Raw genomic sequence first — 57,671 nt, forward strand, 5'->3', positions numbered from 1 at the left:
TAGAAGTTGACCTAGAAAAAGACGTCCCACTTGACACCATAATTCTGAGCAACCGCGCTGACTGTTGCCAGGAGCGCACTGAAAATATCACACTTGAATTGCTCGATGGCTCTCGAAACGTACTATGGTCCTCAGGAGCATTAGGCGTCCAGGAGGAGTGGCTATTTGATGCACAACATGGTTTGCCAAGCTCGCTGGTGCGCTATATCCGTTTGGAGTCGAGTAACCAATATATCAATATTTCAGGCCTCATGGCATACAGCCTGCCATAAACTCAATGGTTCAAGCTAAAAAAACCGCAGCGATCAACACTGAATGCTGCGGTTTCTTTTAGCTTCACAGAGGCTTTGTTATTTAAATCAGTGAAACAAGAAGCTACGATCTGACCGGCTACAACCACTAGTCGCCGAAGCCTATTGACAAAACAACTAACTGGCAGCTGTACCATCAAACTGAGATCTCGCTATTTAGGTCTAAGCTAAACAGCGGATACAAAAAAACGAGCCAATAGGCTCGTTTTTTGCAATTTATAAATTGGTTTAAACCGTTTTAGCGATAAAGCCTAGCTTCTTACCGACCCAAGCGAGAAGCAGCATCGCGATAATAATCGCAAAGAAATTCGACCCTGCCTCTGGGTATTGTGCTTTCACAAAAGCCGCGTGACCAAATGCCCCCACAAAGAAACAAGCTAAGCCTACTAACGGAATATCTTCAGAGACAGGGTTAGTTAGGTATTCTTGATACAGCGCTTGTACAGCTAAAACTAAAGCAATCAGCGGGAAAATAGAGAAGCCCACTTCGCTCATTGTTACCCAAGATAACAGTGCATCCCCACACACTCCGGCAACAACAGCAAGCACGAGTGTTTTTCTTTCAGAACTGCGGTTCACTGTATGGCTTTCATTCGACATTATTCAATTCCTCCTTTTAACCGGTTACGTTCACGTTCTTTACGATACCAAAAAGCCCCTTTGGCCATCATTCTTAATTGCATGATCAAACGTTCAGCCAATTCATCTCGCTGACGTCGTTCTAAATCTAATGCTTCAGCCCCAGAGTTGAAGACCAAAATAACGGAGGCTTCAGCTTGAGTAAAAGCTTCGTCTCGTGTCATACCCGTCGTGATCAAATATTCAGTTAGCTCTGCTGAGAAGTGCTGTATCTCACGAGCCACCGCAGTACGAAACTCAAATGAAGTTCCCGAACGCTCTCGTAATAACAGTCTAAATACGTTTGGGCTGCTTTCTATAAATTCCATAAAGGTTTCAACCGATGTTCGAATGACACTGCCTTCTGTGACTATCCGCTGCCTAGCTTGACGCATTAACTGGCGCAATAGTAAGCCACCTTCATCGACCATGGTTAAGCCCAGCTCATCCATATCTTTGAAGTGACGATAAAAGGAAGTCGGTGCTATTCCAGCCTCACGAGCAACTTCTCTCAAGCTGAGATTGGAAAAACTACGATCGGCACTGAGCTGACTAAATGCTGCATCGATTAAGCTGCGACGAGTTTTTTCTTTTTGCTGTGCGCGAATGCCCATTGGTTTCATACTTTATCAAACTCTTCTTTTACAGCCTAAACAGGCATACCTAATACTCTATTCAATATAACGCGAATCGCTTATTTATATAAGGTACTCTGGTCATATAAGACACCCAGTACGCATCTTCGTTCACATTGCTACGTAAATAGGTTCGAAGAAAACCGCCCTGTTTCTACACTGAGACTGAGAGTCAAACATCATATCAAATGACCTTTTTTCTATACTATGGCGTGATCCCACCGACTCTCTGATGCCCTTTTCATGTACCCAAGAACAGAATCAGTTAAAATCTCGCTACAGCAATGTTAATCAAACATAACAAGGAAGATATCTATGCCGCACTCCAACCACTTTGATGTGATCGTAATTGGTAGTGGCCCCGGAGGAGAAGGGGCAGCGATGGGATTAACCAAAGCCGGGGTGAACGTTGCCATCATTGAAAAAGAGAGCAGCGTGGGTGGTGGTTGTACTCACTGGGGAACGATTCCTTCAAAAGCACTGCGTCATGCCGTCAGTCGTATAATCGAATTCAACAGCAACCCACTGTTTTGTCAGAACAACAAAAGCATTCACTCAACGTTTTCCAACATTTTGGGCCACGCGAAATCGGTTATCGATAAACAAACGCGACTGCGCCAAGGCTTCTACGACCGTAATCAGTGCACGCTGATATTTGGTACTGCACGTTTTATCGATACCAACACTGTCTCGGTAATGCAAAGCGATGGCACTGAAGAACAGTATAGTGCAGACAAATTTGTTATCGCGACAGGCTCTCGCCCTTACCAACCGGATAACGTCGACTTCCTGCATGAACGTATCTACGACAGTGACTCGATTCTTTCTCTTAAACACGACCCTCAACACATCATCATCTATGGTGCTGGCGTTATTGGTTGTGAATACGCGTCGATTTTCCGCGGTTTGGGCGTAAAAACCGATCTGATCAATACTCGTGACCGCCTGTTGTCATTCCTAGACAATGAAACCTCAGATGCACTTTCTTATCACTTCTGGAACAGCGGTGTCGTGATTCGCAACGATGAAACCTTTGAGAAAATTGAAGGAACAGACGATGGTGTGATCATTCATCTAGAGTCAGGCAAAAAAATGCGTGCCGATTGCCTTCTGTATGCTAATGGCCGAACGGGTAACACCGATAAACTGAACCTAGGTGCGGTTGGCTTAGAAGCGGACTCTCGTGGACAAGTATCAATCAACACCAACTACCAAACCAATGTTGACCATGTTTACGCTGTCGGTGATGTGATTGGCTACCCTAGCCTAGCAAGTGCTGCTTATGACCAAGGTCGTTTTGTGGCTCAGGCGATAGTGAAAAGTGAAGCTGAACGCCCCCTTATCGAAGACATTCCAACCGGCATCTACACCATTCCTGAAATCAGCTCCGTGGGTAAAACAGAACAAGAGCTGACGGCAGCTAAAGTGCCGTATGAAGTAGGGCGTTCTTCATTCAAGCACCTAGCTCGCGCTCAAATTGCGGGTAAAGACATTGGTAGCTTGAAGATTCTGTTCCATCGTGAAACCAAAGAGATTTTAGGTATCCACGTGTTTGGTGAGCGTGCTGCTGAGATCATCCATATCGGACAAGCGATTATGGAACAGAAAGGCGAAGCAAATACCATCGAGTACTTTGTGAATACGACCTTTAACTACCCAACGATGGCGGAAGCTTATCGTGTTGCAGCCCTCAACGGACTTAACCGTTTATTCTAGATGAAGAGTCAATAGGAGTATTTGACCACCCATAGGCCAAATGCATAAACAGCAAGCCATGCGCTTGCTGTTTTTATTTAAGATATTGAATAGTAGAACATTGATAGTAATTAGATCATGATGTTCTAAATAACCTTTTACCTGTACAACCTCATTTATTCTTCCGAAAACAGAGCCCCCAGAGCTAAGCGAGAAACTTCCCCCTCTTCCACTGAGAAACAAACAAAACGCCAAGACCAATGCCACGCATTGCCATAAAGCTCAACATCGCTAGCCATAGTGCATGGTTCTCTAAACCGGATGCTAAATAGAAAATCGCGAAGAAACTGCAGGTCGCAACAAACATACTATTGCGCATATCCTTGCCCTTGGTGGCCCCAACAAAAATACCATCCAACAAGAAGCACCACATAGACACCAATGGCATCGCAATCAACCATGGCAGATACACCTCAGCCTGACTCTTAACATCTGGAATTGTGGTGATCATATTAATTAAACTAGAGCCAGCAATGGCGAACGCTATGGTCAGAACCAAACAAATATTGAAGCTCCAGAAAAAAGTACCAATCAATGACTGGTTCAGTTCTTCTTTATCTTTCGCACCAATTGCCTTACCGACCATCGCTTCCATGGCATAGGCAAAACCATCCATCCCATAAGAGATGATCATCAAGAAACTCATTAACACTGCATTGGCCGCAACAACATCATCGCCAAAGCTTGCACCTTGGAAGGTCATGAAAGTGAACGTCGCTTGTAGGCACAATGAACGAAGAAAGATATCGCGATTCAGTTTTACGAAGCGACTCAAACCTTGGCGAGTTTTCTTAAGTAGATCCCATGGCGATGGTAACTGTTTCTTCGCCCAGATTCGGTAAACACAAATCAAGCCAAATGTTAGACCGGCATAATCAGCCATCACAGATGCCACTGCTGCACCTTCCACTTGCCACCCCAAGCCAATAACAAAAACGATGTCCAGAACGATATTGGTGATATTGGTGATGATCACCATCCACATTGGCGCTTTGGCATTTTGAGTCCCGAGTAACCAACCTAAAATGACAAAATTAGTCAGCGCGGCAGGTGCACTCCAAGCGCGGATTGAGAAATATTGCTGACCATAGTGCTTAACTTGATCACTGGCGCTACTCAATGAGAAAACGAAATCGGCGACTAAACTGTGTAAAAGCAAAAAGACACCAGCAAACCCTAAAGCCATGGTCACGCCTTGCACAAAAACTAAGCCAAGCTGCTTGCCATCATTCGCGCCATAAGATTGTGCGGCTAGCCCGGTTGTCGACATACGCAGGAAACCAAGCAACCAAAAAGTCACACTGATCATGGTGCCACCGAGTGCCACCCCCCCTAAATACCAAGAGTGCTCTAAGTGACCGATAACCGCAGCATCGACTAAGCCCAGCAGTGGAACAGTAATATTAGAGAGAACCATCGGGATCGCGAGCAACAGCACTTTTTTGTGCATCGCCTGATTGGATAGCGTTTTAAAAATAGTTTGGGTATTAAATAGCTTCACGATCACCTCTTAGATTGGAGGCGATAGTTTAACCTAGTGGGTGGTCTTTCTCTATGTTGCAAAAGTTTACTTATGGCGAGAAGTCTATTTCGCAGCCGAGTCACGAACACAGCACTATCATCACGACCGATAATGGAAGTGAAGCGAGAGTGCTTAGGTTTTCATTCACCTGACGATATGTGTATCCCGCGACTTAGCGGACAGCGTGTTGCGTTTCATATGGCTGAGGGCCATAATACATAGACTTTCTGAGAGTAAAGTCTAGATATGAAACTAAAACAAACCGGTTTACCGTTAATGGCCCTGTCTGTGCTATTGCTTAGTGGATGTCAACACGACAAACCTAATGCCAATCCAAACAATGTTCAGCCGAATCCAAATCAGCCGAATCCGAATAAACCCAATGTAAACCCGAACAATACCCAGCCGGATCCGAATCAATCCAATACCAATCCCAATCCCAATCCCAATCCCAGCAATGTTCAAACTAGCGATGTTTCTATCTTAGAGAATAAATTTCATCTGCTTCATGATGATGCAGTCTACGTGACTCAACACCACAAACAGCAGGCAAAATACGTTGCGAGCCTTGCCGAACCTATGTTTACCAATGTGAAATTTAACTTCAAGGTGACTCCAGTTCCTCCTGCGATGGGGAGAGTTCTCGCCAACCCTTCACCATGGACGCCTCAGGCTAAACTAAATGTGCAACGCATGTTAGGTCAGATTGCTTTTGTCATTAATACGCAAGAGTTTGAGAATCGCTTCAATAATGCAGGCTTAGAAAAGATGGAGCAAAGTGCGTTTGCGAGCGGTATTGGTGACGCTAAAATTAAGCCCGTCAATTATCAAGCATTTAAAGATGTAGTGAATGATATGACGGCGAAATGGGAAGTGAATAATAATACTTACACATTCTCGGCTTATGGTTCGGTTACGGGTGGGAACGCTTATGGTGCAGTTGGCCAGCCTAATGTGTATCTTAGCCTGACAGGTATGTCTGACATATCAACGCTACACCATAGTGCTTCTTTGTTACTGCATGAATTAACTCATACCTTTGGTTATTCACATGATGGCTTCAACGATATGACACCCAATAACATACCTTATTATGTTCAAGCTATCACTTGGGATGATGGGATGAATGAAGTAGATTGTGATCAATATATGAACCTTTGGCAACAAGGTACTTCTATTTGGGGACAGCACTGTAACCTGCAAGGATCAGATAAAGACCCAAGCACACAAAATCCGCCACTTACGTCCGCTGATGGCCGTAACTATCGAGATATCAACTTATTTGCTCGATTTTTTGGTGATTCAGACGTAACAAATCGGTAAGCGCCCCTGGATAGTAATAGGCAAGCCCGTGGACCTTATTGTGGCGCAAGATTCGTCGGCACTTGAAACTTTTGATGTGCAGAGCTTGGCTAAGAAGAGCAATGTTTACGAACAAACGCCTTCATTTAAGGCTTAGTTAGAGGTGGCATAATCATCTTCCTTGTCTCTCGACAAAGAAGATGATTATCAATAGCAATGCCTGATTATTGAGAATGGATATCAATAATCTGCTTGTAATGATTACATCCAGTCGGTGTTACGAATAATACCAACAGCAAGTCCTTCAATAGCCAAATGCTGAGATTCTAGATCAACTTGGATTGGAGAAAACGCTTCATTTTCAGCATGTAACAGAACGGTAGAACCCTTACGTTCTAGGCGTTTTACCGTTACATCATCATCAACACGAGCCACAACAACCTGACCATCGCGCACATCTTGTGTTTTATGAACAGCCAGTAGATCACCATCCATAATACCGATGTCTTTCATACTTTCGCCATTGACGCGAAGTAAGAAGTCAGCCTGTGGTTTAAACATGCCGGGATCAACTTGGTAATGCATTTCTACATGCTCTTGAGCAAGAATAGGCTCACCAGCGGCAACCTGACCGATTAATGGTAAACCTTGTTCTTCATTTGCTGCATCTTCAAGCAAAATACGAATACCACGAGATGCGCCCGGGATAATCTCAATCGCTTCTTTACGAGCAAGAGCTTTTAAATGTTCTTCTGCAGCATTTGCAGAACGGAAGCCTAGTTCACGCGCGATTTCTGCACGTGTCGGTGGCATACCGGAATCTTCAATTTTACTTTTGATAAGATCAAAGACTTGTTGCTGGCGAGGCGTTAATGGCTTCATGATTCACCTGTCTTTTTATACAGTTAACTGTGAGTATATCCAGTAACTGGACAAAAGCAAAGCAATTGGTTGTTTTTAGTTCATTTTTAATCAATTACAGAAATAAAATCTCAAACCAAACATAACCCGCTAGCGCTAAACACATAAAGACGGCTGCAGAACCGACATCTTTCGCCATTCCAGATAGCTCATGATATTCACTACCAATTCGATCAACGACCGCTTCAATCGCGGTATTGATTAATTCGACAACCATAACTAATACCACAACCGAGATCATTAAGATGCGTTCAATTTGGCTAACGTCTAAGTAAAATGCTAACGGAATAAGTACGGCAGCCATAAACACTTCTTGTCGAAATGCAGCCTCGCTTTTAAACGAACTCTTGATACCTTGCCATGAAAAGCCTGCAGCTTTCACTATACGTTTAAATCCAGTGTTTGATTTTTTAGTCATTGTTGACCCTATACTTGATTAGTCGATGCATGTTTTTCCACAAACTTAACGGCAATATGGCTATTTCCATTAAAAGGTTAGACCAGTTTCTGGTATTCTTGCATCGATTAAATTTACGCCTAGGCTTATCCCTATTTCACCAATAGGTTTTATCCTTTTCATTTCAGATCAGAAATAGAGATACGCTTAAGCACATTGAAATAACTATTGAGGCAGTGAACCTATATGTCTTCTGGACAATCTTTTTCACGTTCATTAATGAAACTACCTTTATCCATATTGGTAAAGGGTACATCAATCCCCTCGAATCCAGTTGAGGATTTGAACATTGATTTGAGCAAACCGATTGTATACGCCTTACCGTTTCGCTCAAGTGTAGATATTCTTACATTGCAAAAACATGCGCTTGAATTAAGTTTACCAGACCCTTTGAGTAAACTTGAAATCAACGGAAAATCACTGCAACGCTACGTTTTTATCTCTTCTCGAAAAACTCTGCTTCAAGATGATGATTATGTACCAAGCTCTTCAATTGATCTCTTCTCGGAGCTGCTTTCGCTGCACGCAGAAGACTCAGAGCTCGATGTTCAAGTTATCCCTGCGACTGTATTATGGGGGCGTAAACCAGGCAAAGAGAGTAACCAAAGACCTTACTTACAAGCCATGAATGGCTTAGAGAAATCTAAAGCGGTATTACTCGCGGGTCGTGATTGCTTGGTTCGTTTCAGCCCTGTTGTTTCTTTACGTTACATGGCGAACTCTCATGGTACTCACAGCACCATTGCGCACAAGCTGGCGCGCGTTGCACGTATTCACTTCTCTCGCCAAAAACTTGCTGCGTCAGGACCTAACCTGCCAAGCCGCCAAGCCCTTTTCAACCGCCTGTTAAAATCAGAAGCGATCAAGAAAGCGATTGAAGACGAAGCACAAGCAAAGAACATCTCGATCGAGAAAGCGAGCAAAGAAGCTCAAGATATCATGGACGAGATCGCGGCAAACTTCTCTTACTCACTGATCAAACGTGGTGAGAAGATTCTTGGTTGGTTGTGGAATAAATTGTATCAAGGCTTGCATATTAACAACGCTTCAACGGTTCGCAAGTTGGCTCAAGATGGCCATGAGATCGTTTATGTACCTTGTCACCGCAGCCATATGGATTACCTACTGCTTTCTTATGTACTTTATCACGAAGGCATGGTGCCTCCGCACATCGCTGCGGGTATCAACCTGAACTTCTTCCCTGCCGGTCCTATCTTCCGTCATGGTGGTGCGTTCTTTATTCGTCGTAGCTTCAAAGGCAACAAGCTTTATTCAACCATTTTCCGTGAATATCTCGCAGAACTTTTTGCTAAAGGTTACTCAGTCGAGTACTTCAGTGAAGGGGGACGTTCTCGTACTGGTCGTCTACTGCAAGCGAAGACAGGCATGCTCGCGATGACCATTCAGGCAATGTTACGCGGAATGAATCGTCCAGTAACACTCGTTCCTGTCTATATCGGTTACGAACACGTAATGGAAGTGGCCACTTACGCGAAAGAGCTTCGTGGTAAGCGTAAAGAAAAAGAAAATGCCAGCTTAGTGATTCGTACTCTACGTAAACTGCGTAACTTCGGTAAAGGCTATGTCAACTTCGGTGAACCAATTCAGCTTAACCAATACCTAAACGAACATGCGCCAGAGTGGACGAAAGATATTGATCCAATGGGTACCAGCAAACCGCAGTGGATGAATCCAGTGGTCAACGACTTAGCGACTAAGATGATGACGCACATTAATGATGCCGCCGCGACCAATGCTCTGACACTTTGTGCAACTGCGCTATTGGCTTCAAGACAGCGTGCATTGTCTCGTGACTCTTTGGTTTCTCAAATCAACTGCTACCTATCTTTACTAAAGAACGTACCTTACTCAGATACGTTTACCGTGCCAAAAGACAGCGCAGAAGATCTAGTCAAACACGCAGAATCACTGAACAAGTTCTTGATTGAATCAGATTCAATGGGCGACATCATTTCGCTTGACCGCCATCAATCTATTTTGATGACCTACTACCGTAATAACATCATTCACTTATTTGCTCTACCCTCATTAATTGCACAGATGACTATTCGTCAGCGCGGTTTATCGATTGACGCAATTCAAGAGAACGTTGCTGCTATCTACCCGTTCTTAAAGAAAGAGCTGTTCCTAAGCTACGACGAAGACAAGCTTGAAAACGTAGTGTCGAACATCATTGAAGAGCTGGTTAACCAAGGCATGCTTGTGGTTTCCGATAACGAAGTGACGATCAACCAATCAAACAGCCAAGCCCTGATGCTATTGGGTCGTACGATTTCAGAAACGCTACAGCGCTACTCTATTGCTCTCAACCTATTGGCAGAGAATCCAGAGCTGGATAAGTCTGACCTTGAACAGAAGAGCCAAGACATCGCACAACGCCTTGGTCGTTTACAAGGTATCAATGCACCGGAGTTCTTCGACAAAGGCGTATTTGCATCGATGTTCGCAACGCTTAAGCAACAGCAATACCTAGATAATGATGGAAATTGCGATTTAGAAAAGACTCAGCTCTTTGCTCAACTTCTCTATTCACTGCTTTACCCAGAAGTACGTTTAACCATTCAAGAAAGTATCCACCAAGTAGAGTAATCTCTCGGCGAGGATTCTCTTTAATAGCAAAGCTGGACGTTCAAAAAAGGCACCGATGGGTGCCTTTTCTTTAACGTTCACTGATACGAAGAGGAGAACTTACCAAAAGGAAATGAACAAACCCGCAGTCACAACCATACCGACATAGTTATTATTTAGAAAAGCTTGGAAACATAAGTCACGATCTCGATGACGCATCAAGTGTTGTTGATAAACGAACAAGCTACCAACAATCAATAACGCCCAGTAGAAAACATCACCCAGTTGATAGTGTACTCCCAGTACCATCAACATCACCAACGTCACTAGCTGCAAGAAACCAATGCTCAACTTATCAAAGCGACCAAATAAAATCGCCGTCGATTTAATACCAATCTTCAGGTCATCATCTCGGTCGACCATCGCGTATTGCGTATCGTAAGCAATCGTCCACAATGCATTAATTGTGAAAATAAACCAAACAAAACTTGGTAAATCATTGGTTTGGGCAGCCCAAGCCATTGGTATTGCCCAGCTAAAAGCCAATCCAAGAAACAACTGTGGAAGATGAGTAAAACGCTTCATGAAAGGGTAAATAAAAGCTAAACCTACCCCGATAAAGGAAAGCTTAATCGTCAGAGGATTCATGGTGAGTACCAAGAAAAATGAAACCATAGCTAACACTAAAAAAAGTACAATAGCCTCCTTACTGGAAACCAAACCTGAAGGCAGTGGGCGCTGCTTAGTACGTTTTACATGACCATCCACTTTACGATCAGCAAAATCATTGATCACACAACCCGCCGAGCGCATCAGTACCACACCGATAACGAAAACAACCAAAACATCCCTGTCAGGTATGCCTTGCGCAGCAATAATCAGCGACCACAGAGTCGGCCATAGGAGTAACAAGGTACCAATCGGGCGATTCATTCGCGTTAATTGCCAGTACGCTTTCGCTTTGACGGCAAGCATTTACACATTCTCCTTAGAGTAAATAGGGGATGCAGGTAAAAACAGTTCAGCCACAAGCATCGGCTTATGATTCATCCATAATCGAGAGCGACGTGCGAGCAGTCGCACATCACCCACAAGAGCCCAACCGACTTGCAGCGCATCCCGCTCCACGTTCTCAGCGCTGAACACCGTCAGCCCAAGCGGAACATTGCCCTGTTGGGAAAGATCGGAATGTTGATCTTCTAACGTGATTCGGGGAATTAAGGTTCGGCCTAACACCCACTGAACATCATCACCTTTCAAAATAACTTTACGTAATAAGCAATCATATGATGATAAAAGATACTCTTCATCTCGCTGCAGTATCGAGCGTTCTACAACTTGATTGTGAAGTAACTCAACAGATAGATGTTCACAACACTTGCCCAATTTACGGGAAAGAGAGCCTTGTTCCATAAGCCACTCTTTAGTCATTTCATTTGGAAAATCAAATGTTTCTGTACTTTGCCAATCTACATTCATTAACGAATTAAGATACAGCGATATTGGCTGATTCATACTGGTATTCAATAGGTGACTTTACACGTATAATAAGGAACTAACTTTCGAAAAATTAAAGCGCTCTTCGAACTATCAATGTATTGGGATTTAGACTGCTCATTGTAACAAGACTAATGCGTTTCGAGTATCGCGAATAAACTAAAGAAAAGTCATAAATATGCACAAACGTTATGTCGCCCAAATATTTCTTGCGATGAGCTTGCTCTTTCCTGCATCGTGTTTTGCAAAAGAAGAGCCAACCTCTAAGCTCGCCTACTTCACGCTAGAGCCAGACCTGACCACCAATTTCCATACTAAAGGGAAAAAGCTGGGCTACATTCAAGTGCGCCTCGATATCATGGTTGCCGATAGCAAAGACTTAGCGACCATTGAGTATCATCAACCATTGATCCGTGATGCTGTCATTGAGTTACTCGGCAAACAAAACGAAGAAACGATTAAATCTCTGTCCGGTCGTGAAGATTTGAGAAAAATATTGGTTGCACACCTCAATGAGATTCTACTTCCTGAGACAGGAAAAACACTCATCGCGGATTTATTATTTACCAAGTATCTCTACCAGTGATATTAACTCAGTATTCAAATAAAAAACGGCCATCAAGCCGTTTTTTTTACATCTATCATTAGCGCATTTTTGAGTATACGCTAGTGCCTGGTCGAACTGGGCGCCTTCATTGAATCAATTAACCCAATAATCAAACCTGCAGCCAAACCTGCTAAATGGGCGGTATTTGCGATAGCCATAAATGGCAGCATATAGCCAAGTACCAACCACACCAACATAAAGCCGACAATCTGTCTCGGGATACCTAAACCAAGTTGTGGTGCCTTCGCACCAACAACCCATAAATAACCAACCAAGGCATACACAACACCAGACAAACCACCGAAGTTCGCCCCTTCAACCCAATACTGCCCAGCACCTGAGAGCGCAGAAGAGACAGCAAAGATCTGAAGTAATTTGAGGCTGCCTAGTTTCTTCTCAATGTCCCCACCTAACTGCCACCACCACAAAATATTAAATGCGATGTGCATAACGGAGAAGTGGAGAACGGCATGACTCAGCCAACGCCACAGCTGCCATTGCTGTCCATCAAACGCTGGGAAATGCAGGGCATTGAAAATAGCTTGGCCAAAACCGATCTGTTGCAGCACAAAAATGACCATACACACCAACATCAGGCTCAGTGTCACCGGCCCCGCTTTGGCTTTGATCATACCCATGAAGCTTGGCGTGTGGTAATGAAAGTTACTCTTTCTGGTCTCGGCCATATCCCAAGACGCCGCTTGATAGCGCTTATGGTTGGGTTCAGCTAGAAAACGATTCCGCTCAGCTTCGGTTTCAACCTGAAATTGACTATCAAGAAGCCAAAGAGCAAAACGCCCTTCTCCCTCTGGAGACATCTGAATAGGGATCTGACGCGAGGCCATATAGTCAATAAATGCTTGAGCCAGACGAGGGTTGTCTAACACCATCAGTCTAATCATTGTTACTTCCTAATCATACTATGAGAAATGCTTGAAGCGATGACGATGATAAAAGTTATAAGCCAGCAACGACTGGAAGTTCAGCGCGCTGCCAAGCTTCAAAACCACCATCAACACTGTATACCTCTTCAAAGCCTTGATTCACTAAATATTGAGCTGCACCTTGGCTACTAATGCCGTGGTAACACATCACCAAAATAGGCTGTTCAAACTCAACCTCATTCATGAACGACACCATTGTATCATTCGTCAGGTGATAGGCTGTTTTTGAGTGAGCGACGGCAAAAGACTGCGGATCACGTATATCGACAAGTCTCGCTTCGGCTTGTTCAATGAGGGCTTGTGCGCCTTTTACGTCAATATGTTTAAACTGGTCCATAACTTTCTCTTTTATGCTGATTGACTTTGCTGTCATTGTAACCTATCCCAAGGCGAACAATCACATCCACTTAATAAGGTTATCCACTAGCGATCACTTTTACAGCATTTGTGGATAAATCTGTGGATTGCGTTGATAAAGTGTTTTTTGAAAAACAGATCCACAACATGTAGTAATGATCCTGATCTAACTGTGTGTGTTATGAAAACTATCCCCACAGCACAAACCCTCACAAAGCCTTATTACACCCTGCTTTTAGACAGCTGACGAATAAACTTCTCACAGAGTTATCCACATTTTTTTTGAAAACCTCGATCAAAAAGACGGTGACATCGATCCCCAATAAAAAAGCCGAGATCTCTCGATCTCGGCCTTTTCAAATCTCAGCGATTTACTAGCTACGATTAGAAATCGCCAACGGCTTGTTTCAACTTCTTCATCGCATTTTTTTCTAACTGACGAACACGCTCTGCTGAAATACTGTAAGTATCCGCTAAGTCTTGCAGCGTTGCTTTGTTATCGTCTAACCAACGTGAGCGAACAATGTGTTGGCTACGCTCATCTAAGCTTGCTAATGCCAACCCTAGACGATTATTGGTGTGTGACTCCCAGTTAGCCGCTTCAACCGTTTCAGCAACGTCTGATGCTTTATCTTCTAGGTAGTAAACTGGTGCCGTGTAAGCAGAGCCGCCATCGTCATCGTCCATAGGCGCTTCAAACGTCGCATCTTGTGCTGCTAAGCGGGATTCCATCTCACGAACTTCTGAAGGCTCAACACCCAGTTCACGAGCCACCGTCTCAACTTCACCGTTGTTGAACCAACCCAAACGCTTTTTAGACTTACGAAGGTTAAAGAACAGTTTACGCTGTGCTTTAGTGGTCGCAATTTTAACGATACGCCAGTTACGTAGAACGTATTCATGGATTTCAGCTTTGATCCAGTGAACAGCAAACGAGACCAGACGAACACCAACTTCTGGATTGAAGCGCTTAACAGCCTTCATCAAGCCGATGTTACCTTCTTGGACAAGATCAGCCATTGGTAACCCGTAACCAGAGTAGCCTCTTGCAACGTGTACCACAAATCGCAAGTGGGAAAGGATCAAGCCTTTCGCTGCATCTATCTCACCTTTGTAATGTAATCGCTCTGCAAGTTCACGCTCCTCTTCAGGTGTCAGCATTGGGTAGCTGTTCGCTGAACGGATATAGCTATCTAAACTATCTTGTGTGACTAAAGCCATTTGATACGCTTGGTTTGCCATTCGGTTCCTCATCAATCTCTGATCTGGAGTAATACATCTATTAAAACCCAACAATCTTGAACCTAAAATGAACAGGTTTCAAGAAGGGGGAAGTAATTATGCATAATCAATTCGTCTATACAAGGCTAAAACTGGTTAAGAAGTGCCTATTTCCTGTTTAAATATGACTCCATTCACTTAAACAGGTTCAATTTCTTTTAGATGACGCTGCGCAGACAACTTAGCCGCCACACTGCCAAGCAAAGTTCCAACAATCAGAAGCAGTAAAGACTCATCCCAACTCAAACCAATGAGACGAAAATGGCTATCATAAAGCTGAGCCAAGTCATCGACTGCACTATTCAACAATACCGTGATAAGAGCCGTCATTATCCAAGCCGTAACCGAGCCTAATACACCAAACCACATTCCTGAATACAAATATGGTCGTAAGATGAAGCTATCGGTGGCACCAATTAGCTTCATAGTTTGAATCTCATCTTTATGTGCTAACACATTAAATCGCAGTGTATTGCCAATAATCAAAAACACAGCACCCAACATCAATGTCGTTAAAGTAATAACAATCACCATTGCCAATGCTTTGATCGCATCTAATCGAGCGAGCCAATCTTCGTCTAAGCGAACATCGGTCACCAACTCTTGCTTTTTAACGGTATTTGCCAATTCTTTAATTGAGGTATCGCTGTGTACGCTTGGCGTAATCACCAAAACCCCAGGCAATGAATAATCATCGAGAATAGTCAGGGCATCTTCGAAACCAGAATACTGACTGAGATCAGCGAGCCCCTGTTGGGGTGAAATATATTCCACCAGCTCAACTTGATCCCAACTTTCGATTTCATCCTTCAACACCATGACTCGTGGCTCAGGAATACCGTCCTCTACATAAGCACTTATTTGTGACGGGCTGGTGACATCTTGCGCCACTTCACCTACATTTTTACCCAGTAAGTACAAGCAAGCCGGCATTGCTAAAGCCATAGAGATCACCGCTAGTGTCAGTAAATTGCCTAACGGGCGTTGCCACATTTGCATGAAAGATGCTTTGGCTTGCTTCCAATGAATAACAAAAAAACCATCACTTTTTACACGGTTTGCACCTCGGTTAGATTGAGGCTTCTTGATACGCTTATTCACGGCCATAGTCTTCAACCTCACTCAAAAAGCCTTGGTTTAATTCAAGATGACGGTATTGAGGGCGAGTGTTCACTAACCCGATATCGTGCGTCGCTAGGATGATCGTGACACCGGCACGATTGAACTCTTCAAATAATCGCAGCACGCGGTTAGATAATTCAGGATCTAAGTTACCGGTGGGTTCATCGGCTAACAGCAGAGTTGGGCGGTTAACCACTGCGCGAGCAATACCCACGCGTTGTTGTTCGCCACCAGAAAGTTGGCTCGGCAAGCAACGGGCTTTATCTAGCAGACCGGTTTTATCTAACGCTGCACTGACTCGACGCTTTATTTCATTTTCAGAAATAGATTCAATACGCATAGGCAGAGCGACATTATCGAAGATCGAGCGATCCATCAGCAATCGATGGTCTTGAAAAACAATCCCAATATTACGGCGTAAAAAAGGGATATCTTTCGCTGGGATACGAGTGATATCGTGTTCATTAAACCAAACTCGTCCGTCAGTTGGGCGCTCTATCGCGCAGATCAACTTCAGCAAGGTACTTTTACCAGCACCGGAGTGCCCGCCTAAAAATGCCATCTCTCCACGTTTGAGGTGAAAGTCCACCTTTTGGAGTGCTTGACGTCCGCCTCGGTAGGCCTTACTCACTTGCTGAAATTTGATCACCGAAAATTCCTCTTACGATCACTAATATCAAATTTAAAACGGTAGCAGATTGAAGATAAAACACTTTACTGCTCGCATTACTCTTCGCGACTAAATAGCGCTTCAATAAAGTCTTTCGACTCAAATGGACGCAGGTCATCAATACCTTCACCGACACCAATATAGCGAATTGGGATTTGGAACTGATCAGCAATAGAGAAAATCACCCCACCTTTCGCCGTTCCGTCTAACTTAGTTAACGTGATCCCCGTTACTGGCGCGACCTCACTGAACAGTTTAGCTTGACTGATCGCGTTCTGGCCTGTACCTGCATCGAGCGTTAGCATGATTTCGTGTGGTGCAGAGTCATCAATTTTCTTCATTACACGAACAATCTTACGGAGCTCTTCCATCAAGTTGCTCTTGTTCTGTAAACGACCTGCAGTATCGGCAATCACCACATCGACACCACGTGCTTTTGCCGCTTCAATCGCATCATAAATAACAGATGCACTGTCCGCACCAGTATGTTGGGCGATAACCGGCACATCGTTACGCTGCCCCCAAACCTGAAGCTGTTCAACGGCTGCGGCACGGAAGGTATCACCTGCCGCAAGCATCACTTTTTTGCCTTCATTTTGGAATTGTTTCGCCAGCTTACCGATGGTCGTAGTCTTACCTACACCGTTCACACCCACCATTAAGATAACGTAAGGTGTTTTAGTGGTATCCACAACCAGAGGCTGTTCCACTTGGCTTAAGATGTCTGCCATCTCTTCTTTAAGCAGACCATAAAGTGCTTCACCATCTTTCAGGTCATTGCGAGATGCTTTTTCTGTCAGGTTTTCAATGATCTTAACCGTGGTATTCATACCCACGTCAGCAATCAGAAGTTGCTCTTCTAGCTCTTCAAACAGGTCTTCATCGATTTGCTTGCCTTTGAACAGACCAAAGAAACCCGCACCGATGTTTGCTTTAGTGCGGCTTAGGCTGCGCTTAAGGCGAGCAAAGAAGCTTTCTGTCGGCTTCTCTTGTACTTCTTCAACCTGAGCTTGAGGAGCAACCACTTCTTCCTGTTCTGCTTCTGCTTCTGCTTCTGCTTCTGCTTCTGCTTCTGCTTCTGCTTCTGCTTCTGCTGCGACAGGTTGCCGCTCTTGTTGAGTCTCTTCAAGCGCTTGATCAGATTCAACTGATTTAGGTTCATTTGGCTTAGCGATATCAGCTTCAGGCGCGACCTGTTCAGCCTCAACTTGTGATTCAACTTCAGTTTGATCTTCAACGTTTTCTACGTTCGCTTCATTCTGAGTTTTTGGGCTTTGTTCTTCTTCACCAAAACCAAGCCACGATAATAATCCGCGCTTCTTTTTTTCCGTCATCAGAGGAGTTTCCTAGATCTACTAATTAGCTGTATTGACTTAATACACGTCGACTCTTTGCTATTGTTATACAATACAAGCTTGTACAAACGAATAGTAAAGAAAAATGACAAAGCAGTGATAAGTTTGCTTTTAGCTTGATACACTTTGTCATTGCAAATTTATTTAATACACGAACCCCGTTAAATTGGGTTTGGTATAGTATCACTTTATTAGCGGTCAAAAAATCTATGGTAAGACGTCGCCAGCAAAACACATCACAAAAAAAGCCATCCGGAGGCTTTGTTCGAATTATTAGTGGCTCATGGAGAGGTAGAAAACTGCCTGTTCATGATTTAGAAGGATTACGCCCAACCATTGACCGAGTAAAAGAGACGCTCTTTAACTGGGTGGCTCAAGATATCCCACATTCAACTTGCTTGGATGTATTTGCCGGTTCTGGCGGCCTAGGGTTTGAAGCCGCTTCTCGCCAAGCAAAAATGGTGACACTGCTCGAAATGAATCCAAAGGCGGCCAAACAGCTTTCTGATAACGCGAAAGAACTCAAGGCAGACAACATCAATGTCGTGAATACTGATGCTATCGCTTTCCTTAAGAAGCCAGGCACTCCTTACGATATGGTTTTTCTTGATCCACCATTTCGTAAAGGCTTGCTGGCAGAAACCGTACAACTGCTTGAGAGTAACGGTTGGCTTGCAGACAATGCCATCATTTACATTGAGACAGAGAAAGAACTGAAACTCGAAGCTATGCCAGAGAACTGGGAATTGCATCGCGATAAGACCACAGGACAGTCCAGCTACCGACTGTTCAATCGAATCACTGAAGAATAGGAGTTATTGAATGAAGTTCTTGCTTCCACTAGCAAAAGCAGCCATTGCCTTTGTTTGGTTTGTCTTAATCGTCAACATTTTCCACCCGTTCCCAGGTAATGGAGCCATTGCACTTTACATCATGACCGCATTTTTGCTCTTCATGCACGGCCTGCAAATGCTCATCTTTATCGGTGCTTTCGGTGATAAAATCAACATGTCACGCTGGGATAAATGGTCTATATTGATTTTTGGTATTTTCGCTCTACTCGATATCCGACGTAAACACATGATGTAAATACCGTGACATCGTCAACCCAGAGAAGCCGCTCAATTGAGCGGCTTCTTTATATTTAGCCGCTGAAAATATCCTCTCTACTCGCCGAATATCTAAAAGTCAAAAGACTCAAAAAACCCCGTTGTGGCTATAGTTCAGTGGTGGCATACACGCTCACGATTGGTGCAAAGTTTGTTATCAACAACCACAACCTTCTCCATCTTCAGGAAAAACTTCAGCAGGCCATCCAAATCCAAACCATTGAGCTTGCACGTATGGAAACGCGCTTCTGTCCCGTAGGTTTGCGCGAGCGTTTGCGTCAACTCTTCACGAGTCAATGACTTTTCACTCAGTAGGTTTAAAACGTTGTGTGCATGAATTTCGGTAGTCATAACGCTATCTCATGTTTAATGAAATAAATGTAGAGTACTTACTTTCATCTGAGCAGTATTGATGTAGCTCAGAGTTAGGTTAGCTCTACCCTAAATGGTAAGGGAAGCCACAATGAGAGCGTGCGCCAGAAAGTAACTGCCCGTCACCCAAAAGTAGGCACCTTTGATTGGGCTACGGTAGAAATTCAGAGCGTACGCTAATGCTGAAAGCAGTAATACGGTACAACCAGCAAAACCCACCGCATGCGACAGTTCAGGATCAAGCAACCAGAGCTCACCAGAAGCCCATGCAAGCTGAATAAGCACGATACCCATGATAACCACAGGAAAGACGAGTTTGTCTAAGCGAGGGAGAAGTAAGAAGAAAGCCACGACACAAGCCGCTAATAGGAATGCGAACAACCACCAGACCATTTCTCCTGAGAGCTGCAACCAAAATGCTTTGCTGTAACAGAGCTGAGCCAGTAAGAAACAAATAAAATGCAGGGGGCGTTTTTGAGCAACAGTATGAAAGACATCTGCGATCGCAGAGATCGCTAACCCAGCCACTATCCAATAGGTAAAATCAGCAACGACAGATTGAGTTAAAGCGATGGTCGCTAATAAGAAAAAGGTAAAAACCTTATACGATAAGGCCTGACCGATATGTCCATGTTTCGTTCCTGATATTGCTCCGATACCAGACAAGGAAACCGCCAACCAACTCCACATACCATTTGCCCTATTGCTTTAAATCGTCGCCAGTCTAGGCACACGAGTGTTGATGTAAAGCCTCGGCTCCTCAAAATTGGATCTTGATTACGCTTCCACGAAAAAGAGTCTCTTTAGGTTGAAGTCGTAATAATGAACACAGTAATAACGGCTATTCGTTTAAAACTAGAGCGAATTAGCATAAAACCCATTCAAACGGGCATTAGAGTAGCCATACTGGAGTTTTGGTCAATTCTAACCTATAGGATCCACAAAAAACGGGCCCTATATCGCTAAATTCCACACTTTAAAAATTAAAAATACCACATTTAAATCAAACAATAACAACAACTTAAACAAGTAAACTCAAGGTTAACAGGAAAACAAAAACGCTACCTAAGACTAGACTGATAAAGTAGCCAATTTTCTTTTATAAAGTCCCACTTTGTCATATTTCTCCAAGTCCTCTGTAAAAATCACCACAAAATTCAAACCAAAAACTAAAAAAACCGACAAAAACAAACCCATACATCGCCAACCCTTATTAATACAGTTTAACAACATTTAACAATATAAATCACACAAAACAACCATTAAAAAACAATGACTTATACAAAAAAGGGACAAACATGAATCACAACGCACAAAATAAGAACACTCCAAAAATACAGTTAACCCCCCCCAAACAGGCCAAAAACCAATAGTTTCTCTCCACTTTTAAAGCTTTCGAAAGTAATTCTTGATCTAAAGCCATAATTAGTGCTATTGTTTAAGACATAGCGAGAGACAACCAAATTTAGGAGTAGTGTTATGATTTCATCTTCGCAAAGACAAGGACTTGTAATGATCGCGGTAGTTGTAGGTCTAATGACACTACCGATGATGTACTAAGCAAGTTACAGATAAAAAAGGGACGCCATGGCGTCCCTTTTTTTGTTCAATTTTTTCACTTCGAAAACAGATGCAGTGTGAGCACATCCCAGTTCGCATAATAGAAACCCACAGCAGCTAAAGTCATTGCTATCATCAGTAAGACGGCTACTCGCCAGATAAAACGACCACTACGTGGGGTCAACGCCTTCTCACAGTCGTTACACATCATGATGAACTTATGTTGATCTTCCAACTTAGCCTCATGTTCATTGACAACCCGGTTACGGCACGTTGCGATATAACGCAGCTTACTCACCATATCGTGCGGTAACCTTTCTTCACAGCTGGTTACAAGCTCATGCAATCCTTCGCCTTCGGCGTGATATTGAAGCCTCAATAATTTCTCTATATTACGAGTTCTTGTCACTACTTTTTCAATATCGGTCATCTTGACCCTCCCACTCCACACTATGATTCTAGTTGAGTATTTCCTTATTCTTATACAAAATCACCGTTATTTACGAGATAAAGAGACCATAAATAACAATGCCTTATCCCAAACAGGCCATTAAATGTGATGTCTGCCGAAAAATAATCAGTTTGGTTTACAACAGTTCACGAATAACAGCTTTAAACACATATCCCTTTAGCTTGAAAGACTAGAATAGCCATCACGACGACATGGAGGTTATATGCCTAATTCACTCTTTTTTGCCATCTTTGCACTCGCGGTTCTAGCGGCTTGGGTATTTATTGGTTTCTATCGAAAGCACTCACAAGGTGAAAATGCACCAGAAAAGAAAGTGAATGTCACCGTGTTAGACAAACAATCCATCGACCTTCCTGACGCAGAGCCTGGCCAAGAAGATCGTGAGTATTGGATATACGTTCAACGTGGTGTCGTTGGCCCAAAACGAGAATTCCAAGTGGGTATCCACTACTTTCACGCCCTCAACCCTGGCGACAAAGGAACCTTAACCTACCAAGGTGACAAGTTCTTACACTTTGCATTGAAACGTTAATCACTTTAGTACAACGACTTTCAGCAGAACTAAGGTAATAACCAACTCGTTTTCGGCGATTTAGCAACCAACCAGCTCAACCATAAAGCCCCCGTACCACTAACCACTATCCATAATGGAATCACCCATGCAGGGTGTCCTTGGAACCAACCGAACGCTTTCATTGGCCACAAGAAAATCGGGTGTAGTAGATAGATACCTAAGCTGTGTTTACTGATAAACCCCACCACTTGGTTACTTTTATCAGATAACCCTTCTCCGCAGTAACGACATAACATAAACACCATGCTCGCCGCTAATACGGTATTCAGCGTCTTATAAGATAACCAACGCCCTACCGTGTACTCTTCTGCTACCACACTTACGTCAACCACCATATAAACCGTGATGAGTAACGCTAGCCCACCCAGTAACACACTCACACCAACAGTCATCTTGTTAAGTGGCACCAGCTTATACAGAAGGTAGCCCAACGGTAAATATCCGGTGTATAACCACAATTCGTGACTCCAAGGGCCATCGATTTTCAATAAGAACAATAACGTGGTGAACAACCATACCGCTGTAAAGGCATAAACCGATCTATCACCGTGCTTTCTAACCATGATCTGTAAAAAAGGAATCACAAAGTAGAGCGGGATAAAGTAATAGAAGAAACCAAGATGATAGTACGTGTAGTGGTGATAGCTATTGAGCAACACTTCCCAACTGACCTCGGCATTAAAGCCCATTGCAGACCAACCTGACAGGTAAGTATAGAAAAGCGACCAGACAATGAAAGGAATCAACACCTTACCCAGACGACGCTTGAGGTAATATTGGGCGTCAAACGGGCGCTGATCGCTCAGCATCAGAGCACCCGTTATCAATATAAACACGGGGACAGCCCAACGACTGAAGCCATTGATAGTGACTGCCGTTAACCATTCATTGAAGGGAATGGTTCCGAGCTCATTACGATAAGGCGCCAAAACATGAATCGCGATAACCGCGATCGCCGCGACACATCGTGCTAAATCAAAAAAGAGTATTCGCTGATTCATGTAACTGCCTGATTAATATTCAATCATTCTACTATAGCAATAAAAAAGCTGACCGGAATAAATACCAAGTCAGCTTAGTGTTAAAGGAGAGGCTTATCGCGAATTTAGCTCATATGAACCTCGCTTATGCGACTTTCGCTCTTACGAATGAAACTCATGCAGCTGATGTTTGCGGCACCTTAGGCAGACGGAGGGAAATAACCGTCGTTATCGCTAAGAACGCAAAGGATACCCACAAACACGCAGACAAACCGGCCATTTGGAATACCAAGCCCGACAAGATAGTGCCAATCAAACGGCCCATTGCATTCGCCATGTAATAGAATCCGACATCAAGAGACACCCCATCGCCTTTCGCATAACTCACAATCAGGTATGAGTGCAGTGATGAGTTCACCGCGAAAATGGCACCAAACACCATCAGGCCACCGATGATAACGAACTCTGGTTGCCAGCCAATTTGCACCGCATAGGCAATACTGGCCGTCACGATAGCCAACGCCCCTGCCCATAATAGCGCGGCATGTCCATCAGGCACCTTGCCTTGTGCTTTACCGGTAATCTTAGGTGCAATGCCCTGTACAAAGCCATAAGCAATGGTCCAAGCCGCTAAGAAGCCTCCTACCCATGAGTGATCCCATCCAAACACACTGCCTAGGTAAATCGGCAAAGCAATCACAAACCACACATCACGAGCACCAAACAGGAACATACGCGCCGCAGATAGAATGTTGATGGATTCAGACTTAGAGAAGATCTGTTTGAATTTAGGTTTGGTTTTCGCTTTACCCATGTCCGCTTCTAAGCTCATCAAGCTGCCGATGAACACCAATGTCAGCACTGCGGCCATCGTAAGCACCGCGTATTGAAAGCCAATCGTCGAGAGCAGCAAACCGCCAATAAAAAAGCCAGCACCTTTAAGCGCATTCTTCGATCCAGTCAGAATTGCAATCCACTTATAAAGCGCGCCTTGTTGTTCATCAGGAACCAACGTCTTAATCGAGCTCTTAGCACTCATCTTATTGAGGTCTTTCGCGATACCAGACAAAGCCTGCGCCGCCATGACCCAAGGAATAGTCAACATTGCACTTGGCACAGCGAGCATACCTAAGGCGACGACTTGCATCCCTAAACCGATGTTCATGGTTTTATTCAAGCCTAGACGAGCCCCTAACCAGCCCCCAATTAGGTTCGTTACCACACCAAAAAATTCATAGAAAAGGAACAGTGAAGCAATCTCTAACGAGCTGTAGCCAAGATCGTAAAAATACAGAACCACCAGCATGCGAAGTGCACCATCAGTAATGGTGAAGTTCCAGTAGTTGAAAGTCACCAACATGTATTGGCGAACGCTCTTACTTAGATTTGAAAACATAACACTATCTCTGCAATCTAAACAAAAAGAGCTTTTGGATCATGATAAGCTCAACACTCCCGATACCAAAAGCTCCTTGTATAACAACAATGGCTTATTAGCGGTTTGCTACGCCATTAATGTATTCAACCTGAGTAGGCTTAGTAAATGCACCCGGACGCAGTGCCTGCACCTCTTCAACAATCTTGCTCATGTCCCAACTCTTCTCTAGCAGCAGATGAGCCGCGAACAAACCAGTACGACCAGAGCCGCCCATGCAGTGCATCGCGACCTTCCCGCCGTTATCGACGATGTTATGAAGTTCAGGGCTAGCTGCTTGCCACTTCGCAGCAAAATCAGCACCCGGTGCACAGTCATCTTCAATTTCGATCTGGAACCATTGCATGCCTAGCGCACGTGTTTTTTCGCCAAGTGCCGCCACGTCTTTACTGGCAAGCTCATGGTCATCAAGTGCTGTCACGATCGCTTCAACGCCTTGCTCTTTTAGCTGAGCCAGTGATGCATCAAGCGTTGCTTCTTTGGTACCTGGGCATGGAGTCAGAATGAGCGCACCTTGCTCTAGGTCTAGTTGCCATGTTGGGTGTACTTGAGAATCTGTCATCGTCATTCCCCCTTACGCCAAACCGACGGTACGAACCAACTCAGCAGTACGTGTCGCGTACCCCATTTCGTTGTCATACCAAGCATAGATCTTAACCATGCGCTTGCCGACCAACATCGTAGAGAGGGCATCTACGATCGTTGAACGTTGGTCACCTTTGTAATCGATGGACACCAGTGGACGCTCTTCGAAGCCAAGAATGCCTTTCAGTTCATTCTGAGACGCTTCTTGCAGCATCGCGTTGACTGCTTCTACCGTGGTGTCTTGTTTCACTTCGAAGATGATGTCTGTCAGAGAAGCATTCGCTAGCGGTACACGAACCGCGTGGCCGTTGATGCGGTTTTCAAGCTCAGGGAAGATCTCAACAATCGCTTTGGCGCTACCCGTCGTGGTTGGGATAAGGCTCATGCCACATGCACGAGCACGGCGTAAGTCTTTATGAGGTGCATCCAGAATCGTTTGTGTGTTGGTGAGATCATGAATGGTGGTGAAAGCAGCGTTTTCGATACCGAGCTTCTCGTTGATCACTTTAACCACAGGAGCAAGGCAGTTGGTTGTACAAGATGCTGCGGTTACGATTTTGTGCACTTCAGGATCGAAAATATTGTCGTTCACACCAACCACAATGTTTACAATGCCTTCTTCTTTCACTGGCGCAGATACCACAACGCGCTTCACGCCTTGCTCTAGGTATTTATTTAGGAAAGAGCTTTTACGGTGGACACCTGTCGCTTCAATAACCACATCACAACCAGACCAATCGATCGCATCAATGCTGCGCTCTTGTGTCGTTTTAATACGCTGACCCTTGATGATCATTTCATCGCCTTCAACCGCGACTTGGTGATTCCAACGACCTTGAACCGAATCGAACTCAAGAAGGTGAGCCAATGTTGCTGTGTCGCCAGCAACATCGTTAATTTGAACAAATTCTAGCTCATCCCAATCGAAGGCTGCACGAAGTGCTAGACGACCAATACGACCAAAACCATTGATACCTACTTTAACTGTCATTGTGTGTTCTCTCAGTTCGTGGTGAATCTAAAAAGATTAAATTAAACGCAACATTGAGGACGTGAGTTCATCGACTCTAAGCGCTCAATATCTTGCTGGTATTCTGTTTTCAAACAGTTCGATGCGATAAGGTCGTCAATTAACTTTAGCATCCAACCCGGTAAATCCTGTGACAAGCGGTAAAACACCCACTGCCCTTGGCGCACATCCGTCAAAATGCCATTTGAACGTAACTGCGCTAGGTGACGGGAAATCTTTGGCTGACTTTCTTGCAATGCTTGAGTCAACTCCCCAACCGATAAGCACTCATTGCGAACGATCAACATTAAGCAACGCACGCGCGTTTCATCGGACAGTAATTTAAAAAATTGGTGAGGAAGCATGGTTACATTCCTATATATGGATATCCATATATCTTATCTATAAAAAAACGCACGTCAAGGCGTGCGTTTTCATTGTCATAAAAGTTTAATCTACATCCATCAGACCTGATTGAGGACAGTATCACTCCAGCGACGAGCTTCCATGAGCTCTGAATTAACCAACTCCACATCTAACCCTAGATCAGCACAATGTTCACCTATTTGTTGCCAATCCGCATGCTCAAAACTCTCTTCTAATGCCAGCAATATTCCATAAGGTCCTTCTCTACGAAGTAGAGCGCCTTTAATACTGTTGCACAAAGGCAACTCGTCTAACAACTTTTCTAACGACAGATCAAACAACGCATCCAGCAATGAGAATAACCCGATCATAAAGGATTGTTCGGCATGCGCTGTAAATGCTTTATAACGAGACATCCTTAAGCAGAACTGAGCTCGCTGCAAAGACAAACCGTACAACTCTTTCGGTTTTTTATCAGAGACATAAGACGCGACAACCAACGAGACAAACATTTTGAGTTTTTCTTGACCGAGATAAACCAAAGCCTGATGAAATGAAGAGATGGCGACCTCAAGACGAGGCGTTATGGCATTCACAAAACGCAGCAGCTTATAGGACAAAGTGGCATCTTTCGCGATGATCCTTTCGACACGTTGGAAGTCGACCTCCAGTTTGCATACCTCTTGAAATAACTCCATAGCAATCACTTGTTCAGGGCTTACGTACTTAGTTTTGATGACTTCTGGCTTACTAAAAAAGTAACCTTGAAAGAACTTAAAACCCGCTTTTTTGGCTTGTTGAAACTGTTGCTCGGTTTCGATTCGCTCAGCAAGAAAATGTAACTTCTTTCCTTGGTAAGCTTTGACTAAATCACACGCTTCATCCAAGCCCATTTGCATAATGTCGAGTTTAATAATATGCGTATATCTGAAGAAACGATCCCATTCAGGTTTCGCAATAAAATCATCTAGGGCGATCAAATAGCCCGCTCGATACAGTTCTTTGATCGCTTCGAATAAATCATCGGTCGGCTTGCAAGTTTCGAGGATCTCGATCACCACCTTGTCTCTGGGTAAGCTTAAAGGTAAGCGCCGAATCAAGCTTTGATATGGGAAGTTAATAAAACAACGCGAAGATGGAATCAAAGGATTAAGCCCAACCGATAAGAAGTTCTCAGCAATCAGACGATACGTCGCTCGATTCGATTCGATATGCGCAGGATAGGCATTCTTTTCTCCATCACGAAACAGTAGCTCATAACCAAGCGTGTTCTTTCTACGATTTAGAATAGGTTGTCGAGCAACATAGGTGGCTTTCATTTATTGATAACTCTCATTTAATTTCACTATCTAGACCTATTGCTCTCACTAAGCTTTTGCCGCCGCCAATAAAACGCCACAGCCCATGAACATACCCCCAAATATTTTATTGATCTTACCCATGATGCGATCAGAACAAATAAAGCGTCTCACCTTTGAAGCTAATGAGGTGTATCCCAACATAACAAGGCTATCAATCAATATCGTTGTTATGCCTAATACTAGCAATTGAGGGGCTTGTGGTTGTGCAGGGTCGATAAATTGAGGAAATAGGGCGACTAAAAACACGATAGATTTGGGGTTAGTTAGATTGATAAATACCGCATTTCTAAGCAGTTTGCCGCTCGATAGCGTTGAACTTTTATTAGAAGCGACTAAACTCGATTTATCACGCCATTTTTGAATACCTAACCACAGAAGATACACCACCCCTACCCATTTGATGATAGTGAATACCAACGCTGACTGAGCCACTAGCGCACCGATACCCGCACCCACCAGTATAATGTGAAATGCAAGACCTAGCTGTAAGCCAACAATCGACGCAAGGGATTTCTTCGTGCCATAACTGAGCCCATTACTGATTGAATTAACGGTACCAGACCCCGGCGCTAAACTAAATAAAATTGCCGTGACGACATAGGCAAGCCAAACATGAGTATCCATTTGCATTTCCTTACTAGTTCTTTAATCTAACCACATTCGTAGCAATAAAGCTCTCTCACGCATCAGTTCAGGTAATTTCCCATGGAAAACCACAGTGACGCCACATTTCTGTACACACAAGAACCTCAATTTGAGGAAGCAATTAAACACCCGATTCGTACCCTTTGGCAACAACGAAAAGATGGGTATCTTACATCATCCGGTAAAAAAAAGCTGTACTGGTGTAGCCTAACCTCACCGATGCACACTAAGGCGATTGTTATCTCAAATGGCCGTATCGAGTGCTGCCAAAAATACCAAGAACTCTTTTATGATTTATATCAACAAGGCTATGACGTCTATTCGTTTGATCACCAAGGTCAAGGCCAGTCAGAACGCATCGTAAAAGACTCTGATATTGGCCATATTCATGAGTTTGATGATTACATCTCCGATATGTCCGACGTCATTACCAGTTTTGATCTCAATAAATATGCCCATCGTTACCTACTCGGACACTCAATGGGCAGTACCATAGCGACTCGCTACTTACAAACTCACCCCGATCACCCATTTGATAAGGTCACACTGTGTGCTCCGATGTTCGGGATCAAGACTGAATGGTACTTAGCGCCTATCGCGATGGTTGTTGGACAGCTACTCACAGCTTTCCATGCCAAGCCCACTTATGCCCCTGGACAACAAGCGTATTACTCTAAGCCCTTCGAAAATAATCTATTAAGCCACAGTAAGGTACGTTATCAATGGTTCCGCCGTCTTTACGAAGAGTCGCCCTCTTTGCAAGTTGGTGGAGCAAGTACTCGTTGGGTGTGGCAAGGGTTGATGGCGGCTAAGCAAGCTATCCAACAAACTCGTCAAATTAAAATCCCGCTACTACTCGTTCAGGCTGGCGAAGAGAACATTGTAAACAACCGTGCTCAAATTAAGTTCATTCATAAACTGAAGAAAACCAACTCCGCATGCCAATTTAAGGCCATTGAAGGGTCTAGACATGAGGTGTTGTTTGAGACGGATGAATATCGCAATCAGATACTGGTTGCCATTAATCAGTTTTTTGCTTAACGCTCGCGCCCCAAGAAAAACAACAGACCAAAAAGATAAGCACTAAAGAGGAAGAGAAGTTAGTGAGCTTTACCCTCTTTTCTTGTATGAATTTAGCATACAATTTCTAGATAGAAATATTGTCTTTCAAAGGGCATTAGCAATGACTGGTGTCGATATTGATTAAGCATTTTGCAATGAGGGTTAGATGACGATTCCTACACTAAAAGATTCCGTGAAAATTGTTGCCTCTGATTTAGATGGTACGCTTTTGGCGCCCAACCATCAGTTAAGCGATTTTACCAAACAAACACTCACCAAGTTACATGGACAAGGTTATACCTTTATCTTCGCAACCGGTCGTCACCACGTTGATGTTGCTGGTATTCGCAAGCAAACAGGCATCCCCGCTTATATGATCACCTCAAATGGTGCTCGTGTGCATGACCAAGATGACAACCTAATGTATGCCAAAAACATCCCTGCCAAACTGGTGCAAAGTGTTGTGGATATATTTAAGAAAGACCCTGATCTCTTCATCCATATCTATATGAACGATGAATGGTTACTGAATCGTGATGACGCGGTCATGAAGAAGTTTCACGATCAAACTGGGTTCACATACCGATTGTACGATGCTGACAATGTACCGAGTGAAGGTGTTGCTAAAATCTTCTGTACACATCCAAACAAATCACATGAACACCTTGTTCCATTTGAAGATGAACTCAACGCTCTGTTTGGTGACAAGTTGAATGTGGCGTTCTCAACGCCTTGGTGTTTGGAAGTGATGGCGGCTGAAGTGTCTAAAGGTGATGCATTGCAAGCCGTAGCAAAATCTGTCGGTCTGGAACTTGAAAACTGCATTGCCTTTGGTGATGGTATGAACGATGTCGAACTACTATCAATGGCCGGTAAAGGCTTAGTAATGGGTACGTCGCATGAGAAAGTACTTAACGCCCTGCCAAATAATGAAGTGATTGGCAGCAACGCCGACGATGCCGTTGCACACTACTTAGAAAAGCACCTGCTTTAATCTCACCGAGTCTAAGATATTTGAATCAGTAAAAGGCAGCCTTAGCTGCCTTTTTTTGAACCTTACGTTCAATGTACTCTCTAAGACTAACAAGAGCCGAGTACTTCTTTTCCTAAGATTGCCTGCCCGTAACGGGCATGATGGATAAGCGATTGCCTCGTTTAACGAGCGGCATCTCAGCTAGCTCAGGCATCGCTTTAAGCGTTGCCAATGGAATCAGACGCTCAGTCACTCGCACAAACTCGACATCAACCATTACCCAGCGCGGGTTATCTGGTGAAGACTTGGCATCATAGTAATCACTCTTTGGGTCAAATTGAAAATGATCTGGGTAGGCTTCTCTGATGATTTTTGCAATCCCCGCGACACCAACGTGTTTGCATGAAGAGTGGTATATCATCACCAGATCGCCAAGTTTGACGTTATCACGCATCATGTTTCGAGCCTGATAATTGCGTACCCCCTCCCAGCAAGAGATTTTTTGCACTCTAAGAGTCTGAATAGAAAAGGTGTCGGGTTCTGTTTTAAATAACCAATATGCCATAATAAATCCAATTAACGCTCGCTCTGAGGAAGATATAACATGCAGGTAATAAAAAACCCAGTCATCTGGCTGGTCGCATTTGCTTTACAAGGCTGCGTAACCGCACCAGAAGCCCCAAAAAAGCCACAACGACCACCCGCAACTTTAGATAAACCTCAGAGCATTCAACCGCAAACTTTTATCATGCGAGGTCAAGTGGTTGTTGGCCATGAAAGCCGAACGTTTACCCCTTGCGGTAGCCAACAGCAGTTCTGGCTAGACTTATCTCCAGAGCTCGCTCTAGAAGCTCAAGGGCTAGTCACTAGACCTTATCAAACCTTATACGGTGAGCTAATCGGCCATCTAACTGTGCCGAGCCAAACGGGATATAATGCTGACTTCGCAGCCCGTTTCGTGGTTGATCAAGTCAATGTTCTAACGACCGAGAACTCGAATCGTTGCGACCAACCACTGCGCTCGACTCGTGCATTTGGCAATGAACCATTCTGGTCGGCCACTTTTAATAACGATCAGCTTAAATACACTAAAATGGGGGAAGAGCCACAGCTTCTCAATATTGAGTCAAGCCGCACCACAGCAAGCTCTCGTGATTACCAATTGCAAGGCAACACAGAACAAGACTCACTTAACCTCAAAAAAGAAAGTTGTAGTGATGGTATGAGTGATTCTATCTATGGATGGCATGCCAAGCTTAACCTCAATGACAGTAACTATAATGGCTGCGCGACGGTCTCTAACCAAGATCCAACGCTGGACTGGAGCGGGATCTACTTTGCCAGCTCGACGCAGAACACTGGCTTCTCTATCCACCTTAAACTCAATGATGACCACAGCGCCATCACGACTTATTCATACCGCAGTGGAGAGCCTTCTATTGTTGAACAGGGCTTCTGGCAACAACTCAATCCAAATCAAGTACAAGTCGTGATGACTCGCCACCAGCAGCAATATCTAATCTCCGAGCGCATCTTCACACTCGATAACGGCAAACTGATCGCTGAAAAAGAGAAAGTGGGCAACGTTGTTTACCCTATCGCTAATGGCGGTCTGGTGTTGTTCAGTGCCAAGAGTGTACCAGCGCCAGTAAATACGACGACCGTTGATCTAACCGCAAAACAAATCAACTCGAGTGATCAACTTGATCCAAAAGTCGACCAAGCGATCCGTGAATATTTTAAGATCAACAACAGCTCACCTGACGATACCAAGTACCGCTGGTTAACCTACGACCTCAACGGGGATGGTAAAGAAGAACTGTTCGCCCAACTCGACTGGTGTGGTTCTGGTGGCTGTACACTGCTTATCTTTGAAAACCATCAAGACAACTGGCGCTTCAACAGCCGAGTGACACTGGTAAAGGGCGACATACGCTTAGCTAAATCGCAAAGTCATGGCTGGCAGGATCTGATCTTCAATGTCAGTGGCGGCGGTGCAACACCGGGGAAACACATACTGACATACTCTGGAGTCAGCTACCCGCTGAACCCAAGTGTCGCACCAGTTGCCGAGAATACTGAGATCAGTGATGTGGTGTTGTTTGCTGATGGTATTTCACCCGCTCAACGTGGAGTTAAGCTATAAACATGAATCATCAACAAGCTTGCTCTAGTTGTGGCTTCACTCACCAATGTATTTGTCACCTGATACCTAGTGTTGAAAGCCAAATCGATCTTGTACTGCTGACTCATCAGAATGAATTATCACGCGATACCAATACCGGAAAGCTGCTTCAGCAATCCCTTCAGCAGTGCCAGTCCATTGTATGGCAGAGGAAAACACCACCAGTTGAGCTAATGGCGCTGCTTGACGATGGCACACGACAACCGTTTCTTTTGTTCCCAAGCGAACAAAGTATCGAGTGCCAGCAAGCTGTGATGACCCAAGCCAAGAGTCGTAAGCCGCTATTCATCATCTTGGACGGCACATGGCAAGAAGCGAAGAAGATGCTTAACAAAAGCTCATGGTTACAAGCCATTCCACACGTTCACTTCGATATTACCCGCGAATCTTCATACACCTTGCGCCGCAATCAAGACAGTGGCCACTTGTGTACCTGCGAAGTGGGCATTGAGTTACTCCAGTCTTTAGGTGAAAGCGAACCTGCCAAGCTAATAAATGACTACTACCAACAGTATCTAAAAGTATTCCACGCTGACAAATGTGGCCACGCTCTCAAATCGATCAAGCAGGAACGTGAGAAAGCAATAAACCGAGACTGAAAACAAAAAGGGTGAACCATAAGCTCACCCTTTTTACATCACACTTTAATGCTTAAACCAACGAGTGTTTCACGTGAAACGCTTGCTCCATCAAAACAAGCGCTGAGGCTGACCAAAGTAGTAACCTTGTAGGTAATCAACGCCCATATCTTCAGTAATACGACACACTTGTTCATTGTGTACAAATTCAGCCACCGTCTTAGCATTCAGAATCTGACATAAACCCACCAGCTGCTGAGCTATCTTGCGTTGCTTTTTAGTAAGTGTTCACCAAACCCTATTGACATAAAAACTGTGACCTCTAGCACTTGATCCCACTTTAGGTATTGAGTGATCATTTTTGAGCTTCATCATAGTTATATGACTAGAAAAAAAGCTCCTAAATACCAAGACGCACCACCTAAAATCTCTGATCTGAATGAGGCTAAGGTGCTTATTGATGAGCTGTGGGAACAGCTCCGGCACTATGAAGATAAGCTTACCACTAGCTCCAAAAACTCTTCAAAATCGCCCTCATCAGACAGTCCTAAAGATCGCCATGAGCGAAAAAAGATGAAAGCTCTGGTGGTCGCAATTCGAGAGGAGCTAAAAAAGGCCACACAGGGCATCAACGAAAACTTTCCCCGTTAAAAGACACGGATATCATTATTGATTGCTTCCCTGATAGTTGTCCTTGTTGCGAACAGTCTGACATTGATGTTCATGACGGCCCTTACTACCGACACCAAGTCTTTGATATTCCCAAGCCCACTGTCGATATCACCGAATACCGTTTATTTTCAGGTCAATGTCGGCACTGCAAAGAAGCCGTCAAGGCTCAAAAGCCTGACGATGCATCGCAAGGGATTATAGGGCCGAACTTATTAAGTTACATTGGGGTTCTTGCGGGGCAATATCACCTCAGTGTTCGAAAAATCCAATCTCTTCTCAAAGAACAGCTTGGCACAACCTTTTCAGTTGGCGCGATCAGCGAAGCTCAAACGAAAGTCGCTTCAATGCTAACGCCATTACATCAAGCGATAAAACAAGCATTAAAGAAAGCGCCTTTGATTCATGCTGACGAGACCTCTCATCACCGAAATGATGAACAAAGCCTTCGCTGGTGTTGGTTAGTGGCAAGTGATGACCTTGTCTATGAGCAAATACTTTATTCGCGCTCGACCTCATCAGCGAAAAAGGTCATTGATGAAGACTATGCAGGCATTGTGGTCAGCGACCAGTGCCCTAGCTATAACTGGATAGCCGCAGACCGTCATCAGTTATGTTGGGCACATGTGAAGCGTAACCTTCAGCAAATGGCGGATTATAGTGGCGGTGGCCACACCGCTTATATTGGCAGACATCTTTGTTTGCTGACGAACGCCATTTTCCATACTCGGCATCGTTATGAACAAGATGAGTTAAATTATGCGCTGTACTTACGAAGAATGCGTAGGTTGCAGAAATCGTTCGATCATTGGTTGAGCAAAGGGACTGATGTCATGGTCAAGCGATATCGGGGGCGATGCAAGTTACTGCTCAAACATAGAGAGAGCTTGTGGGTTTTCCTCAAGAAAGCGTCAATCCCCTTAACCAATAATGAAGCTGAGCGATGTATTAGAGGTTTTGTAATCCAAAGGAAAATCAGCTTCGGAACGACCTCGGATGCAGGCGATAAATTCCGCAGTAGGATACATACCCTCATCGAAACCTGCAAAAAACGTGGCTTGTCGACAATGTCAGTGTTGAGTGAGATCATCACGGCTGTTGTGGCGAAGAGACCGTACCCCAACATCTTTGATCTATAGGCTGTTCCCCCCGTTAATATCGAGTCAAGTTACCTTGGTGAACGATTACGCTTTTTATCTTTATCAATATTGCGAATTAAACTGCCATCAAGCTTGATCACCTGTGGTTCTAGCTTCAATATCTCATCAATGTTTGAGTAGCCTGAACCAAAATCATCCACAATAATATTCACACCAAGATCGCGGAAGTGATTACACACCTCGATCATGCGACCATAATCTTTGATCTGTTCTGACTCCAAAACCTCTAGCCCAAGTCGAGTCGGATCGTTCATACCACTTATCGCACCCTCAAGAACCTCAAGCGTCTTATCGTTCAACAAATCTTGTGGTGATAGATTGATAGAGAACGCACTCTGTTTATCTGCCATGTAACCGATCGTACTTTTAATCATGTGTCGACTAAGACGTGAGTACAGGTGCGTGTCGGCAATCATGGGTAAGAACTTCCCCGGCAGTACAATGGTCCCGTCCAACTCTCTCATTCTCACTAAACACTCTTGGCTAATCACTTCGTGAGTACTCGATTTCACAATCGGCTGAGAGTACGTAAGAATGTTCTTATCTAAAATCGCCCGACTTACACAGCCTAACCAACCTAGCTGCTTTTTACGGTCTTCCTCACGCACTTGAATATCTTTGGCGTTAGTGATGGGAGAGTGGTTCCGAACACCATAGCGTCGAGCGTCGATCGCTTTCAATAATATCTCATCCCCGCTGTCATCTAAGAAATCACAGCGACTGGCAAATCCCCCATACAGAGAAACTGACAGGTAATTGATATCCGTTAAGCCATAAGGCTCAAAATTAATATGTTCGATATCATCAGTGAACTCAACGAAACGTTCTTTTATCTTTGCGCTCTCAACACTGGCGTTAAAGATAATAGCCCACTCTCCAACACCGATACTGAACAGTTCAGCCTGCACACCAGGCTCTTCCACTACACAAAGCTTGATAAAGCGATTCGACAGATCAAGCAGTAACTGATCACCTATTTGATAACCGTATATTTCGTTCACTTGATGAAAATTCATGAACTTCAACGTTAGTAAGTGCTCACTACACTGTATGGTATTGAGACGCTCCTTCAATACGATACGGTTCGGCAAGCGGGTACGTGCGGTAATACGGTAGCTCTCAGTTAAGCGACGCGTTTGTTGGTGAAGCCTGTTCTCCATTTGAGTATTCATACTGTCGAGATCAGCAACGGCATTTTTGACAAGATTAAGAAATGGCGACATCATTGAGGCACACTGGAACTCTTCATTACAAAACTCTTTAATCTCGTCAGATTCTCGCATCGCAATGTAGGTGAGATTGTGGTGAAGAATATCTTGATGGTCTCCATGACGATACAGTTCGCCCATGCAGTAGGCTCCACACGGGTTTGCTATCCCTTCAAATGGCTTAAGATCCAACTGACTATCAATAAATTGAAGTCGAGAGACACAATTATAGATGATCACGGATTCAGGCTGATGCATGGCAAGTACCTTGGCACCATGATGGATGTTTTCTGCGCTCATAGAAGGATGGTTATAACAAAACTGCACCTCTTCACCGACATGCCAAGGGCTATCAAACTCGATACTGCCATCATTATTTAGGCGTAGAGGCGTCGAGATACTCTTCTTTCTGCCAAATTCTCGATAAAGTGGAAAGCTCATCAACTGATTAAAAGGGAGATCTTTGCCATCGGCAAGGTAATGTTTGAATACTTCAATAGCAGGCTTACCATTCAACGTATACAAGTGATTCCCCACCGCATGTGTCACTTGCAGCTTCATCCCAATCGGACTCCACTCAGAGTACGCGTTGGTCCAAACCTTCAATCTAGGGTTCGTCAGAGCGACTGCCACACAAGCATGTTGATAGGTGTGCTCGTTATGCATGACCCAACGACCATATTCAGTCTCCTGACAAAGCCCACCGGCAATCGGCAACGCATAAGGCAGGTTTTCAAAGGCGCTATAAATAGGATAATCATGCCCTTCTACCTGATCGCACAAACTGATGACTGTTTTTGTGCTTTCGGTAAGGCGCAGTTGAAAAGCTAAATCGTGGCTATCTTGATTTGGGTTGCCCGTAAAAGGCTGAACCGCAGACGTTAAATGGGTTTCATTAAACTCACTGATGATGACTAAAGTACATGCACTTTCAAGGCAATTGTCCGAGATGACATAGCGAGCACTTTGACCGATTAGCGTCGCATTATTTAAACGCCTGAGGGCAACACTCACGATTTGACGAGCAAGATATGAAGATTGGGCGGAGAAAATTTGAATCAGGTACTGTTTATTGTCACACCACTCTTGTTGAGAAAATTGAGCATTAAATAGCTCTTCAGTATTTGCAAGAAATGTAAATGTTTGCATTCCAACCTCTGTTCAAAATCAAGTGAAGTAACAACTTGTGATTGCTGTGACTAAAATGAATAGATAAAAAAGAGTCAACAATTATTCTAAGCAGGGTTTTTAAAATATCACTATCAAAATGACGATACAGCAAGCTCATCGATCAACTAAATTAATCGCATCAGGTCACTCAGTTGAGCTATCTCAATATCGGGCAGTACGCTTACCTTTGCAGATTGGTACACATTAGAACCCGTGTCATTAAACCAGCACGCTTGGAAGCCATTTTGCTTTGCTCCGTAGACATCCGTTCTCAGGTGATCGCCAATATGAAGAATATTCTCAGCGTCACAAGCTAGGTATTGCTGAGCTTTATCAAACATATCTGGGTAGGGTTTTGCTCTGCCATCTGGGCCGGCTTTAAGGATTAATTGAAAGTAGTGCCCTAAACCAATTTTATATGGGTCAACATTGCCGTTGGTAATTGCAACCAGAGGAATACGTTGACTAAGCTCAGTCATCACCCGGTGCGTTTCTTGAGGCACATCAACTTGATTACGCAGCCACAATGCATGCTCTATTCCCTTGCGGGCCGCTTGTTCTGCTTGCTGCAGAGAATACCCCAATTGCAGCAAACCACTCTTAATTTGGGTTTCACGCCACACGGTGACATCATGCTTTAACTCTGGGTTTTCCAATGCGACGCGTTGCTTCACAGCTTGCCACTCATCCAGCGACAAAGAAGCGGACACCGGGTGCTTTCGATACAGCCACTGGGCCATCTCTTTCTCAACCTTCATGATCACAGGCCAGTTGTCGTACAGGGTATCATCCAAGTCAAAAGTCATCGCTTTAATGACTTTCAACCCTCGATAAATTCGCATAGTAAACCTTAATCTAATCTTTGCTCTTCTTACGCGCTCTTGGGTGAGCTTGATCGTAAGCTTGTGCTAAATGTTGGAAGTCTAAGTGAGTATAAATTTGGGTGGTCGAGATATTTTCATGGCCAAGCAACTCTTGCACAGCACGAAGGTTTTGGCTTGACTCCAGCACGTGTGTAGCAAAGGAGTGACGCAGTTTATGTGGGCTAATATGACTGGCAACGGCCTGCTTCTTACCCCACTCTTCCATACGCTTCTGAACACTGCGATGAGAAATACGGGTCCCGAGTTTAGAGACAAATAATGCGGTCTCACCCGGCGAAGCCAATTCACCGCGTACTTTTAACCATTTATCGACCCACTCTTTGGCTAATCCTGAAAACGGTGCTTTGCGTTCTTTATCGCCCTTACCAATCACTCGGATTTCGCCCTGCCGAGCCAACACATCTTTCAAGTTGATACCGACCAGCTCGGCTAATCGTAACCCCGCACCATACATCACTTCCATCATCGCTCGATCACGAATTGACAGTGGATCGTCCTCATTCACATCGAGCAGTTGACCCACCTCGTCCACGTCGAGGTTTTTAGGCAAAGGGCGTTGTTTGCGAGGTGCTGAGACCCCTTTGGCTGGATTAGCGGTCATTTCGCCACGCAACACCAGGAAATCAAAGAAGCTGCGCAATGAAGATAAGCGCGTTGCAATGCTGCTCGCCTTCATTCCCTCACGCATGCCTTTACTGGCAAGTTGTCTGACCCACGCCGCATCAACTTGTCCCCAGTCTTTCACCCCTAACGTAACTAAATGACCGGCCATGGTTTCAAGTTGTTGTTTGTAATTACGTTGGGTGTGTAGGCTGAGTCCCTTCTCACTTCTCAGATATTCATAGAAGCGAGAAAGTGGCGTTTGAAGACTGTTAGGAAGAGGTATTTTGGGCTCTAGGCTCATTATTTATCTGCCAAGGTAAGGTGTCCGCCAGATGCGCGACAACAAGCGCTAAATGACGTAAAAAGAGCGTATCCATATGGGGTTGAAAATGCCCGCCATCTTCACTAGAAAAGGCGAGTAAACCCAATGGAGACGGCTTAGCAAGCGGTAACACTACATAAGAGCCTAGCTCTGGAACTGGGTAATCACCAAACAAATCGTATCTATCGGCTTTTCTCAAGCGCCCTAAGTAAGCATCTTTGCCATTAAAATGGTTAAGCGAAAACTTCGAGTACCCTTCGGCATTCAGCTGATAACAGCCTGATTGCGATAGTATTCGTATATAGGCTTTAAGCCCAAGCTCTAACGCTTTTTGCTCAACCGCTTTAATCACCTGCATGAAGTCACTGCATTTCAGCACGTGAGCTTGCAGATCCATAAACTCATAGAAGGTTCTATCGTTATTCGCTGCCAACGACATCAAACCCGTGATCTCTTCTTCTAGCTCTTCGATTCGATGACGCTGGCGTTTCAGCTGCACCTCAACCAAAGATACAGCGCCCTGCTCAACGTTGTTGATTGCAAGGCGATCGACCAAATCTTTTCGGTCTTGGAAAAAATCAGGGTGATCACGTAAATATTCCGCGACCACTTCTGCGGTAAGTGTATCGGCTTCAACGTAAGACAAAACCTATCCTTTATTTATATGACGCTATTTATTATGGCGTGTTATTAGCAAGAGAGTTGACCATCAAACACATGCGTTGCAGGGCCTGTCATAAACAGAGGTTTACCTGGCCCTTGCCAACTAATCTGTAAATCACCACCAGGTAAACGAACCTTCACATTCTCAGCCAGTAAGCCTTGAGTAATGCCAACGGCAACTGCGCCACATGCACCGCTGCCACAGGCCTGAGTTTCACCCGCACCGCGCTCGTAAACACGCAGGCGAACTTCTTCACGGTTAATGACCTGCATAAAGCCAGCATTAACACGCTCAGGGAAGCGTTCGTGTGATTCAAGTAGTGGGCCTAAGGCATCTACATCCGCCGTGTCGACGTCATCGACCACGGTCACCACATGTGGGTTACCCATGCTTACCGCACCACAGAACAAGGTGTGTACATCCGTTCTTAGAATATACGTCTTCTCTGGCTGCTTCGCCTTAAATGGAATCTTGCTTGGTTCGAACTCAGGAATGCCCATGTTCACCGTGATCAGATCATTCTCTTCAATCTTGAGCACCATTTTACCTTTTTTGGTGCTGACATGGATGCTGTACTTATTCGTTAAGCCTTTCATGCGAACGAATCGTGCAAAACAACGAGCACCATTCCCACACTGCTCTACTTCACTGCCATCGGCATTGAATATGCGGTAATGGAAGTCCGTTTCTGGATCATAGGGAGCCTCAACCACAAGTAGCTGATCAAAGCCCACGCCAGTGTGACGATCCGCCAAACGACGGATCAAATCTGGAGAAAAGAAAATATTTTGAGTAATGCAGTCCACGACCATGAAATCATTGCCCAAACCATGCATTTTAGAAAAGTGGAAGTGCATAACGCTTAAAATTACTCCGGAATAATGTTTTCAAGTTCCCACAGACTCGTCAACTCTTCACGCTGACGAACCAAGTGAGTTTTATCGCCATCCACCATCACTTCAGCCGCACGCGAACGAGTGTTGTAGTTGGATGACATCGCGAAGCCATAAGCACCCGCAGAACGAACAGCCAGTAGATCGCCTTCTTCAAGCACAAGGTCACGATCTTTGCCTAGGAAATCCCCTGTCTCACAGATAGGACCAACCAAGTCGTACGTCACGGCTTCACCCTGACGAGGGATCACTGGCACAATATCTTGCCAAGCTTGGTAAAGTGCCGGGCGCATCAGGTCATTCATTGCCGCATCAATAATGGCAAAGTTTTTATACTCTGTTGGCTTGAGGAACTCGACTTGCGTTAATAGTACACCAGCGTTGGCAGCAATCGCTCTGCCAGGCTCGAAAATCAGCTCTAGATCAGAATGATTGGCTAAGCGAGCCAATAAGGCTTTTGCGTAGTCAGAAGGCTGTGGTGGTAGTTCATCACGATAAACCACACCCAAGCCACCGCCAACATCAAGGTGTTTGATGTTGATACCGTTGGCGCGTAGCTGGTCAATCAGTGCAAGTAGGCGATCGGTAGCATCAATGAAAGGTTCGATATCCGTTAACTGAGAACCGATGTGGCAATCAATACCGTGGATAGATAAGTTATCGAGTGTTTTTGCAAATGCATAGACGGCAGGCGCACGGTCAAAAGCAATACCAAACTTGTTATCACGCAGACCCGTAGAGATATAAGGATGAGTGTTGGCATCAACGTCTGGGTTGATACGCAGTGATATCGGCGCTTTAACACCCAGCTCACCAGCCACTTTATTCAGTCGCTCAAGCTCTGGCTCAGACTCTACGTTGAAACACTTAATGTTCAACTCAAGTGCACGCTTCATTTCAGCGGCTGTTTTGCCAACACCTGAGAACACGACCTTAGCCGGATCACCACCGGCTGCAACCACACGCTCTAACTCACCACCAGAAACAATGTCAAAACCCGATCCCAAACGCGCAAGTGTATTCAACACGCCAAGGTTCGAGTTAGCTTTAACGGCATAACACACCAAGTGTGGATGATCACCAACTGACGAATCAAACGCATTCCAGTGGCGTTCTAATGTGGCACGAGAATATACATACAGCGGGGTACCATATTGCTCTGCTAATTGTGAAAGTGCGACGTTCTCAGCCCAAAGTTGGCCATCTTCCTGATAGTTGAAGTAATCCAAAGTTCTTATCCCTTATAAATAACGATTTCTGCGTGTTTTCACTTATTGTGATGGTTCAGTCTGCTGCACAGGATCAGGATTGTACAACGGACCCGTTTGACCACAACCAGAAAGCCCGACAACGGACACCATAAACAGAGCGGTAATTAATTTTTTCATTTTGCATATCGTGATTATTAACTCAATGCCCCCTATAATCGCACCACACTCAGGAAAAGCAATAGGATAGAAAGGATGAATGAGACTGAATTTCATCAGTTGGTCGATATACAGATGCAAAACATCGAAGAAGCTATCGATGAATCAGAGGCTGATATTGATTACGAAGTGACTGGCAATGTGATGACGCTGGAATTTGAAAACCGCAGCCAAATCATTATTAACCGCCAAGAGCCCATGCGTGAGATCTGGTTAGCGTCTAAATCTGGCGGCTTCCACTTCAAACTTATCGATGATAAATGGACATGCTCTAAGACAGGTATAGAACTGTTTGAGATGGTCAAAGAAGAATGCGTGAAGCATGCTGGTGAAGAGATTAACTGGGTATAAATGTTTTATACAAAATAAAAAGGAGTGAATTTACCACTCCTTTTTGTCCCTTTCTCGCAAAAGCCCTAGATATTGACTATCTTTGAATTTCGAGAAGACAAGGTAGCATCATTGCGGTAAGGCACAACATAAGAATGGCCTTCTTCCGGATGAACAATTTGATAATACTGAGGCAGATTGAAATTAATCAACTTAGATGACACATTCGTTTCATCTTTTACTGAGGTGTAGAAAGAGTTCACGCTTGCGATCATCACATCTTTCTCACCACTGTACTGGTGATACATCTCAACTTGATTCGATTCATCCAAAACATAAATATTGAAGCCTTTCTCCGTGTCTTCAAAGAAGAACTGGATTAAACCCTCACTTGCAAAACCATCAACCACTTCCGGTAATTGATACTCTTGCTCTTTGTCCAACATCTGTAAAGGTGAACCTTTCAGTTTGTTGGTTGAAATACTTCGGTAAAAATCAACCGAGTTTTCCAGCATCTGTACCGACACGCCGCGACGCTCGAAAAACAGACCAAACATCTTGTTCGCTAAACGGATAGCCTTAAAACGACGACGTTTTTCAGGTTCAATCGGTTTCAATCGCAAATCAATGCATTCAGCCAACAGTTGGTACACCATGTTACGCATCACGCCACGTAGATTTTTGCTGTAACAGAACACATCGACTGATTCTGGCGGTAAAGCGTCTTGGTGCATTTTACCCAAGACTGTTTTAAGGGCATCTAACATCGCGGTATCCCCCTGGAAATGAAGCGTACGTACTTCATGCCAAGAGTTACGATAAACCAGATCAACACTGCCGACTAAACTCTTGCCTTCCTCACCAAAACTGAAAATATCGGTATTCTTAAGATCTACCTTCAATTCCCGAGGGCTTAATTCAGACGTCGGATCATTTTCAAAGTTGATAAACATTGCCAACTGACTTATCTCACACGGACTCGCCAGTGCTTGCATACTTGGGCGGCGCTTACGCAAAGAAAACGTATTACGCAGGTCACTGACCATTTGATAGAACTTATCGATATCAATGTGGGCATCACGAACCACAGAGTGCAAACGTGTCGATTCAGTAATCAAACCATTAAAGAACGACCAAGCAACCAATTTACTCAAGTACTCATGGTGCTCTAGAGAAGGTTGCCCCAAAATACGGTGCGCAATCAGCGGCTGTTTATACAAATACCAACCCGCTTTGTTGGACTGACTCTGACGAACTTCAATAAAGCTCAAATCAGGTTCGTGGAGATCCGGGGAGATCTGCGGATTCAGTAGCGTCACTTTGCCGGGTAAAACCTCAAACGCAGCATAAAGCTTACGCGCCAAGATACTGATATCTTGTGGGCTAATGGCTGAAGTAATATCGTTACGGCGTGCAAACTGAATCAAATTACGATAACTCAACATCAATGCATCAAGCAGTGCATGGTGCACCACTTTAACCTGCTCGACCTTCCAATTACGACGATTATCAAGTTCCGCAATGGTTTCATGCCCCCAGTTCCAAGACTTCGTCATCTCGGTTAAGGCTTCACGACGCCACAACACAGAGCCGATATCCGCTTCACGTGACAATTTCTCGTGAGTCTTAAGGTAAAAACAGCGTCTCACTAAATCCAATCGAGTATGGTCATTAATACGCTCTAAATAGCGTGTCACCTTCTCTAACATCAGATAATAACTATCCATGCCGTACAGATCAGGCTCATCAGCGAAGAATCGACGCTTAGTATCAATACTCAGCAATTGAGTATTTGGGTATTCCCATGAATAAGCTTCTAACAGGATCGCCTTCAAAACGGATTTATACGGTGAGTCGATACTCTTATAGAGTTGCCATAAGTTCGAACCAAAATACTCTTCCGCAGGAATGCGGTTTAGCTTACCGAAATCAATCCACTGCGAGCAATCAAGATAACCATCCTGACATAAGCCTTGGACATATTGGTCATAACACTCCTCCATTTCAGGAGGAATAATCTGCCACAACAACCGTTGGCCAGCTAAACGAACAGCTGAACGGTAGAACTCATCAAGCAGCAATAAATGCTGTGAGGATCCACAGTTATCACCGGTCATCTCTTCCGAGTGGTTCGAGCGGAAACGCTTTTCATCCATCAAGAAGAAGTTGGCTTCAACCCCCAAAGTTTCAGCCCAATCAGTAATAAGCAGACATTTATTTGTCAGGCTATCGCGTGATGCACCATCCATATCAGAAGAAACACATACCCAAATATCGAGATCACTTGAGGTACTTTGGCCAATAGAGGAGGTGCTCCCCATGGTATAGAGACCAAGGATTGCAGGTTCAGCAGATTCGGTTAGCTTGCCACCCAGCGTCAATTCGGTATCAGAAACAAATTGCTTTTGGAATGCGTTCAGCGTGAAGCTACGAATGCCAAAAGGAACTTGTTGATCGAAATAACCGGGCATCATGGGATGATTGAAATGAAGCAGTGCAGGAATAAGATTAAAAACTCGTTGGCTTTGCACACTCATCAGCGCCAACGCACGCTCAATGCGTTGTTGATTTAGATTGTCTAATCGTTGAATCAAAGTCTGAGTGTAAGCCTTCAAGGTAAGTCCTTGGTTTGAGATAAAATGCACTTCTGTTTAGTTACTGAACGAATTTGGCAACAAAACGTGATCAATTTAACACTTTCACCCTTAATGGTAAAGCAAAGGAATCCGTCTTAATGGCCAATTCTTTAAAGACAAAAAGTTAAACTCACGGCGCCGTAGTGTCCTCTTTATTGACTATTTCTAATAATAGCCCATGTTTCAAATGAGATGCCAATCACACTATTTTGGCGATATTATAAAAATATCAAAGCGATCAAAGTATGGAATGATCAAACAGTAAGAATTTTTACCTCATAATGGTAGGATTAAGCTATTAAAGAATCTATGCCGGAAACACCATGACAAATTCAGCACCAATCCGTATCGCGACCAGAAAAAGCCCTCTTGCCCTTTGGCAGGCGTACTTTGTCAGGGATGCACTTCTAGCGGCTCACCCTGGTTTAGAGGTTGAGTTGGTTACTATGGTGACCAAAGGTGACATCATCCTAGACACCCCACTCGCAAAAGTAGGGGGGAAAGGATTGTTCGTTAAAGAGCTTGAAGTGGCCATGCTAGAAGGTCGTGCTGATCTCGCGGTTCACTCAATGAAAGATGTCCCTGTCGACTTCCCTGAAGGTCTCGGTCTGGTAACGATCTGTGAGCGTGAAGATCCTCGTGATGCTTTCGTATCAAACACTTACAACAATATTGATGAACTACCACAAGGTGCTGTTGTGGGTACATGCAGTCTTCGACGTCAATGTCAGTTATTGGAATACCGCCCTGACCTCATCATCAAAGAGCTACGCGGCAACGTTGGGACTCGTCTCGGTAAACTCGATGACGGTCAATACGATGCGATCGTACTGGCGGCGGCTGGCCTTAAACGTCTAGAGCTAGAAGAACGTATTCGTAGTTTCATCGAACCAGAACAGTCTCTACCGGCTGTAGGTCAAGGCGCTGTTGGTATTGAGTGTCGTCTTGACGATGAACGTCTAATCAAGCTTCTTGAGCAGCTCAATCACCAAGACACAGCCGATCGAGTACTTTGTGAACGTGCAATGAACCTGACCCTAGAAGGGGGCTGCCAAGTTCCTATCGGCAGCTACTCACTATTAGATGGCGACACAATCTGGCTGCGTGCGCTTGTCGGTGAACCCGATGGTTCTAAAATGGTTCGCGGCGAGATCTCAGGTTCTCGTCAGGATGCTGAAGCGCTGGGTGTGGCTCTGGCAAATCAACTGCTGGATGACGGTGCGAGAGAGATCTTAACGAAACTCTACGCAGACCAAGAATAATCATGACTGTGTTGGTAACTCGTCCCGGTTCAGAGGGAGAATTGCTTTGCCAACAACTCGCGGATGAAGGGATTCAGGCTATCCATCATCCGCTGATTCGTATCGTGCATAATCCAGATTCAGTGGATTTAAGCCCCTTAATCAATAGCAGTGATATCATCATCGCAGTCAGTCACCATGCTGTGACCGCTGCCCAAAACATCCTTTCGAAGACTTCTTTTATTTGGCCCACTTCGGTGCTTTATCTTGGCGTTGGTCAAAAAAGTGCGCATATTTTAAGCAAAGCCTGCAAACAAAAAGTACACTACCCTCAAGTTAGTGATAGTGAACATTTGCTTAAACTGACTGAACTGAAGAACGTAGAAAATAAATCTATTTTGATACTACGTGGCAATGGTGGGCGTGAACTCATCAGAGACTCTTTACTCGACCGAGGTGCACAAGTCTCTTATTGTGAGACCTATCATAGAGAATATATTCCCATTAACGACCACAATACCTATCAAACATGGATAGACAAAAACATATCCAAAGTTGTGATCACGAGTCTGGAACAATTGGAGTATCTCTACTCAATCACCCCTGATGAGTATTTGGCTTGGCTTTCAACAAGACAACTGTTTGTCCCGAGCCAACGAATAGCAGATCGAGCACAACAACTCGGCTTCTCAAACGTGACCAATACTCAAAGTGCGACGAACCAAATATTACTGGCTGCTCTCCAGCCTTAGCTAGAAACAGGAAATAAGCATGACAAGCAAAAAAAATAACGAGCATATTGAACCTGAACAGAAACAAGACATTCAGCCAGTAGTTACTGAAAACGAAAAAACTGAATCAACAGAGACAAAACAACCAAAGCACAAACTTAATGCCTCTGCGTCAAATACCGCGCAACCTCAAGCAGAACATAAAGAGCAAATAGAGAAAGCAGAGAAGCAAGGCAAACGAGGTGTCAAACTGGGCGCGATTGCGATCGCTATTTCTGTTATTTTCAGCGGCGGTATTGCGTTTCAAATGCAGCAAAAAAGCGCTGAATATTCAAAACAAATCGCCGCTCTTCAAGCACAACTGAAAAATACCCAATCAGCAGTAAATAAAGACCTGCAAACCATCAAGCAAGAGACTATCCAAGCAACTGCACACGCGGTGGAGAAAACTCAAGTCGTACAATCTCAACAGCAGAAGAGCATTCAAAGCTTGCAGTTGGCAGTGGCTGATGTGAAAGGTCGTCGTCCAAATGATTGGTTACTGGCTGAAGCCGATTACCTCGTAAAACTCGCAGGACGTAAACTGTTCCTTGAGCATGACGCTGTCAGCGCAACCAAATTAATGGAAAGCGCCGATCAACGTATTGCAGCGCTCAATGACCCAAGCTTGGTATCACTGCGCCAATCAATGACCAACGATATTACTAAGCTTCGCACGATTCCTCTGATCGACCGTGATGGCTTAGTTCTCCGCATCACAAGCCTACAACAGCAAGTCGATACGCTACCGCTTGCCAATGCGATTCTACCTGAAGCTGCGGTAGTGGAGAAAAAGGCAGTCTCGCAAGATATTAACGACTGGCAGAATAATCTGCTGACGTCGATAAAAGACTTCTCAGAAAACTTCATCACCTTCCGTAGCCGCGATGGTGAAGCCATACCGTTACTCTCACCAGAGCAGCACTTCTACTTACGTGAAAATATCAAAGCCAAACTGGAGACCGCCATTCGTGCCGTCTACAAAGAGCAAAGTGATATCTATACTACAGCTCTACAAACGGCTAATGAGTGGTCAAAGTCATACCTAAACCAAGATAGCAACTCTGTAATTGAATTTGAGAAAACAATCAAGCAGTTGAGAGAGCAAAACATCTCCGTGAAATACCCTGTAAAACTTGAATCTCAACATGAATTGTCAGACGTAATACGCGAACGCCTACGTCGTGAAGTCACCGTTATGACCACGGAGGAAAAATAATGATTCGTTGGATTTTTCTTTTTCTCATTCTAGGTGCAGGACTGGTAGTTGGAACTCAATTCTCAGGTCAGCAAGGCTATGTCCTGATCTCTATTGCGAATAAAACCATTGAAATGAGCGTCACAACTCTGGTTATCTTTGTGATTGCTGCTCTCGCAGCTTTATTCGGATTAGAGTACCTATTTAAAAAGCTTGTTAACGCAAGTTCAACGACTTGGAACTGGTTCAGTGTACGCAAACTTAAACGCTCTCGTCGTTATGCCAATGAAGGCATCATTAAACTTCTAGAGGGTGACTGGAAAGGCGCAGAGAAAAAGGTTACTCGCTGGGCTAACCATCACGACATGCCTCTACTGTGTTATTTGGTTGCTTCTCAAGCAGCACATGAACAAGGTAATATCAGTAAGCGCGATAAATACATCGAACTTGCGAGCCAACAAGATAATTCATTGCTTGCCGTTGAGCTCACCAAAGCGAAACAACAAATCAGTGATTCGAACTATGAAGCGGCATTCGATACGCTGTCAAACCTAAAGCGTTCGTACCCAAATAACACCGCTGTGCTTGACTTGCTCAAAACCACTTACATACATCTTCAGCTGTGGCAGCCATTATTGGAATTAACGCCTAAGCTAGCTAAAAACAAACTTCTTACAACTGATGAACACATTGAATTAGAGCAAAAAGCGCAATGCGGCTTACTTCACGATGTCGCTCAGCAACAAGGTAGCGAGGGGTTAATCAGCCATTGGAATAAGCTTTCAAGGAAGAAGAAACAAAATCCACATCTTATTTCATGTTTTGTAAAACAGCTGATCGCACGTAAAGCCGATTCAGAAGCCTTCACAGTGATTAAAGAAAACATTGCTAAGAGCGGCTCAAATGACCTCTACATGCTCCTACCCGAGCTTAATCTAGCCGATCACCACCCAGTTGTGGTGATGCTAGAGCGCGCTATCAGTAAAGATGCGAGCAATGCCGAAGCACATAGTGCATTGGCTCAATTCTACCTAAGAGAGCAGAAGTGGGCAGAAGCACAAAACCACCTTGAAAAAGCGTTGGCACTTCGCTCAAATGTATCGGATTACGGGTACCTATCTGATGCACTAGAAAAGCAGAACTTAACCAAAGCGGCTCACGAAGTTTCTCGTAAAGCGCTCGCTCTGGTTCAGCCGGCTTAAACCGATACAACGAACATGAAGCCGATGCCTAGCATCGGCTTTTTTGTATCGGCTACTTACCCCTAGATAACTTCTACAATAGCTATAAACCAAACGCCTCGAACCCTACCCATCCAATGCCACTAAACCAACTAATCATGAAATTGCTCAATCGAGCCTCTCAAACAGACGGAGAACGACTTTAATTGTATCTGTATGTCGTTTAAACAAGCCCATAGAAGAGACTCAGGGGGAGTCATAGAGAAAAGGGATAGCTTTAAGCCCAAGAGTAAATGAGTCTCACCTTAAGAGAAGGCGTTTAAAGATATTTACCCGCAGACAGATGCCCACTTAATATTCAAACGATAAAAAGCTTAAAACCGACCTTTACGTAGCTGCTCTATTGAGTCAATTCTTTGAAGTAGAAGAGTAGAGCAAGTGTTTTCAAACCAACAAAACCGAGTCAATAAAAGCGAGGCTTCTTTATCAACCAGCTCTGTTTACTAGGAACTACACCTCTCTGAGACACTCAGAAGGTTATTCATAGAGGCGATTACAACATCGACTAGCGTAATTAAGCCCTATTAGAAAGAACAGGGCCATTATAATAAGTGGCGAAATACCAGAGCTTGTGATCAACGAAAAACGTTTATACAAAACTCGAAGACGAATAATAAAACACATATGCCGGAAACGACGAAAGCCTAATCGTCAGACTAGGCTTTCTAATATATGCCGGAATAGCATCAAGTGCAGCGGCTCGGTGCCTTTACAACACTCATACAACCTAACAACAAACACTTTTCTTCAAATGCAAAAAAGCCCTGCTATTTCTAGCAGGGCTTCTCTAATAAGTGGCGGAGTGGACGGGACTCGAACCCGCGACCCCCGGCGTGACAGGCCGGTATTCTAACCAACTGAACTACCACTCCGCAGTGGTCAACTCACTAAGTGAGCGTCCATATCTCCAGGTCGGTCAACCTAAAGATTTAATTTAAAGCCTGGCGATGTCCTACTCTCACATGGGGAAGCCCCACACTACCATCGGCGCTATTGTGTTTCACTTCTGAGTTCGGCATGGAATCAGGTGGGTCCACAATGCTATGGTCGCCAAGCAAATTTTGCTTTTACTTTCAGTTTTTTAAAAACTGAAGGCAAAATAATCTGGAAAACTGATTTAAAAGTCTATCTCTTCAAACGCATTCAAGGTCTGGTCTTTCTTTGAGTCCACAAAACCCCTTGGGTGTTGTATGGTTAAGCCTCACGGGCAATTAGTACAGGTTAGCTCAATGCCTCGCAGCACTTACACACCCTGCCTATCAACGTCGTAGTCTACGACAACCCTTTAGGACACTTATAGTGCCAGGGAAAACTCATCTCAAGGCTCGCTTCCCGCTTAGATGCTTTCAGCGGTTATCGATTCCGAACTTAGCTACCGGGCAATGCCATTGGCATGACAACCCGAACACCAGAGGTTCGTCCACTCCGGTCCTCTCGTACTAGGAGCAGCCCCTTTCAATTTTCCAACGCCCACGGCAGATAGGGACCGAACTGTCTCACGACGTTCTAAACCCAGCTCGCGTACCACTTTAAATGGCGAACAGCCATACCCTTGGGACCGACTTCAGCCCCAGGATGTGATGAGCCGACATCGAGGTGCCAAACACCGCCGTCGATATGAACTCTTGGGCGGTATCAGCCTGTTATCCCCGGAGTACCTTTTATCCGTTGAGCGATGGCCCTTCCATTCAGAACCACCGGATCACTATGACCTGCTTTCGCACCTGCTCGAATTGTCATTCTCGCAGTCAAGCGGGCTTATGCCATTGCACTAACCACACGATGTCCAACCGTGTTTAGCCCACCTTCGTGCTCCTCCGTTACTCTTTGGGAGGAGACCGCCCCAGTCAAACTACCCACCAGGCACTGTCCGTAACCCCGATTCAGGGGCCAACGTTAGAACATCAAAACTACAAGGGTGGTATTTCAAGGACGACTCCACCACATCTAGCGACGCGGTTTCATAGTCTCCCACCTATCCTACACATGTAGGTTCAATGTTCAGTGCCAAGCTGTAGTAAAGGTTCACGGGGTCTTTCCGTCTAGCCGCGGGTACACTGCATCTTCACAGCGATTTCAATTTCACTGAGTCTCGGGTGGAGACAGCGTGGCCATCATTACGCCATTCGTGCAGGTCGGAACTTACCCGACAAGGAATTTCGCTACCTTAGGACCGTTATAGTTACGGCCGCCGTTTACCGGGGCTTCGATCAAGAGCTTCGACCGAAGTCTAACCCCATCAATTAACCTTCCGGCACCGGGCAGGCGTCACACCGTATACGTCATCTTACGATTTTGCACAGTGCTGTGTTTTTAATAAACAGTTGCAGCCACCTGGTATCTGCGACTCTCGTCTGCTCCATCCGCAAGGGACTTCACTGATAAGAGCGTACCTTCTCCCGAAGTTACGGTACCATTTTGCCTAGTTCCTTCACCCGAGTTCTCTCAAGCGCCTTGGTATTCTCTACCCGACCACCTGTGTCGGTTTGGGGTACGATTCCTTACAATCTGAAGCTTAGAGGCTTTTCCTGGAAGCATGGCATCAATGACTTCACTACCGTAGTAGCTCGACATCGTATCTCAGCGTTAGTAGCGGTCCGGATTTACCTAAACCACCCGCCTACGTACTTGAACCTGGACAACCGTCGCCAGGCCCACCTAGCCTTCTCCGTCCCCCCATCGCAATTGTAAGAAGTACGGGAATATTAACCCGTTTCCCATCGACTACGCCTTTCGGCCTCGCCTTAGGAGTCGACTTACCCTGCCCCGATTAACGTTGGACAGGAACCCTTGGTCTTCCGGCGAGGGAGTTTTTCACTCCCTTTATCGTTACTCATGTCAGCATTCGCACTTCTGATACCTCCAGCAGCCCTTACAGACCACCTTCAACGGCTTACAGAACGCTCCCCTACCCCACATACCCTAAGGTACATAGCCGCAGCTTCGGTGTATAGCTTAGCCCCGTTACATCTTCCGCGCAGGCCGACTCGACCAGTGAGCTATTACGCTTTCTTTAAATGATGGCTGCTTCTAAGCCAACATCCTGGCTGTCTGAGCCTTCCCACATCGTTTCCCACTTAGCTATACTTTGGGACCTTAGCTGGCGGTCTGGGTTGTTTCCCTCTCCACGACGGACGTTAGCACCCGCCGTGTGTCTCCCGGATAGTACTTACTGGTATTCGGAGTTTGCAAAGGGTTGGTAAGTCGGGATGACCCCCTAGCCTTAACAGTGCTCTACCCCCAGTAGTATTCGTCCGAGGCGCTACCTAAATAGCTTTCGGGGAGAACCAGCTATCTCCAGGTTTGATTGGCCTTTCACCCCTAGCCACAAGTCATCCGCTAATTTTTCAACATTAGTCGGTTCGGTCCTCCAGTTGATGTTACTCAACCTTCAACCTGCCCATGGCTAGATCACCTGGTTTCGGGTCTAATCCTAGCAACTGTACGCCCAGTTAAGACTCGGTTTCCCTACGGCTCCCCTAAACGGTTAACCTTGCTACTAAAATTAAGTCGCTGACCCATTATACAAAAGGTACGCAGTCACACCACGAAGGTGCTCCTACTGCTTGTACGTACACGGTTTCAGGTTCTATTTCACTCCCCTCACAGGGGTTCTTTTCGCCTTTCCCTCACGGTACTGGTTCACTATCGGTCAGTCAGTAGTATTTAGCCTTGGAGGATGGTCCCCCCATATTCAGACAGGATATCACGTGTCCCGCCCTACTCGTTTTCACTGATTATGATGTGTCGGTTACGGGGCTATCACCCTTTACTGCGAGACTTTCCAGACTCTTCACCTGCATCATTAAAAGCTTAAGGGCTAATCCAATTTCGCTCGCCGCTACTTTCGGAATCTCGGTTGATTTCTCTTCCTCGGGGTACTTAGATGTTTCAGTTCCCCCGGTTTGCCTCCTGTTGCTATGTATTCACAACAGGATACGTACTTATGCACGTGGGTTTCCCCATTCAGGAATCCCAGACTCAAAAGGTTATTACTACCTAATCTGGGCTTATCGCAAGTTATTACGCCTTTCATCGCCTCTGACTGCCAAGGCATCCACCGTGTACGCTTAGTCACTTAACCATACAACCCGAAAGGGTCTTGTGTATGATACAAATTTGCTTTCACTTTTAAAAAGTGAAGACAAAAAGCAACCAAGGTTTTTGGTTGTCATTAAGAAGGGTTAATTCTCAATGACTGTTTGCCGGACTCAATTGTGATTCAAACAAGTTTGAATCGAATACAAGACACTTGAATGTGTTTGTTGTGTCTATCTAATGAAAGATAAACATTGAGAACTTTTAAATTTGATTGAATTACTCGCAAGTAATCAATCAGTCAGCTTTCCAAATTGTTAAAGAGCTTGATTTCTTTCGAAACCATTTTTAAAGATTCTTAGGGAAAAACCCTTAAAGATGGTGGAGCTATGCGGGATCGAACCGCAGACCTCCTGCGTGCAAGGCAGGCGCTCTCCCAGCTGAGCTATAGCCCCAATATCATCTCTTAACTTTTCTAAACCTAATCAATCTGTGTGGACACTCATCGTAAGTATCTTCGTATAAGGAGGTGATCCAGCCCCAGGTTCCCCTAGGGCTACCTTGTTACGACTTCACCCCAGTCATGAACCACAAAGTGGTGAGCGTCCTCCCCGAAAGGTTAAACTACCCACTTCTTTTGCAGCCCACTCCCATGGTGTGACGGGCGGTGTGTACAAGGCCCGGGAACGTATTCACCGTGACATTCTGATTCACGATTACTAGCGATTCCGACTTCATGGAGTCGAGTTGCAGACTCCAATCCGGACTACGACGCACTTTTTGGGATTCGCTCACTATCGCTAGCTTGCTGCCCTCTGTATGCGCCATTGTAGCACGTGTGTAGCCCTACTCGTAAGGGCCATGATGACTTGACGTCGTCCCCACCTTCCTCCGGTTTATCACCGGCAGTCTCCCTGGAGTTCCCGACATTACTCGCTGGCAAACAAGGATAAGGGTTGCGCTCGTTGCGGGACTTAACCCAACATTTCACAACACGAGCTGACGACAGCCATGCAGCACCTGTCTCAGAGCTCCCGAAGGCACGCCTGTGTCTCCACTGGCTTCTCTGGATGTCAAGAGTAGGTAAGGTTCTTCGCGTTGCATCGAATTAAACCACATGCTCCACCGCTTGTGCGGGCCCCCGTCAATTCATTTGAGTTTTAATCTTGCGACCGTACTCCCCAGGCGGTCTACTTAACGCGTTAGCTCCGAAAGCCACGGCTCAAGGCCACAACCTCCAAGTAGACATCGTTTACGGCGTGGACTACCAGGGTATCTAATCCTGTTTGCTCCCCACGCTTTCGCATCTGAGTGTCAGTATCTGTCCAGGGGGCCGCCTTCGCCACTGGTATTCCTTCAGATCTCTACGCATTTCACCGCTACACCTGAAATTCTACCCCCCTCTACAGTACTCTAGTTCACCAGTTTCAAATGCAGTTCCGAGGTTGAGCCCCGGGCTTTCACATCTGACTTAATGAACCACCTGCATGCGCTTTACGCCCAGTAATTCCGATTAACGCTCGCACCCTCCGTATTACCGCGGCTGCTGGCACGGAGTTAGCCGGTGCTTCTTCTGTTGCTAACGTCAAGAGATAGCGCTATTAACACTACCCCCTTCCTCACAACTGAAAGTACTTTACAACCCGAAGGCCTTCTTCATACACGCGGCATGGCTGCATCAGGCTTGCGCCCATTGTGCAATATTCCCCACTGCTGCCTCCCGTAGGAGTCTGGACCGTGTCTCAGTTCCAGTGTGGCTGATCATCCTCTCAGACCAGCTAGGGATCGTCGCCTTGGTGAGCCATTACCTCACCAACTAGCTAATCCCACCTAGGCATATCTTGACGCGAGAGGCCCGAAGGTCCCCCTCTTTGGCCCGTAGGCATTATGCGGTATTAGCCATCGTTTCCAATGGTTATCCCCCACATCAAGGCAATTTCCTAGGCATTACTCACCCGTCCGCCGCTCGACGCCCATTAACGCACCCGAAGGATTGTTAGTGTCGTTTCCGCTCGACTTGCATGTGTTAGGCCTGCCGCCAGCGTTCAATCTGAGCCATGATCAAACTCTTCAATTTAAGATTTTGTCGACTCAACGAATACTGACTTCAAAACTACAAAAAGTAATTCTAAAGCTATTATCATTCCAACAGAATGATAATGAATTGACTGTGCCAAGACTAAGTAAACTTAATCTCGATTGGTCACTCAGTTCATTGAAATCAAGTTTGATTCCGAAGAATCTGTTTTATCTAACGATAAAACGTTTTGATATTCATCAACGAGTGCCCACACAGATTGATAGGTTTAAATTGTTAAAGAGCTTCACTTGTTGAGCGTTCCTTTTATCTAAGGCACCTCTCGAAGTGGACGGTCATTCTAGCGAATTAACATTCAGTGTCAAACACTTTTTTGAAAATTAATTTTTGTCGCCTTCCGTCTTACTGATTCTCGCTGAAGCCTTGTGGCGTCTGCTGTCTCAGTGGGGTCGCATTATAAGCCCCCCTCTCAGCTTAGCAACCACTTTTTCATCAAAAATGAATAAATAAGGCTTAAATGCCTAATAGTTCACCTAAATGGAAAAAAGAGAACATTTTTGCTCTCTTTTTGTTCTAAATCCAAAAGTATTGTTAGATAAATGCGTAAGCGTCTGCATACATATGATCACGCTTTGCTTGTTTATTCTGAATAAATAAATCTCTTGCAGCACCCGCCATTTCAAAACGTCCTGCAATATAGATATCAAAATCAGCCAATGATTCGAAGCTTCGATTGATCGCTTCAAGCACATTGCCCGTTTGACCATGCCAAACTTCAGGCGCTATTTCTACTACTGGTACAAAATGAACATTGCTGTGTTTTGCTGCAATGTCGACAAGTTCTTCTTTGGCATACAGCTGGCACTCGTCTTTTGCCCCCCAATACAGATGAATCTCTTTTTTACTGTTTTGTGCGATGCAATGATCCAGAATAGATCGCACGTAACTAAAGCCTGTACCACCAGCGATCAGTAGTAGAGGACGCTCGCTCTCTTCTTTAACCCATGCATCACCATGAGGTGCATCTATAGCAATATTGCCACCTTCTGCCTGTGCTTTTTTCATTGCCTCAACCACCTCTGAAGCATAAGCATTATGCTCAGCTGCACCGATGTGTAACTCAAGCTCGCCTTGATGGCGGCAAGGGCTACTTGCAATAGAAAACGGACGTTTATCTTTGTCACCCATTTCAACCATCAAGTATTGACCAGCTTTAAAAGCCACCGGTGTTTCAGGGTGAAGTAGAATTTGGTAAGTGTTACAAGCCAGCGGCTCGATAGACTTCACTTTACATTTAATCGTCATGTTCTTCCTCTCACTAACCCTTAATCGGCAAAGGTTAGAACTAAATTACTTTCTGCAAATGCTTGGCAAGCAAAAATCCAACCTTGAAGCTGCTCTTTCTCTGTGAGCATGGGTTCAAGGTGATAACTCACTTGGCCTTCTAATATTTTGCACATACACATAGCGCATGCACCAACTTGGCAACGGTTTGGAAAGTGGATATCGCTGTTGAGCGCAGCATCCAAAACCGTTTGCCCTTTTTCTACTGTAAAGCTTATTTTTTCTGGATATAACACGATTTTGTAGGTCATGAAATTCCCAGTTGTTCCCAGATGCCATCAATTTTTTTGACGAGCTCAGGATCTTTTGTAATTGGTACGCCCCACTCACGAAGACGTTCGCCTTCCCACTTATTCGTCGCATCTAGACCCATCTTGGAGTATCCAGTGTCGTTGTGTAGAAATAACGTATCTCTTGCCGGATCCATTCTTGTCGTCACAGCCCAAATGATATCATTCCAGTCACTCACGTTAACGTCACCATCACAGACGATGACAAACTTGTTCTCATCAAACTGAGACCAAACCGCTTCCATGATTTTTTTACCATTACCTGCCGCTTGTTTATCAATAGAGACGATAACCATACTGGCATTGTCATTTTGCAGATGAATATCGATGATTTCA

General features: G+C 44.7%; 52 protein-coding genes, 2 tRNA genes, 3 rRNA genes and 2 pseudogenes (2 of these 59 cut by a window edge). 18 read left to right on the plus strand and 41 right to left on the minus strand.

Annotation, left to right across the window (positions count from 1 at the left end):
- Positions 1-272 carry the end of an ImpA family metalloprotease gene (locus tag OCU36_RS13295; protein ID WP_261838363.1) on the plus strand. Its footprint begins 2,959 nt before the window's first position, so the window shows 272 of its 3,231 coding nt (coding positions 2,960-3,231); the start codon falls outside the window, past its left edge; it ends in the stop codon at positions 270-272.
- 267 nt (positions 273-539) lie between these two features.
- Here OCU36_RS13295 and OCU36_RS13300 read toward each other — a convergent pair whose 3' ends face one another.
- Together OCU36_RS13300 and fabR are read right to left on the minus strand one after the other, a co-directional pair.
- A complete protein-coding gene (locus tag OCU36_RS13300; protein ID WP_261838364.1) occupies positions 540-911 on the minus strand; it encodes a YijD family membrane protein in 372 nt (123 codons plus the stop codon).
- Positions 911-1,552 carry an HTH-type transcriptional repressor FabR gene (gene fabR / locus OCU36_RS13305; RefSeq protein WP_261838365.1) on the minus strand — a complete coding sequence of 214 codons (642 nt, stop codon included), beginning with the start codon at positions 1,550-1,552 and terminating at the stop codon, positions 911-913. Before fabR ends, OCU36_RS13300 begins: the two co-directional genes overlap by 1 nt.
- Positions 1,553-1,879: 327 nt before the next feature.
- On the opposite strand from fabR, the gene sthA reads away from it, so the two are divergent.
- The gene (gene sthA / locus OCU36_RS13310) at positions 1,880-3,280 is read left to right on the plus strand and encodes a Si-specific NAD(P)(+) transhydrogenase (protein WP_261838366.1); all 1,401 of its coding nucleotides are present in this window, start codon (positions 1,880-1,882) and stop codon (positions 3,278-3,280) included.
- Positions 3,281-3,464: 184 nt separating this feature from the next.
- Here sthA and dinF read toward each other — a convergent pair whose 3' ends face one another.
- Positions 3,465-4,820 carry an MATE family efflux transporter DinF gene (gene dinF / locus OCU36_RS13315; protein ID WP_261838367.1) on the minus strand — a complete coding sequence of 452 codons (1,356 nt, stop codon included), beginning with the start codon at positions 4,818-4,820 and terminating at the stop codon, positions 3,465-3,467.
- A 267-nt stretch (positions 4,821-5,087) separates the two neighbouring features.
- Here dinF and OCU36_RS13320 point away from each other — a divergent pair, with 267 nt between their 5' ends.
- A complete protein-coding gene (locus OCU36_RS13320; RefSeq protein ID WP_261838368.1) occupies positions 5,088-6,164 on the plus strand; it encodes a hypothetical protein in 1,077 nt (358 codons plus the stop codon).
- A gap of 240 nt (positions 6,165-6,404) precedes the next feature.
- On the opposite strand, the gene lexA is transcribed toward OCU36_RS13320, so the two are convergent.
- Both lexA and OCU36_RS13330 read right to left on the minus strand, forming a co-directional pair.
- Positions 6,405-7,025 carry a transcriptional repressor LexA gene (lexA, locus tag OCU36_RS13325; RefSeq protein WP_261838369.1) on the minus strand — a complete coding sequence of 207 codons (621 nt, stop codon included), beginning with the start codon at positions 7,023-7,025 and terminating at the stop codon, positions 6,405-6,407.
- 94 nt (positions 7,026-7,119) lie between these two features.
- On the minus strand, positions 7,120-7,482 hold the full coding sequence (locus OCU36_RS13330) for a diacylglycerol kinase (RefSeq protein WP_261838370.1): 363 nt from the start codon (positions 7,480-7,482) through the stop codon (positions 7,120-7,122).
- A gap of 225 nt (positions 7,483-7,707) precedes the next feature.
- On the opposite strand from OCU36_RS13330, the gene plsB reads away from it, so the two are divergent.
- A complete protein-coding gene (gene plsB / locus OCU36_RS13335; protein WP_261838371.1) occupies positions 7,708-10,131 on the plus strand; it encodes a glycerol-3-phosphate 1-O-acyltransferase PlsB in 2,424 nt (807 codons plus the stop codon).
- A 99-nt stretch (positions 10,132-10,230) separates the two neighbouring features.
- Here plsB and ubiA read toward each other — a convergent pair whose 3' ends face one another.
- Both ubiA and OCU36_RS13345 read right to left on the minus strand, forming a co-directional pair.
- Positions 10,231-11,085: a 4-hydroxybenzoate octaprenyltransferase gene (gene ubiA / locus OCU36_RS13340; protein WP_261838372.1), complete on the minus strand. Its 855-nt coding sequence runs from the start codon at positions 11,083-11,085 to the stop codon at positions 10,231-10,233.
- On the minus strand, positions 11,086-11,625 hold the full coding sequence (locus tag OCU36_RS13345; protein WP_261838373.1) for a chorismate lyase: 540 nt from the start codon (positions 11,623-11,625) through the stop codon (positions 11,086-11,088).
- A gap of 160 nt (positions 11,626-11,785) precedes the next feature.
- On the opposite strand from OCU36_RS13345, the gene OCU36_RS13350 reads away from it, so the two are divergent.
- The gene (locus OCU36_RS13350; protein WP_261838374.1) at positions 11,786-12,193 is read left to right on the plus strand and encodes a flagellar basal body-associated protein FliL; all 408 of its coding nucleotides are present in this window, start codon (positions 11,786-11,788) and stop codon (positions 12,191-12,193) included.
- 80 nt (positions 12,194-12,273) lie between these two features.
- Here the strand turns inward: OCU36_RS13350 and glpG are convergent, their stop codons facing one another.
- The 6 genes from glpG to ftsY form a co-directional block, all read right to left on the minus strand.
- A complete protein-coding gene (glpG, locus tag OCU36_RS13355; RefSeq protein WP_261838375.1) occupies positions 12,274-13,116 on the minus strand; it encodes a rhomboid family intramembrane serine protease GlpG in 843 nt (280 codons plus the stop codon).
- Positions 13,117-13,171: 55 nt separating this feature from the next.
- Positions 13,172-13,495 (minus strand): thiosulfate sulfurtransferase GlpE, encoded by a 324-nt coding sequence (glpE, locus tag OCU36_RS13360; protein ID WP_261838376.1) that lies wholly within the window; start codon positions 13,493-13,495, stop codon positions 13,172-13,174.
- Positions 13,496-13,899: 404 nt separating this feature from the next.
- Positions 13,900-14,757, minus strand: coding sequence for an RNA polymerase sigma factor RpoH (rpoH, locus tag OCU36_RS13365; RefSeq protein ID WP_123302226.1), 858 nt, complete (start codon positions 14,755-14,757; stop codon positions 13,900-13,902).
- Between the two features lie 177 nt (positions 14,758-14,934).
- A complete protein-coding gene (gene ftsX, locus OCU36_RS13370) occupies positions 14,935-15,903 on the minus strand; it encodes a permease-like cell division protein FtsX (RefSeq protein WP_261838377.1) in 969 nt (322 codons plus the stop codon).
- On the minus strand, positions 15,890-16,567 hold the full coding sequence (ftsE, locus tag OCU36_RS13375; RefSeq protein ID WP_261838378.1) for a cell division ATP-binding protein FtsE: 678 nt from the start codon (positions 16,565-16,567) through the stop codon (positions 15,890-15,892). Before ftsE ends, ftsX begins: the two co-directional genes overlap by 14 nt.
- 77 nt (positions 16,568-16,644) lie before the next feature.
- Positions 16,645-17,922 (minus strand): signal recognition particle-docking protein FtsY, encoded by a 1,278-nt coding sequence (gene ftsY, locus OCU36_RS13380; RefSeq protein WP_261838379.1) that lies wholly within the window; start codon positions 17,920-17,922, stop codon positions 16,645-16,647.
- Positions 17,923-18,152: 230 nt separating this feature from the next.
- Here ftsY and rsmD point away from each other — a divergent pair, with 230 nt between their 5' ends.
- Both rsmD and OCU36_RS13390 read left to right on the plus strand, forming a co-directional pair.
- Positions 18,153-18,755 carry a 16S rRNA (guanine(966)-N(2))-methyltransferase RsmD gene (rsmD, locus tag OCU36_RS13385; protein WP_261838380.1) on the plus strand — a complete coding sequence of 201 codons (603 nt, stop codon included), beginning with the start codon at positions 18,153-18,155 and terminating at the stop codon, positions 18,753-18,755.
- A 10-nt stretch (positions 18,756-18,765) separates the two neighbouring features.
- Positions 18,766-19,032 carry a DUF1145 domain-containing protein gene (locus OCU36_RS13390; RefSeq protein WP_261838381.1) on the plus strand — a complete coding sequence of 89 codons (267 nt, stop codon included), beginning with the start codon at positions 18,766-18,768 and terminating at the stop codon, positions 19,030-19,032.
- Positions 19,033-19,166: 134 nt separating this feature from the next.
- Here OCU36_RS13390 and OCU36_RS13395 read toward each other — a convergent pair whose 3' ends face one another.
- The 3 genes from OCU36_RS13395 to OCU36_RS13405 form a co-directional block, all read right to left on the minus strand.
- Complete coding sequence (locus OCU36_RS13395) at positions 19,167-19,403, minus strand: YecH family metal-binding protein (protein ID WP_261838382.1); 237 nt, start codon at positions 19,401-19,403, stop codon at positions 19,167-19,169.
- A gap of 90 nt (positions 19,404-19,493) precedes the next feature.
- Complete coding sequence (locus OCU36_RS13400; RefSeq protein ID WP_261838383.1) at positions 19,494-20,114, minus strand: lysoplasmalogenase; 621 nt, start codon at positions 20,112-20,114, stop codon at positions 19,494-19,496.
- A gap of 925 nt (positions 20,115-21,039) precedes the next feature.
- Positions 21,040-21,414: a DUF4145 domain-containing protein gene (locus tag OCU36_RS13405; RefSeq protein ID WP_261838384.1), complete on the minus strand. Its 375-nt coding sequence runs from the start codon at positions 21,412-21,414 to the stop codon at positions 21,040-21,042.
- Positions 21,415-21,658: 244 nt separating this feature from the next.
- Here OCU36_RS13405 and OCU36_RS13410 point away from each other — a divergent pair, with 244 nt between their 5' ends.
- Positions 21,659-21,988 carry a DUF2500 domain-containing protein gene (locus OCU36_RS13410; RefSeq protein ID WP_261838385.1) on the plus strand — a complete coding sequence of 110 codons (330 nt, stop codon included), beginning with the start codon at positions 21,659-21,661 and terminating at the stop codon, positions 21,986-21,988.
- 29 nt (positions 21,989-22,017) lie between these two features.
- On the opposite strand, the gene OCU36_RS13415 is transcribed toward OCU36_RS13410, so the two are convergent.
- From OCU36_RS13415 to rhtB, 7 genes are all read right to left on the minus strand, one after another.
- Positions 22,018-23,031, minus strand: a complete 1,014-nt coding sequence (locus OCU36_RS13415; protein ID WP_261838386.1) for an acyltransferase — start codon at positions 23,029-23,031, stop codon at positions 22,018-22,020.
- Positions 23,032-23,185: 154 nt separating this feature from the next.
- Positions 23,186-24,406: an organoarsenical effux MFS transporter ArsJ gene (arsJ, locus tag OCU36_RS13420; protein WP_261838387.1), complete on the minus strand. Its 1,221-nt coding sequence runs from the start codon at positions 24,404-24,406 to the stop codon at positions 23,186-23,188.
- 97 nt (positions 24,407-24,503) lie between these two features.
- A complete protein-coding gene (locus tag OCU36_RS13425; RefSeq protein WP_261838388.1) occupies positions 24,504-25,013 on the minus strand; it encodes a cyclin-dependent kinase inhibitor 3 family protein in 510 nt (169 codons plus the stop codon).
- A 6-nt stretch (positions 25,014-25,019) separates the two neighbouring features.
- Positions 25,020-26,021, minus strand: coding sequence for an ArsJ-associated glyceraldehyde-3-phosphate dehydrogenase (locus OCU36_RS13430; RefSeq protein WP_261838389.1), 1,002 nt, complete (start codon positions 26,019-26,021; stop codon positions 25,020-25,022).
- 41 nt (positions 26,022-26,062) lie between these two features.
- Positions 26,063-26,404 (minus strand): metalloregulator ArsR/SmtB family transcription factor, encoded by a 342-nt coding sequence (locus tag OCU36_RS13435; protein ID WP_261838390.1) that lies wholly within the window; start codon positions 26,402-26,404, stop codon positions 26,063-26,065.
- 99 nt (positions 26,405-26,503) lie between these two features.
- Entirely contained in the window at positions 26,504-27,724 is a 1,221-nt protein-coding gene (locus tag OCU36_RS13440) for an EAL and HDOD domain-containing protein (protein ID WP_261838391.1), read from the minus strand.
- A gap of 48 nt (positions 27,725-27,772) precedes the next feature.
- The gene (gene rhtB, locus OCU36_RS13445; protein ID WP_261838392.1) at positions 27,773-28,390 is read right to left on the minus strand and encodes a homoserine/homoserine lactone efflux protein; all 618 of its coding nucleotides are present in this window, start codon (positions 28,388-28,390) and stop codon (positions 27,773-27,775) included.
- Positions 28,391-28,471: 81 nt separating this feature from the next.
- Here rhtB and OCU36_RS13450 point away from each other — a divergent pair, with 81 nt between their 5' ends.
- Entirely contained in the window at positions 28,472-29,452 is a 981-nt protein-coding gene (locus tag OCU36_RS13450) for an alpha/beta fold hydrolase (RefSeq protein WP_261838393.1), read from the plus strand.
- A gap of 187 nt (positions 29,453-29,639) precedes the next feature.
- Positions 29,640-30,467 (plus strand): Cof-type HAD-IIB family hydrolase, encoded by an 828-nt coding sequence (locus OCU36_RS13455; protein ID WP_261838394.1) that lies wholly within the window; start codon positions 29,640-29,642, stop codon positions 30,465-30,467.
- Between the two features lie 112 nt (positions 30,468-30,579).
- On the opposite strand, the gene OCU36_RS13460 is transcribed toward OCU36_RS13455, so the two are convergent.
- Positions 30,580-31,011 (minus strand): EVE domain-containing protein, encoded by a 432-nt coding sequence (locus OCU36_RS13460; protein WP_315972662.1) that lies wholly within the window; start codon positions 31,009-31,011, stop codon positions 30,580-30,582.
- A gap of 39 nt (positions 31,012-31,050) precedes the next feature.
- Here OCU36_RS13460 and OCU36_RS13465 point away from each other — a divergent pair, with 39 nt between their 5' ends.
- Both OCU36_RS13465 and OCU36_RS13470 read left to right on the plus strand, forming a co-directional pair.
- Positions 31,051-32,592 (plus strand): COG3650 family protein, encoded by a 1,542-nt coding sequence (locus tag OCU36_RS13465; RefSeq protein ID WP_261838395.1) that lies wholly within the window; start codon positions 31,051-31,053, stop codon positions 32,590-32,592.
- Positions 32,593-32,594: 2 nt separating this feature from the next.
- A complete protein-coding gene (locus OCU36_RS13470) occupies positions 32,595-33,230 on the plus strand; it encodes a tRNA-uridine aminocarboxypropyltransferase (protein WP_261838396.1) in 636 nt (211 codons plus the stop codon).
- 90 nt (positions 33,231-33,320) lie between these two features.
- On the opposite strand, the pseudogene OCU36_RS13475 reads toward OCU36_RS13470, so the two are convergent.
- A pseudogene (locus OCU36_RS13475) lies at positions 33,321-33,488 on the minus strand (EAL domain-containing protein); the annotation flags it as partial.
- Positions 33,489-33,590: 102 nt separating this feature from the next.
- Here OCU36_RS13475 and tnpC point away from each other — a divergent pair.
- Positions 33,591-35,017 (plus strand): IS66 family transposase gene (gene tnpC, locus OCU36_RS13480; protein ID WP_261838397.1). Its coding sequence is split into 2 segments (ribosomal slippage): positions 33,591-33,783 and positions 33,783-35,017, totalling 1,428 coding nucleotides; the frame shifts between segments, so codons are not numbered across the junction.
- A 47-nt stretch (positions 35,018-35,064) separates the two neighbouring features.
- On the opposite strand, the pseudogene OCU36_RS13485 reads toward tnpC, so the two are convergent.
- The 7 genes and pseudogenes from OCU36_RS13485 to lptM all read right to left on the minus strand — a co-directional run.
- A pseudogene (locus OCU36_RS13485) lies at positions 35,065-37,395 on the minus strand (bifunctional diguanylate cyclase/phosphodiesterase); the annotation flags it as partial.
- 146 nt (positions 37,396-37,541) lie between these two features.
- Complete coding sequence (yigB, locus tag OCU36_RS13490) at positions 37,542-38,258, minus strand: 5-amino-6-(5-phospho-D-ribitylamino)uracil phosphatase YigB (RefSeq protein WP_261838398.1); 717 nt, start codon at positions 38,256-38,258, stop codon at positions 37,542-37,544.
- A 13-nt stretch (positions 38,259-38,271) separates the two neighbouring features.
- Entirely contained in the window at positions 38,272-39,204 is a 933-nt protein-coding gene (gene xerC / locus OCU36_RS13495; RefSeq protein WP_261838399.1) for a tyrosine recombinase XerC, read from the minus strand.
- Positions 39,173-39,871 carry a DUF484 family protein gene (locus OCU36_RS13500; RefSeq protein ID WP_261838400.1) on the minus strand — a complete coding sequence of 233 codons (699 nt, stop codon included), beginning with the start codon at positions 39,869-39,871 and terminating at the stop codon, positions 39,173-39,175. The genes xerC and OCU36_RS13500 overlap by 32 nt, the downstream gene beginning before the upstream one ends.
- Before the next feature lie 44 nt (positions 39,872-39,915).
- Entirely contained in the window at positions 39,916-40,746 is an 831-nt protein-coding gene (gene dapF, locus OCU36_RS13505; protein ID WP_261838401.1) for a diaminopimelate epimerase, read from the minus strand.
- Between the two features lie 11 nt (positions 40,747-40,757).
- Positions 40,758-42,011: a diaminopimelate decarboxylase gene (lysA, locus tag OCU36_RS13510; RefSeq protein ID WP_261838402.1), complete on the minus strand. Its 1,254-nt coding sequence runs from the start codon at positions 42,009-42,011 to the stop codon at positions 40,758-40,760.
- Positions 42,012-42,053: 42 nt separating this feature from the next.
- Entirely contained in the window at positions 42,054-42,170 is a 117-nt protein-coding gene (gene lptM / locus OCU36_RS20160; protein ID WP_408059468.1) for an LPS translocon maturation chaperone LptM, read from the minus strand.
- A 75-nt stretch (positions 42,171-42,245) separates the two neighbouring features.
- On the opposite strand from lptM, the gene cyaY reads away from it, so the two are divergent.
- Complete coding sequence (gene cyaY / locus OCU36_RS13520; protein ID WP_261838404.1) at positions 42,246-42,560, plus strand: iron donor protein CyaY; 315 nt, start codon at positions 42,246-42,248, stop codon at positions 42,558-42,560.
- Positions 42,561-42,625: 65 nt separating this feature from the next.
- Here cyaY and OCU36_RS13525 read toward each other — a convergent pair whose 3' ends face one another.
- Positions 42,626-45,154, minus strand: coding sequence for a class I adenylate cyclase (locus OCU36_RS13525; RefSeq protein ID WP_261838405.1), 2,529 nt, complete (start codon positions 45,152-45,154; stop codon positions 42,626-42,628).
- Positions 45,155-45,498: 344 nt separating this feature from the next.
- Here OCU36_RS13525 and hemC point away from each other — a divergent pair, with 344 nt between their 5' ends.
- The 4 genes from hemC to OCU36_RS13545 are packed head-to-tail and all read left to right on the plus strand — an operon-like array spanning position 45,499 to position 49,586.
- Positions 45,499-46,437 (plus strand): hydroxymethylbilane synthase, encoded by a 939-nt coding sequence (gene hemC, locus OCU36_RS13530; protein WP_261838406.1) that lies wholly within the window; start codon positions 45,499-45,501, stop codon positions 46,435-46,437.
- A gap of 2 nt (positions 46,438-46,439) precedes the next feature.
- Positions 46,440-47,168: a uroporphyrinogen-III synthase gene (locus OCU36_RS13535; protein WP_261838407.1), complete on the plus strand. Its 729-nt coding sequence runs from the start codon at positions 46,440-46,442 to the stop codon at positions 47,166-47,168.
- Between the two features lie 19 nt (positions 47,169-47,187).
- Positions 47,188-48,405, plus strand: coding sequence for a uroporphyrinogen-III C-methyltransferase (locus OCU36_RS13540; RefSeq protein ID WP_261838408.1), 1,218 nt, complete (start codon positions 47,188-47,190; stop codon positions 48,403-48,405).
- Entirely contained in the window at positions 48,405-49,586 is a 1,182-nt protein-coding gene (locus tag OCU36_RS13545) for a heme biosynthesis protein HemY (protein ID WP_261838409.1), read from the plus strand. The genes OCU36_RS13540 and OCU36_RS13545 overlap by 1 nt, the downstream gene beginning before the upstream one ends.
- An 834-nt stretch (positions 49,587-50,420) precedes the next feature.
- On the opposite strand, the gene OCU36_RS13550 is transcribed toward OCU36_RS13545, so the two are convergent.
- From OCU36_RS13550 to ubiD, 8 genes are all read right to left on the minus strand, one after another.
- Positions 50,421-50,497: transfer RNA gene (locus OCU36_RS13550), tRNA-Asp, on the minus strand.
- A gap of 67 nt (positions 50,498-50,564) precedes the next feature.
- Positions 50,565-50,680: ribosomal RNA gene (gene rrf / locus OCU36_RS13555) — 5S ribosomal RNA — on the minus strand.
- Between the two features lie 135 nt (positions 50,681-50,815).
- Positions 50,816-53,709: ribosomal RNA gene (locus OCU36_RS13560) — 23S ribosomal RNA — on the minus strand.
- A 333-nt stretch (positions 53,710-54,042) separates the two neighbouring features.
- Positions 54,043-54,118, minus strand: a tRNA-Ala gene (locus OCU36_RS13565).
- A 67-nt stretch (positions 54,119-54,185) separates the two neighbouring features.
- Positions 54,186-55,740: ribosomal RNA gene (locus OCU36_RS13570) — 16S ribosomal RNA — on the minus strand.
- The 16S, 23S and 5S rRNA genes sit together here with 2 tRNA genes alongside, the layout of an rRNA operon.
- Before the next feature lie 552 nt (positions 55,741-56,292).
- Positions 56,293-57,006: an NAD(P)H-flavin reductase gene (gene fre / locus OCU36_RS13575; protein ID WP_261838410.1), complete on the minus strand. Its 714-nt coding sequence runs from the start codon at positions 57,004-57,006 to the stop codon at positions 56,293-56,295.
- Positions 57,007-57,026: 20 nt separating this feature from the next.
- Positions 57,027-57,296: a 2Fe-2S iron-sulfur cluster-binding protein gene (locus OCU36_RS13580; RefSeq protein WP_261838411.1), complete on the minus strand. Its 270-nt coding sequence runs from the start codon at positions 57,294-57,296 to the stop codon at positions 57,027-57,029.
- Positions 57,293-57,671, minus strand: the 3' portion of a protein-coding gene (gene ubiD, locus OCU36_RS13585; RefSeq protein WP_261838412.1) for a 4-hydroxy-3-polyprenylbenzoate decarboxylase. It continues 1,463 nt past the right edge of the window; 379 of the gene's 1,842 nt are visible here — the last part of the coding sequence; the start codon falls outside the window, past its right edge; the stop codon is at positions 57,293-57,295. Before ubiD ends, OCU36_RS13580 begins: the two co-directional genes overlap by 4 nt.

The organism is Vibrio artabrorum, assembly GCF_024347295.1.
GTDB lineage: Bacteria > Pseudomonadota > Gammaproteobacteria > Enterobacterales > Vibrionaceae > Vibrio > Vibrio artabrorum.

What these genes read in the sequence shown, in the direction of transcription:
- OCU36_RS13300 (WP_261838364.1), bottom strand. Translation starts at nt 911, where the DNA reads ATGTCGAATGAAAGCCATACAGTGAACCGCAGTTCTGAAAGAAAAACA.
- fabR (WP_261838365.1), bottom strand. Translation starts at nt 1,552, where the DNA reads ATGAAACCAATGGGCATTCGCGCACAGCAAAAAGAAAAAACTCGTCGC.
- sthA (WP_261838366.1), top strand. Translation starts at nt 1,880, where the DNA reads ATGCCGCACTCCAACCACTTTGATGTGATCGTAATTGGTAGTGGCCCC.
- OCU36_RS13320 (WP_261838368.1), top strand. Translation starts at nt 5,088, where the DNA reads ATGAAACTAAAACAAACCGGTTTACCGTTAATGGCCCTGTCTGTGCTA.
- lexA (WP_261838369.1), bottom strand. Translation starts at nt 7,025, where the DNA reads ATGAAGCCATTAACGCCTCGCCAGCAACAAGTCTTTGATCTTATCAAA.
- OCU36_RS13330 (WP_261838370.1), bottom strand. Translation starts at nt 7,482, where the DNA reads ATGACTAAAAAATCAAACACTGGATTTAAACGTATAGTGAAAGCTGCA.
- plsB (WP_261838371.1), top strand. Translation starts at nt 7,708, where the DNA reads ATGTCTTCTGGACAATCTTTTTCACGTTCATTAATGAAACTACCTTTA.
- ubiA (WP_261838372.1), bottom strand. Translation starts at nt 11,085, where the DNA reads ATGCTTGCCGTCAAAGCGAAAGCGTACTGGCAATTAACGCGAATGAAT.
- OCU36_RS13345 (WP_261838373.1), bottom strand. Translation starts at nt 11,625, where the DNA reads ATGAATCAGCCAATATCGCTGTATCTTAATTCGTTAATGAATGTAGAT.
- OCU36_RS13350 (WP_261838374.1), top strand. Translation starts at nt 11,786, where the DNA reads ATGCACAAACGTTATGTCGCCCAAATATTTCTTGCGATGAGCTTGCTC.
- glpG (WP_261838375.1), bottom strand. Translation starts at nt 13,116, where the DNA reads ATGATTAGACTGATGGTGTTAGACAACCCTCGTCTGGCTCAAGCATTT.
- glpE (WP_261838376.1), bottom strand. Translation starts at nt 13,495, where the DNA reads ATGGACCAGTTTAAACATATTGACGTAAAAGGCGCACAAGCCCTCATT.
- rpoH (WP_123302226.1), bottom strand. Translation starts at nt 14,757, where the DNA reads ATGGCAAACCAAGCGTATCAAATGGCTTTAGTCACACAAGATAGTTTA.
- ftsX (WP_261838377.1), bottom strand. Translation starts at nt 15,903, where the DNA reads ATGGCCGTGAATAAGCGTATCAAGAAGCCTCAATCTAACCGAGGTGCA.
- ftsY (WP_261838379.1), bottom strand. Translation starts at nt 17,922, where the DNA reads ATGACGGAAAAAAAGAAGCGCGGATTATTATCGTGGCTTGGTTTTGGT.
- rsmD (WP_261838380.1), top strand. Translation starts at nt 18,153, where the DNA reads ATGGTAAGACGTCGCCAGCAAAACACATCACAAAAAAAGCCATCCGGA.
- OCU36_RS13390 (WP_261838381.1), top strand. Translation starts at nt 18,766, where the DNA reads ATGAAGTTCTTGCTTCCACTAGCAAAAGCAGCCATTGCCTTTGTTTGG.
- OCU36_RS13395 (WP_261838382.1), bottom strand. Translation starts at nt 19,403, where the DNA reads ATGACTACCGAAATTCATGCACACAACGTTTTAAACCTACTGAGTGAA.
- OCU36_RS13400 (WP_261838383.1), bottom strand. Translation starts at nt 20,114, where the DNA reads ATGTGGAGTTGGTTGGCGGTTTCCTTGTCTGGTATCGGAGCAATATCA.
- OCU36_RS13405 (WP_261838384.1), bottom strand. Translation starts at nt 21,414, where the DNA reads ATGACCGATATTGAAAAAGTAGTGACAAGAACTCGTAATATAGAGAAA.
- OCU36_RS13410 (WP_261838385.1), top strand. Translation starts at nt 21,659, where the DNA reads ATGCCTAATTCACTCTTTTTTGCCATCTTTGCACTCGCGGTTCTAGCG.
- OCU36_RS13415 (WP_261838386.1), bottom strand. Translation starts at nt 23,031, where the DNA reads ATGAATCAGCGAATACTCTTTTTTGATTTAGCACGATGTGTCGCGGCG.
- arsJ (WP_261838387.1), bottom strand. Translation starts at nt 24,406, where the DNA reads ATGTTTTCAAATCTAAGTAAGAGCGTTCGCCAATACATGTTGGTGACT.
- OCU36_RS13425 (WP_261838388.1), bottom strand. Translation starts at nt 25,013, where the DNA reads ATGACGATGACAGATTCTCAAGTACACCCAACATGGCAACTAGACCTA.
- OCU36_RS13430 (WP_261838389.1), bottom strand. Translation starts at nt 26,021, where the DNA reads ATGACAGTTAAAGTAGGTATCAATGGTTTTGGTCGTATTGGTCGTCTA.
- OCU36_RS13435 (WP_261838390.1), bottom strand. Translation starts at nt 26,404, where the DNA reads ATGCTTCCTCACCAATTTTTTAAATTACTGTCCGATGAAACGCGCGTG.
- OCU36_RS13440 (WP_261838391.1), bottom strand. Translation starts at nt 27,724, where the DNA reads ATGAAAGCCACCTATGTTGCTCGACAACCTATTCTAAATCGTAGAAAG.
- rhtB (WP_261838392.1), bottom strand. Translation starts at nt 28,390, where the DNA reads ATGGATACTCATGTTTGGCTTGCCTATGTCGTCACGGCAATTTTATTT.
- OCU36_RS13450 (WP_261838393.1), top strand. Translation starts at nt 28,472, where the DNA reads ATGGAAAACCACAGTGACGCCACATTTCTGTACACACAAGAACCTCAA.
- OCU36_RS13455 (WP_261838394.1), top strand. Translation starts at nt 29,640, where the DNA reads ATGACGATTCCTACACTAAAAGATTCCGTGAAAATTGTTGCCTCTGAT.
- OCU36_RS13460 (WP_315972662.1), bottom strand. Translation starts at nt 31,011, where the DNA reads ATGGCATATTGGTTATTTAAAACAGAACCCGACACCTTTTCTATTCAG.
- OCU36_RS13465 (WP_261838395.1), top strand. Translation starts at nt 31,051, where the DNA reads ATGCAGGTAATAAAAAACCCAGTCATCTGGCTGGTCGCATTTGCTTTA.
- OCU36_RS13470 (WP_261838396.1), top strand. Translation starts at nt 32,595, where the DNA reads ATGAATCATCAACAAGCTTGCTCTAGTTGTGGCTTCACTCACCAATGT.
- yigB (WP_261838398.1), bottom strand. Translation starts at nt 38,258, where the DNA reads ATGCGAATTTATCGAGGGTTGAAAGTCATTAAAGCGATGACTTTTGAC.
- xerC (WP_261838399.1), bottom strand. Translation starts at nt 39,204, where the DNA reads ATGAGCCTAGAGCCCAAAATACCTCTTCCTAACAGTCTTCAAACGCCA.
- dapF (WP_261838401.1), bottom strand. Translation starts at nt 40,746, where the DNA reads ATGCACTTCCACTTTTCTAAAATGCATGGTTTGGGCAATGATTTCATG.
- lptM (WP_408059468.1), bottom strand. Translation starts at nt 42,170, where the DNA reads ATGAAAAAATTAATTACCGCTCTGTTTATGGTGTCCGTTGTCGGGCTT.
- cyaY (WP_261838404.1), top strand. Translation starts at nt 42,246, where the DNA reads ATGAATGAGACTGAATTTCATCAGTTGGTCGATATACAGATGCAAAAC.
- hemC (WP_261838406.1), top strand. Translation starts at nt 45,499, where the DNA reads ATGACAAATTCAGCACCAATCCGTATCGCGACCAGAAAAAGCCCTCTT.
- OCU36_RS13535 (WP_261838407.1), top strand. Translation starts at nt 46,440, where the DNA reads ATGACTGTGTTGGTAACTCGTCCCGGTTCAGAGGGAGAATTGCTTTGC.
- OCU36_RS13540 (WP_261838408.1), top strand. Translation starts at nt 47,188, where the DNA reads ATGACAAGCAAAAAAAATAACGAGCATATTGAACCTGAACAGAAACAA.
- OCU36_RS13545 (WP_261838409.1), top strand. Translation starts at nt 48,405, where the DNA reads ATGATTCGTTGGATTTTTCTTTTTCTCATTCTAGGTGCAGGACTGGTA.
- fre (WP_261838410.1), bottom strand. Translation starts at nt 57,006, where the DNA reads ATGACGATTAAATGTAAAGTGAAGTCTATCGAGCCGCTGGCTTGTAAC.
- OCU36_RS13580 (WP_261838411.1), bottom strand. Translation starts at nt 57,296, where the DNA reads ATGACCTACAAAATCGTGTTATATCCAGAAAAAATAAGCTTTACAGTA.